37 protein-coding genes are annotated in these 40,490 nt (G+C 50.0%); 12 read left to right on the top strand and 25 right to left on the bottom strand.

Annotated features, from left to right (window positions below; translation table 11 throughout):
* A partial coding sequence (locus ACTHSP_RS03500) for a dioxygenase family protein (RefSeq protein ID WP_440345640.1) occupies positions 1–524 on the top strand: 524 nt, incomplete at its 5' end.
* Positions 525–726: 202 nt separating this feature from the next.
* Here the strand turns inward: ACTHSP_RS03500 and ACTHSP_RS03495 are convergent.
* From ACTHSP_RS03495 to pdxH, 5 genes are all read right to left on the bottom strand, one after another.
* The gene (locus tag ACTHSP_RS03495) at positions 727–1,197 is read right to left on the bottom strand and encodes an aldose epimerase family protein (RefSeq protein WP_314512816.1); all 471 of its coding nucleotides are present in this window, start codon (positions 1,195–1,197) and stop codon (positions 727–729) included.
* Between the two features lie 35 nt (positions 1,198–1,232).
* Complete coding sequence (locus ACTHSP_RS03490) at positions 1,233–1,655, bottom strand: aldose epimerase family protein (protein WP_314512813.1); 423 nt, start codon at positions 1,653–1,655, stop codon at positions 1,233–1,235.
* A gap of 76 nt (positions 1,656–1,731) precedes the next feature.
* Positions 1,732–3,324 carry a vWA domain-containing protein gene (locus ACTHSP_RS03485; protein WP_440345639.1) on the bottom strand — a complete coding sequence of 531 codons (1,593 nt, stop codon included), beginning with the start codon at positions 3,322–3,324 and terminating at the stop codon, positions 1,732–1,734.
* 251 nt (positions 3,325–3,575) lie between these two features.
* Complete coding sequence (locus tag ACTHSP_RS03480) at positions 3,576–4,634, bottom strand: pseudouridine synthase (RefSeq protein WP_440345638.1); 1,059 nt, start codon at positions 4,632–4,634, stop codon at positions 3,576–3,578.
* Between the two features lie 159 nt (positions 4,635–4,793).
* A complete protein-coding gene (gene pdxH, locus ACTHSP_RS03475; RefSeq protein ID WP_070695626.1) occupies positions 4,794–5,426 on the bottom strand; it encodes a pyridoxamine 5'-phosphate oxidase in 633 nt (210 codons plus the stop codon).
* Positions 5,427–5,537: 111 nt separating this feature from the next.
* Here pdxH and dut point away from each other — a divergent pair, with 111 nt between their 5' ends.
* The 3 genes from dut (at position 5,538) to guaA (ending at position 8,216) form a co-directional block, all read left to right on the top strand.
* A complete protein-coding gene (gene dut / locus ACTHSP_RS03470) occupies positions 5,538–5,990 on the top strand; it encodes a dUTP diphosphatase (RefSeq protein ID WP_293194334.1) in 453 nt (150 codons plus the stop codon).
* Positions 5,991–6,176: 186 nt separating this feature from the next.
* Positions 6,177–6,503 carry a hypothetical protein gene (locus ACTHSP_RS03465; RefSeq protein WP_440345637.1) on the top strand — a complete coding sequence of 109 codons (327 nt, stop codon included), beginning with the start codon at positions 6,177–6,179 and terminating at the stop codon, positions 6,501–6,503.
* A gap of 147 nt (positions 6,504–6,650) precedes the next feature.
* On the top strand, positions 6,651–8,216 hold the full coding sequence (guaA, locus tag ACTHSP_RS03460) for a glutamine-hydrolyzing GMP synthase (RefSeq protein WP_003686344.1): 1,566 nt from the start codon (positions 6,651–6,653) through the stop codon (positions 8,214–8,216).
* Positions 8,217–8,286: 70 nt separating this feature from the next.
* Here guaA and gloB read toward each other — a convergent pair whose 3' ends face one another.
* From gloB to ACTHSP_RS03405, 11 genes are all read right to left on the bottom strand, one after another.
* Positions 8,287–9,036: a hydroxyacylglutathione hydrolase gene (gene gloB / locus ACTHSP_RS03455; protein WP_314512801.1), complete on the bottom strand. Its 750-nt coding sequence runs from the start codon at positions 9,034–9,036 to the stop codon at positions 8,287–8,289.
* A 23-nt stretch (positions 9,037–9,059) separates the two neighbouring features.
* Positions 9,060–10,145, bottom strand: a complete 1,086-nt coding sequence (locus ACTHSP_RS03450; protein WP_314512800.1) for a hypothetical protein — start codon at positions 10,143–10,145, stop codon at positions 9,060–9,062.
* A gap of 184 nt (positions 10,146–10,329) precedes the next feature.
* Positions 10,330–11,160 carry an HNH endonuclease gene (locus ACTHSP_RS03445; protein ID WP_440345636.1) on the bottom strand — a complete coding sequence of 277 codons (831 nt, stop codon included), beginning with the start codon at positions 11,158–11,160 and terminating at the stop codon, positions 10,330–10,332.
* Positions 11,161–11,273: 113 nt separating this feature from the next.
* Positions 11,274–15,200 carry a phosphoribosylformylglycinamidine synthase gene (gene purL, locus ACTHSP_RS03440; RefSeq protein ID WP_314512795.1) on the bottom strand — a complete coding sequence of 1,309 codons (3,927 nt, stop codon included), beginning with the start codon at positions 15,198–15,200 and terminating at the stop codon, positions 11,274–11,276.
* A gap of 298 nt (positions 15,201–15,498) precedes the next feature.
* Positions 15,499–17,499 (bottom strand): DNA helicase Rep, encoded by a 2,001-nt coding sequence (gene rep / locus ACTHSP_RS03435; RefSeq protein ID WP_314512792.1) that lies wholly within the window; start codon positions 17,497–17,499, stop codon positions 15,499–15,501.
* Positions 17,500–17,589: 90 nt separating this feature from the next.
* Entirely contained in the window at positions 17,590–18,525 is a 936-nt protein-coding gene (locus ACTHSP_RS03430) for a dihydroorotate oxidase (RefSeq protein ID WP_440345635.1), read from the bottom strand.
* Between the two features lie 265 nt (positions 18,526–18,790).
* Positions 18,791–19,462, bottom strand: a complete 672-nt coding sequence (locus tag ACTHSP_RS03425; protein ID WP_254344288.1) for a hypothetical protein — start codon at positions 19,460–19,462, stop codon at positions 18,791–18,793.
* Positions 19,463–19,725: 263 nt separating this feature from the next.
* Positions 19,726–20,907, bottom strand: coding sequence for an aspartate aminotransferase family protein (locus ACTHSP_RS03420; protein WP_314512787.1), 1,182 nt, complete (start codon positions 20,905–20,907; stop codon positions 19,726–19,728).
* A 111-nt stretch (positions 20,908–21,018) separates the two neighbouring features.
* Positions 21,019–21,963: a class I SAM-dependent methyltransferase gene (locus ACTHSP_RS03415; protein WP_314512785.1), complete on the bottom strand. Its 945-nt coding sequence runs from the start codon at positions 21,961–21,963 to the stop codon at positions 21,019–21,021.
* A gap of 14 nt (positions 21,964–21,977) precedes the next feature.
* Entirely contained in the window at positions 21,978–22,373 is a 396-nt protein-coding gene (locus tag ACTHSP_RS03410) for a glycosyl transferase (RefSeq protein ID WP_314512783.1), read from the bottom strand.
* 21 nt (positions 22,374–22,394) lie between these two features.
* Positions 22,395–22,598, bottom strand: a complete 204-nt coding sequence (locus tag ACTHSP_RS03405; protein WP_141748437.1) for a hypothetical protein — start codon at positions 22,596–22,598, stop codon at positions 22,395–22,397.
* A gap of 115 nt (positions 22,599–22,713) precedes the next feature.
* Between ACTHSP_RS03405 and ACTHSP_RS03400 the strand changes: the two genes are divergently transcribed.
* Positions 22,714–24,123, top strand: coding sequence for a DEAD/DEAH box helicase (locus tag ACTHSP_RS03400; RefSeq protein ID WP_314512779.1), 1,410 nt, complete (start codon positions 22,714–22,716; stop codon positions 24,121–24,123).
* Between the two features lie 114 nt (positions 24,124–24,237).
* Here the strand turns inward: ACTHSP_RS03400 and leuB are convergent, their stop codons facing one another.
* The 8 genes from leuB to leuC all read right to left on the bottom strand — a co-directional run bounded on the left by leuB (position 24,238) and on the right by leuC (position 30,528).
* On the bottom strand, positions 24,238–25,308 hold the full coding sequence (gene leuB, locus ACTHSP_RS03395) for a 3-isopropylmalate dehydrogenase (protein ID WP_004520344.1): 1,071 nt from the start codon (positions 25,306–25,308) through the stop codon (positions 24,238–24,240).
* A gap of 66 nt (positions 25,309–25,374) precedes the next feature.
* Positions 25,375–26,238 (bottom strand): DUF1444 family protein, encoded by an 864-nt coding sequence (locus tag ACTHSP_RS03390; protein ID WP_314512777.1) that lies wholly within the window; start codon positions 26,236–26,238, stop codon positions 25,375–25,377.
* A 38-nt stretch (positions 26,239–26,276) separates the two neighbouring features.
* On the bottom strand, positions 26,277–26,738 hold the full coding sequence (locus ACTHSP_RS03385; RefSeq protein ID WP_314512775.1) for a YhcH/YjgK/YiaL family protein: 462 nt from the start codon (positions 26,736–26,738) through the stop codon (positions 26,277–26,279).
* A gap of 103 nt (positions 26,739–26,841) precedes the next feature.
* On the bottom strand, positions 26,842–27,510 hold the full coding sequence (locus tag ACTHSP_RS03380) for a DUF2625 domain-containing protein (protein WP_314512773.1): 669 nt from the start codon (positions 27,508–27,510) through the stop codon (positions 26,842–26,844).
* Between the two features lie 68 nt (positions 27,511–27,578).
* Positions 27,579–28,220, bottom strand: a complete 642-nt coding sequence (gene leuD, locus ACTHSP_RS03375) for a 3-isopropylmalate dehydratase small subunit (protein WP_003677355.1) — start codon at positions 28,218–28,220, stop codon at positions 27,579–27,581.
* 45 nt (positions 28,221–28,265) lie between these two features.
* On the bottom strand, positions 28,266–28,631 hold the full coding sequence (locus ACTHSP_RS03370) for a VOC family protein (protein ID WP_440345634.1): 366 nt from the start codon (positions 28,629–28,631) through the stop codon (positions 28,266–28,268).
* Positions 28,632–28,734: 103 nt separating this feature from the next.
* On the bottom strand, positions 28,735–28,989 hold the full coding sequence (locus ACTHSP_RS03365; RefSeq protein WP_070583933.1) for a hypothetical protein: 255 nt from the start codon (positions 28,987–28,989) through the stop codon (positions 28,735–28,737).
* A 129-nt stretch (positions 28,990–29,118) separates the two neighbouring features.
* Positions 29,119–30,528 carry a 3-isopropylmalate dehydratase large subunit gene (leuC, locus tag ACTHSP_RS03360; protein ID WP_070583931.1) on the bottom strand — a complete coding sequence of 470 codons (1,410 nt, stop codon included), beginning with the start codon at positions 30,526–30,528 and terminating at the stop codon, positions 29,119–29,121.
* 262 nt (positions 30,529–30,790) lie between these two features.
* Between leuC and gshA the strand changes: the two genes are divergently transcribed.
* The 7 genes from gshA to ACTHSP_RS03325 all read left to right on the top strand — a co-directional run bounded on the left by gshA (position 30,791) and on the right by ACTHSP_RS03325 (position 40,206).
* Positions 30,791–32,149, top strand: coding sequence for a glutamate--cysteine ligase (gene gshA / locus ACTHSP_RS03355; protein ID WP_314513867.1), 1,359 nt, complete (start codon positions 30,791–30,793; stop codon positions 32,147–32,149).
* A gap of 103 nt (positions 32,150–32,252) precedes the next feature.
* A complete protein-coding gene (gene corA / locus ACTHSP_RS03350; protein WP_314513869.1) occupies positions 32,253–33,323 on the top strand; it encodes a magnesium/cobalt transporter CorA in 1,071 nt (356 codons plus the stop codon).
* Between the two features lie 114 nt (positions 33,324–33,437).
* Positions 33,438–33,920, top strand: a complete 483-nt coding sequence (locus ACTHSP_RS03345) for an acyl-CoA thioesterase (RefSeq protein WP_003686444.1) — start codon at positions 33,438–33,440, stop codon at positions 33,918–33,920.
* 127 nt (positions 33,921–34,047) lie between these two features.
* Entirely contained in the window at positions 34,048–36,819 is a 2,772-nt protein-coding gene (gene gyrA, locus ACTHSP_RS03340; RefSeq protein WP_440345633.1) for a DNA gyrase subunit A, read from the top strand.
* 64 nt (positions 36,820–36,883) lie between these two features.
* Positions 36,884–38,725, top strand: coding sequence for an excinuclease ABC subunit UvrC (uvrC, locus tag ACTHSP_RS03335; RefSeq protein ID WP_070644796.1), 1,842 nt, complete (start codon positions 36,884–36,886; stop codon positions 38,723–38,725).
* Positions 38,726–38,752: 27 nt separating this feature from the next.
* The gene (gene aroD / locus ACTHSP_RS03330; RefSeq protein ID WP_070649731.1) at positions 38,753–39,502 is read left to right on the top strand and encodes a type I 3-dehydroquinate dehydratase; all 750 of its coding nucleotides are present in this window, start codon (positions 38,753–38,755) and stop codon (positions 39,500–39,502) included.
* 134 nt (positions 39,503–39,636) lie between these two features.
* The gene (locus ACTHSP_RS03325) at positions 39,637–40,206 is read left to right on the top strand and encodes an acetate uptake transporter (RefSeq protein WP_070649729.1); all 570 of its coding nucleotides are present in this window, start codon (positions 39,637–39,639) and stop codon (positions 40,204–40,206) included.
* 77 nt (positions 40,207–40,283) lie between these two features.
* Here ACTHSP_RS03325 and yfaE read toward each other — a convergent pair.
* On the bottom strand, positions 40,284–40,490 hold a 207-nt coding region (gene yfaE / locus ACTHSP_RS03320; protein ID WP_440345632.1), incomplete at its 5' end, for a class I ribonucleotide reductase maintenance protein YfaE.

Below are 40,490 nucleotides of genomic sequence, written 5' to 3'. Positions count from 1 at the left end.
ATTGGAGGAGAAAACAGCTGAAAACCCTTGTTTGGATTTCGGCTGTTGGAAGGAAAGGAATTTTGCAAAGGTCTCGGGCGGTGTTGAAGTTTCTCTATCCCGATGCCGATATTCCTGTGGTGCAGCTCAGTCTTAACCGCTTGCAATCGGCGGAATGGCATTTCAATTTGGCGAAAAAATTATCCGCTTTGCGCGAACAGGGTGTGTTGATTATCGGCAGCGGCAATATTATCCATAATCTGGGCGTGATGAGCAGGGCGCATATCAATCAAATCGGCGCGGACTATGATTGGGCGTTTGCGTTCCGCGAAGCAATCAATCAAGCGATTGCCGAACGGGATGACGACACGTTGATTCATTACGAACGGATGGGTGAAAAGGCGATGCTCTCCGTGCCGACGCCGGATCACTATTTACCTTTTCTGTGCATTATGGCATTACGCGAACCGGATGATTCCATTACATTTTTCAACGACAACCTTGTCGCTGGTTCGCTCAGTATGACTTCGCTTTTAGTGGGGTAAAAGGAAAAATATGGCAACGCTATTTCGGTCAGGTTATGATTAAATACAGCATATTTGATTGAAAATGCTAGGTTTACTGACGCGGGCTATTTTTTGTTTTTCAGTCAAAGAAACCATTGCATCAGTTGGTTAAAAGGTCGTCTGAAAACCTGATTTGGCGTTTTCAGACGACCTTTGCTTTGCCGGTGAAGATTCGGGTTGTTTACGGACAGCTTGCGACAATGTGGTAGCGCATTTCAAATGCGGCTTCTTCTTCCGCGTTTAGAACAATCAACCCTAAGCCGTTGTTGAAGCAGTCGGGTGCGCTGCTGAGGTTTTCGATGGCGATGGAGTCGCGGGTCGGCGGAGTGAAGACTTGCAGGTAGGGATAGGATGCGTCAGGGTAAATGCTCAGGGTCAGTCCGTTGCCTGAAAGTGTGCAGGCGGCGGGTTTGCTGCGTGTCAAAACAAAGCTGTTGTCCAATTCGATGCCTGCCAGGCTTGAGGTCGTCTGAAAACGGGTGTCGTCGATGATGCTGCCGTCGGAAACTAAATCGGCATCAAAGCCCAAGCGTTTGCTGCTGTCGATTTCCAGCGACCAATCGTCGGCTTTGCTGCCGAGCGTGAAATAGGGGTGCCAGCCGTCTGCGAGCGGCATGGCGGTTGTGCCTTGGTTGCGGACGGTGGAGCGGATGCTTAAGCCGTCTGCGCTGAGGCGGTAGCGGACGGTCAGGCTGAAGGGGGGAAGGGATAGCCGCTGTCGTCTTGTGCGTAATCTGCGCGGATTTCGACTTCGGCGGATTGGTTGTCGGCATGGCTGTTGACGAGGGCGAACTCACGGTCATACATCAAACCGTGTGCCGCGTGTTCGGCGAGTTTGAATTTGCCGCACTGATACGCTTTGCCGTCAAAGCTGTATTTGCCGTAGCGCAGGCGGCAGGCGTACGGGCTGAGTTTGCCGCTGCGGAACCATTCGGTCAGGCTACCGCGGGCGTGTTGCGGGGTATCGTAGGCTTTGACGATGTTGAACCATGTACCGTCGGGGCGGCAGATTTCGTAGTGGTTGAGCAGCCCGCCGTAAAGATAAATTTCCGCGCGCAAATCGGGGGATGCGAGCAGCAGGCGGTCGTTGTCGGTTTTGAGTGTGAACATGAAGCGGCTCCTGATTGGGGTTGAGGCAGGGTGTATAAAAGGTCGTCTGAAAAGTTTCAGACGACCTTTTTAGATTTTACTCTTTAACTAAAGGACCTGATGTTCCTCCGTGTCCGGCGGCGGTGCGCACCAGTTGGAGAAATTCGGATTTCAGACCAAACGGATCATCGCCTTGGACTTGCAGTACCATTTTTTCGATGTCGACCCAGCTGAGTTTGCCGTTGTATTCGCCGCCGCGCAGGGCTTGGGCGTAGGAGGCGGCGGCAAGGGCGAGCAGGGTGTCTTTGTCGGCTTGGTCAAGCGGTTTGCTGCCGACGGGGACGGCTTGCTGCATCAGCTGGCTGTCTTTTTGTCCGGGCAGTTTGTAGCGCACTTTGACAAAGGCGTATTCGTTTTTGCTGCCTTTGGCGGCCGGGGCTTTTTGATAACGTGATTCCTCAAGCCAGCCAGCTTTGCCTGTCGGAATGATTTCATAGATGGCGGTCACGCTGTGACCTGAGCCGATATCGCCTGCATCGACTTTGTCATTGTTGAAGTCTTCATTGCGCAGGGTGCGGTTGGTGTAGCCGACCAAGCGGTATTCTTTGACAGTGGCAGGATTGAATTCGACTTGGATTTTGACATCTTGTGCAACGGTGGCGAGTGTGGAGGTCAGCTGCTGTTGCAGGACTTTTTTCGCTTCTTTTTCGTTGTCGATGTAGCTGTAATTGCCGTCGCCTGCATCGGCAATTTGTTCCATCATGTCTTCGTTGTAATTGTCCGTACCGAAGCCTAGCGTACTGAGTGAAACGCCGGTTTTACGTTTTTCGGCAACCATGGATTTGAGCGTTTCGGTATCAGATACGCCAACGTTAAAGTCGCCATCGGTCGCCAGCAGGATACGGTTGATGCCGTTGGGTACAAAGGCCTTTTGCGCTTCTTCGTAGGCCATGCGTAAAGCGGATTCACCCGAAGTCGAACCTTCGGCTTTCAGCTTGTCGATGGCCTTCAGGATGGTTTCTTTATCTGAACCTGATGTGGGCGGAAGCACCAGCTCTTCGCCTGATGAATAGGTAATCAAGGTAACTTTGTCCTGCGGGCGTAATTGTTGGGTCAAGATACGCAACGTTTTTTGAACCAACGGAAGTTTATTTTCTTCATCCATGCTGCCGGATACGTCCACGAGGAACACAAGATTGGCAGGCGGAAGGTCTTTCTTTGCTGTGTCTTGTGCTTGGATACCGATTTTGATCAGCTTGGCTTCCGGTTGCCATGGAGAATCAATGGTTTCAGTGTGAACGGCAAATGGGCGGCCGTCAGTAGGCAGTGGATAGTTATAAGGGAAGTAATTGATGATTTCCTCAATCCGTACAGCATCTTTAGGCGGCTGTTCGCCACTGTTCAGAAATCGGCGGACGTTGGCGTAGCTGCCGGTATCGACATCGATGCTGAATGTGGAAACAGGTTCTTGAGCAACGGATTTGACCGGTTGGTCGGGTTGTTCTTGGTAGCGTTCGGTGTTTTCTGCAAGAGACAGATTTTCTTCAGCAACGGCAGCAGCAGGCAATGCTGATTCCGGTGCGCCCTGAAGATTTTCGGTTGACGAGTCTGATCGGTCGAGTGGACCGGAACACGCAGTCAAAGCCGCTAAAGTGAGTATGGAAATGGTTTTCAGGAAGAAACGGGGCATGATTTAAGCTCCTGGGAAATATCACATGCTGATTATTAAAAGTGTTGATGGCAGTGTATTGGCAGAGTTAACGCTGGTGCTGAGTCACTTTTTTTGAATTTTAATGTGTGAATAGTGGGTTAAGTTTAAATCAGGACAAGGCGGAGCAATGCGGTACTGGTTTAAACTTAACCCACTATGTTTATGACTTATGCAAGATTTTGTCGGGCTGAGACGATTTTGTAAAGGCCTCAGCCCCGATTTATCTTACATTAACTTTTCTTCCGTCGACGTTCGCCCGGCAGCAGCATATCCGCCCATTTGATGATGTTGGCGACTTCTGCCGGATTGAGTTCGTAGAACTGGCCGCGTTTGAGGCGGTTTGGCAGGCCGATGGGGCCGAAGCCTACGCGGACGAGGCGGCTGACGGTCAGGCCTTGGCTTTCAAAAATGCGGCGTACTTCACGGTTGCGGCCTTCTTTGATGACGACGTTGTACCATTTGTTTGCACCTTCTCCGCCTTGTTCGTAGATGCGTTCGACTTTAGCCAAACCGTCTTCGAGCATGACGCCTTCTTCGGTTAGGACGCGCATTTGTTCGGTGGTCAACTCGCCCAATACGCGCACGGCGTATTCGCGTTCGACTTCAAAGCTGGGGTGGGCAAAGCGTTGAACCAGTTCGCCTGAAGTGGTCAGGATCAAAAGGCCGCTGGTATTGATGTCCAAACGGCCGATGGCTACCCAGCGGCTGCTGGCTGCTTGCGGCAGGCGGTCGAAGATGCTGACGCGGCCTTGCGGGTCATCGCGGGAAACGATTTCGCCTTCTTGTTTGTAGTAGAGGATGATGCGTGGCAGGCGGTCTGCCCATTTGAGTTTGATGATACTGCCTTTGACGGTAACGTGGTCGTCGGGCGTGGCTTTTTCACCCAGTTGGGCTACGCGGCCGTTGACCGTTACCCAGCCGTTGCTGATCCATTCTTCCATTTCGCGACGTGAGCCGACGCCGGAAGCGGCCAGGACTTTTTGCAGGCGCTCGGGTTCAAAGCGGGAAAGGTCGCTGCGGCGCTCTTTCAAATCGCGGGCGTGCTCCATGATTTTTTGGTTTGGGTTGCGGACAACCAGTTTTTTGGCTTTGGCGGCACGTTGTTTTGGGGCGGTATTTTGAGCTTTAGGGCCGTCTGAAACATTTTGGCCGTAAGGTTTGCCTGATGTTTTGCGTTCGTCGTCTGGACGTTTTTTATTGGCAAAGGATTTGGCCGGTCTGGAAGGTTTTTTGGCGGTAGACGATACGCCGTCGCGCCATTGGCGTTTGCTGGAAGGCTGTTTGGACATGATTTTTCCTAACTCGCTTGAAAAAGCGGTTCTTCTGCGGCAGTTGCGGCAGGGATTGGATTGGGGGAAAAGGCCGTCTGAAAATCAGATTCAGACGGCCTGCTGATGAAAGGTTGTATTGTAACTCAACCAGTAAATTTTTGTTTGAAAATCCGAAAATTATGGTGAAAGGCGTTCGCGTATCCAGTTGCCGTCAACTAGGCGGTATTGGATGCGGTCGTGCAGGCGGCTGGGGCGGCCTTGCCAGAATTCGATGCGGTCGGGGATGACGAGGTATCCGCCCCAATGCGGCGGGCGGGGGACATGTAAGGGATGTTTGACGCCGACAGCTGCGGCTTTGGCCACTAAAACGGCTTTGCTGGAAATCACTTCGCTTTGATCGCTTGCCCATGCGCCGATACGGCTGGTATACGGGCGGCTTTCAAAATATTCGTCCGAAGCGGCGGCGTCGAGTTTTTCAATGCGTCCTTCAACGCGCACTTGGCGTTCGAGTTCCGGCCAGAAAAAAGTCATGGCGGCAAAGGGGTGTGCCGTATAGGAGCGGCCTTTGCGGCTGTGGTAATTGGTAAAGAAAACAAAGCCTTTGGGGTTGACTTCTTTCAGCAGCACCATGCGGCTGTTTGGCCTGCCGTCTTCGCCCACGGCGGCAACGTTGACCGCAGTCGGTTCGTTGACTTCGGCGTGAATGGCTTCGTTCAGCCATTGCTCGAATTGGACAATCGGGTCGGCGTGGCATTCGGCTTCCGATAGCTCGCGTTTGCTGTAATCTTCGCGGATATTGTGCAGATCCATGATTTTTCTCCTTAGGTTTGACTGAATCATACCCCGTTTTTTCAGACGGCCTCAAGGGCATTTGTGTATAATCATAGCCCTTTCCAATATAGAACAATACGGAGTCCTGTCATGCAAACCGAAGTCGAACTGAAAATCTTAAATCCGAAAATGGCCGATTCCCTGCCTGCTTATGCAACGCCCGGTTCTGCCGGTTTGGACTTGCGTGCCTGCCTGGATGAAGCTGTTGTATTGCAGCCGGGCGATGTGTATCTTGTGCCGACCGGTTTGGCGGTGCATTTGGCCAACCCTGCGTATGCAGCCGTTTTGTTGCCGCGTTCCGGCTTGGGTCATAAGCACGGTATTGTTTTGGGTAATTTGGTCGGTTTGATTGACTCGGATTATCAAGGCGAATTGAAGGTTTCTCTGTGGAACCGTGGCAAAGAAGCGTTTACCATCGAGCCGATGGAGCGTATCGCACAGATGGTAATTGTGCCGGTTGTCCAAGCCGCGTTTAAGGTTGTGGACGAGTTTGCCGCCAGCGCGCGCGGTGAAGGCGGATTCGGCAGCACGGGTAAAGCCTGATGATTCAAAAGGCCGTCTGTAACAGGATAAATTGAAATATTCGATTTCGGTTTGCCACGGTTCAGACGGCCTTTTTGTTGAGACAACCTTTGCATAATTACACACAAGATTGCATTTTTATATCTTGCCTGCATGGCCGACGCACCCAATAATACAGGCCGTCTGAAACCTTTACGGAGCGTTGTTATGTCCCGCCCCTCACTTTTTCTGCCTTTGTTTTTGATTATCTTTGGTGCGATTTGGTTTTTGCGCACTACGGATATTTTGCCTGCGACATCGACCATGATTGCCGGCGCATTAATTATTTTGGGCTTTGCCGTGTTGATTATGGACGGCATCAACAAACAGTCCATCGTTTCCGGCCCGATGTTGGTTTATATCGGCACAGCCATTTATCTGCACATGAGCTACTGGATTTACCTCTCGCCGCTGCTGGCCATCGGCATGGTCGTGTTGGGTTGCCTGCTGTTGCTCTCGCGCAGCGATATGATTCCTGAGAAACACACAAAATAGAAAGATGAGAGATTTGGGTTTTGCCCTATAAAGGCCGTCTGAACAATGGTATAATCCGCCGATTCAGACGGCCTTTTTATTGCGGTTTAAATTTGAAATTTGCCCTCACGGCCGCACCGTTTTCTTACATTTTGTAAAGTTTCCGCCATGACCCAAGACAAAATCCTTATTCTCGACTTCGGCTCGCAAGTTACCCAGCTGATCGCCCGCCGCGTGCGCGAAGCCCACGTTTACTGCGAACTGCATTCTTTCGATATGCCTTTGGAAGAAATCAAAGCCTTCAACCCGAAAGGCATCATCCTCTCCGGCGGCCCTAATTCCGTTTACGAATCCGACTATCAAGCCGATACCGGTATTTTTGATTTGGGCATTCCGGTTTTGGGCATCTGCTACGGCATGCAATTTATGGCGCACCACTTGGGTGGCGAAGTTAGCCCGGGTAACCAACGTGAATTCGGTTATGCGCAAGTGAAAACCATCGACAGCGAGCTGACACGCGGCATTCAAGATGATGCACCAAACACGCTCGACGTATGGATGAGCCATGGCGATAAAGTTTCCAAACTGCCTACCGGCTTCTCTGTCATCGGCGACACCCCGTCTTGCCCAATTGCCATGATGGAAAACGCTGAGAAACAATTCTACGGAATCCAATTCCACCCTGAAGTGACCCACACCAAACAAGGTCGCGCGTTGTTAAACCGCTTTGTCTTGGATATTTGCGGCGCACAACCAAGCTGGACCATGCCGAACTACATCGAAGAAGCCGTCGCCAAAATCCGCGAACAAGTAGGCAGCGATGAAGTGATTTTAGGTTTGTCCGGCGGTGTGGACTCTTCCGTAGCGGCCGCGTTGATTCACCGCGCCATCGGCGACCAACTGACCTGCGTGTTTGTTGACCACGGTCTGTTGCGTTTGAACGAAGGCAAAATGGTGATGGACATGTTTGCCCGCAACTTGGGCGTACGTGTGATTCACGTTGATGCCGAAGAGCAGTTTTTGGCGAAACTTGCCGGCGTGACCGATCCGGAGAAAAAACGCAAAATCATCGGTGCGGAATTCATCGAAGTATTTGATGCCGAAGAGAAAAAACTTACCAACGCCAAATGGTTGGCGCAAGGTACGATTTACCCTGACGTAATCGAATCCGCAGGCGCGAAAACCAAAAAAGCCCACGCTATTAAATCACACCACAACGTCGGCGGCCTGCCTGAAAACATGAAGCTCAAATTGCTTGAGCCTTTGCGCGACTTGTTCAAAGACGAAGTACGCGAACTGGGCGTCGCTTTGGGCCTGCCGCGCGAAATGGTGTACCGTCATCCGTTCCCGGGCCCGGGTTTGGGTGTGCGTATCTTGGGTGAAGTGAAAAAAGAATACGCCGACTTGCTCCGTCAAGCAGACGATATTTTTATTCAAGAATTGCGCAATACTACCGACGAAAACGGTACATCTTGGTACGACCTGACCAGCCAAGCCTTTGCCGTATTCCTGCCTGTGAAATCCGTCGGCGTGATGGGCGACGGCCGTACTTACGATTACGTCGTAGCTTTGCGTGCCGTGATTACCAGCGATTTTATGACTGCGCACTGGGCAGAGCTGCCATACTCGCTGCTTGGCCGCGTGTCCAACCGCATCATCAACGAAGTCAAAGGCATCAACCGCGTGGTTTATGATGTCAGCGGCAAACCGCCTGCCACGATTGAATGGGAATAATCCCTAAATAATAAAGGCCGTCTGAACAGATATTGTTCAGACGGCCTTATTCTTTAGGAACTAAGCCCAATTAAAATTGATTTTTTAATTCACGCAAAGCAGCGAAGACTTCGAGTTCGCTGTTTAATTTTTGTCCGCTCAATTCTTCGGCGCGTGCCTGAACTTGGGGCAGGTGTATGCGGAAAAACGGATTGACTTTGCGTTCGTGCGCAAGGCTGACAGGCAGTGTCGGCGTGTGTTCGGCTGAGGCCAAGGCCGTCTGAATGTCGGCGTTGTCCGGCTCGATATGCTGGGCAAAGCGTAGATTGGAGGCGGTATATTCGTGCGCCGGATAAAACAGCGTTTCTTCGGGCAGCTGGTTGAATCGGTGGAAACTGTCGTAAAGCTGCTCGATTGTGCCAGTAAATACGCGGCCGCAACCGGCGGAGAACAAGGTATCGCCGCAGAAAACGTGCAGGCCGTCTGAATTTTCCAACAGATAGCTGATGTGGCGGTCGGTATGGCCGGGGGTTGCCCAAACGGTAACCAAGCCTTCGCCAAACGGGAACTGCGTACCTGCGGTGACGGTATGCGTCGCTACGTCGATGTCGCTTTCGCCATAGATTGGGGATTCCAAAAAGCCGTGGAACAGGCTTTTTGCGCCGCCGGTATGGTCGGGGTGCGGATGGGTAATCCATGTTTGCGCCAGCATCAGGCGATTGTGGACGAGGAATTTCAAAACGGGTGTGGCATCGGACGGATCGACGCAGGCGGCATGGTTGCCTTCTTGAATCATCCAGATGTAGTTGTCGTTTAGGGCTTGGATTGGCGTGATTTTCATATGCTTTCTTCTGGTTTGGGGTTTCAGACGGCCTCTAGATAATCTTTGATATTCGGGCTTTGGCCGAACACGGCTTCATGGGCTTGATGGATGCACAGTCGGTTGAATAGCAATCTTTGGGTTTGATCGCCATCGATAATCCGCACTTGGCCTTGCAGTTTGGGCGCGTCGTGATGAAAGGTGTTTTTAAACGCGTGCCAACGGTCGGTTTGCAGATGGACGATGGCAAACATATCATGCGAGATATTAACGCCGACACTGAATAGCTTGGCCGAGGCTTGCAGGCAGAAACTGCTGTCGCCAAACAGGCAAAGCCCTGTGTTTTCCGGATAGCGGAACAATTCGATTTTCACGGCTTCGGGTTCGGCAAAGATGTTGCAAAACAACCGTTCAAACAACGACGGTTGCGCCACGCCTTCGCTCAACATACCGTAAAGCCCACCCAGCCAATCGACATAGCCGAGAAAAGTGAAACGGTAGTCCTGCATAATGGCTTCGATGCGCTTGGGATCGCGTTTGCTGATCAAGCGGACAAATTCAAAACCGACTTCCGGCAGCCGCGCCCGAAGTGTTTGATGTAGGCGGTGGGCAAACAGGTTTTTATGGTTGTGCGGATTGCGCAGAATACCGAGGAATTTCAGCCGCAATATCCGCCACAAAGCATCCGGTACTTTGGCAGTATTGGCATTTACCGTAGTTGTTTTCAGACGGCCTGCAGGTAAGGTGCGCAGGTGGTTGCAGGCCTCTTCGTAGCCGCTTTCATGACGGTTGAACCAGCTTTCCAGATTGTATTGGTTGGCGGAGTCTTCGACAAAGGTCAGCGTATAGAGGTTTTTCGCCGCCAAGTTTCCGATGATGTTGACGCTTATCGCTTCGCTGCGGTTTTGTTCTTTGCCGCGGGCTTTTTCGCCAGTATGGAACATAGACAGCGGCAGGCGGTAAACGTTTTGGTTTTGCGGGCTGACCTGCGGATTATGCGAATGCTGCCGCTGCTCGGTTTGGGCGATGAAGTGGTGTTCCTTCGTCGGATTTGCGGTCAACAGGGCGTAAGGCTTTTCTCCACATTCGGAAAATTCGCAATCGCTGAGGATAAAGGCTTGTCGGGTCATAATGTCGGGAAAGGCCGTCTGAATATGTCGATTATAGTTTAAAAGTGGGAATTATACAGAAGGACGGCGACGGGTTTGGTCTTTATACGCAAAAGGACGCAAAAAGGTCGTCTGAAAACGGATATAGCGAGGTTCGCTAAATCGTTTTCAGACAACCTTAAATCAACGGACTGTTCAACACTATTTATTCTTCTTTTTGGAAAACATGGTTGCGGTGATACTCGAAATATTTTTCGCTTTCAGGTTCGATTTTTAATTTCATATCGCGAGAAATTCCAAGCCGCTCTTGATTTTCCGGATCGATTGTCGGGTGGATTTTTATCGTCCCGTCGGTATCAAACGTAATCAGTCCTTTATCAAATAATGCGTCAATATTGGGTGCGAGCATCAGACCATTGAAGGGATCTAAACGTTCGTTATTATTGCACACACTCCAAGGTTTGATATGGCTGGCAATGAGTAAAGGCTCGATATCTAGACCGGTCAACGGGCAGCTTGGATATAGTTTGAGTAGGTCTTGTCGGAATTGATCTTGCCCTCTGCGGACTTTTATTAAGATTTTTAGTTCGGTTTGCTTTTCTGGGCTAGTTTCGGAGGCTAAACGGTTTTTGAGTTCAGCTATATTTTTTCCTAAGTGTGGGATAGAGTTCGTGTAAAAATTTTGCTCTTCAGTCAGCCAAGCTGTCTTTTCTTCGTCTAATTCCTTTTTAAAACAAGTTTTACATCTGTTTTCTCTATCGTATTCACTCCAACTCCACTCACTGAGTTTCTTACGGGAGTTGGAACAAACTTTAAAATAATCTGAATCGTTTGTCGTCCAATTTTTGTCTTTTCGTTCAGTAGGAAAGCTGTTACAGCCACCACTAGCTTTGTGTAACATAGGGTATATGGATTGGGTTCCACCTTTGTCTATGTTTAGTATAAAACCATTTTTATTGTTCTTAAGCCAGTCAATATAAGCTCCATCATCTGGCATATCTTTAAAAATTTTTATATCAGACATAAGTTTCTCCAAATTGTTTTCCATAATTTCTATGAAGTTGTTTATTTTCAAAAAGGTCGTCTGAAAACCTCAAATTAAGGTTTTCAGACGACCTTTTCTTGCCAATCAGTCAATCAGGGCACGATTTAGCCCAAAGCCTTCCTTGCTCCGGCGAAGAGGCGGTACCAGCCGGAGAGTTCCGTCCAGCCTTCCGGTTTCCAGCTCATTTGTGCGGCGCGGTACACGCGTTCCGGATGCGGCATCATGATGGTAACGCGGCCGTCGGCGTTGGTCACACCGGCGATGCCTTGTGGCGAGCCGTTGGGATTGAGCGGATAAGTTTGGGTCACTTGGTTTTGACCGTCCACATATTGCAGCGCAATGCCCAAATCGGCAGAAATGTTGCCGCCGTGAAGCGCGAAGTCAGCGCGGCCTTCGCCGTGGCTGACCACGACAGGCAGGCTGGAGCCTTGCATTTCGTTCAGAATCAGCGATGCGGATTTTGGAACATGAACCATACTCAGGCGCGCTTCAAACTGTTCGCTCAAGTTGCGTTTGAACTTCGGCCATGTTTCTGCGCCCGGGATAATTTCGGCAAGGTTGCTGACCATTTGACAGCCGTTGCACACGCCCAATGTCAGCGTGTTCGGATCGGCAAAGAAGGCGGCGAACTGGTCGCGCAAGGCGGGGTGGAACAGGATGGATTTCGCCCAGCCTTCGCCCGCGCCGAGTACGTCGCCGTAGCTGAAGCCGCCGCACGCCGCCAGCATTTTGAAGTCGGCAAGGTGGACGCGGCCTGCCATCAGGTCGGACATATGCACGTCGTAAGCATCGAATCCGGCGCGGGTGAAGGCGGCGGCCATTTCGATTTGTCCGTTCACGCCCTGTTCGCGCAGGATGGCGATTTTGGGTTTCGCGCCGCTGTTGACGAAAGGCGCGGCGATGTCTTCGTTCACGTCGAACTTCACGTCGGCAAACAATGCGCTGCGGTCGTTGTCGTCAATCAGGGCAAACTCACTGTCGGCGCAGGCAGGGTTGTCGCGCAGACGTTGAATGGCGTGGCTGGTTTCCTGCCATGCGCGTTGCAGGTCGGTAAGGGATTGATTGAAAATTTCTTCTCCTGCATTGATGACCATATGGCCGCTGTCGGCAAACTCTCCCAAATGGTGCAGCGTGAGATTCAGTTTCTCGCACAAATTGAAAATATATTCGTGGTCGGCAGCGTGAACAGCAATAACGGCTCCTAATTCTTCGTTAAATAGGGTAGTTAGGACAAATTTTTGCCATTCTTGAGACGAGTAATACTCGTTTTGAACGTTAATATTTTTACTTACCATTGTCAGCAGGTCGAGATTCATGCCACGGCGAGAAGCAAATGCCATTTCTGCCAGAGTCACAAACAAACCGCCGTCGCTGCGGTCGTGGTAGGCCAGCAACTTATCTTCTTGAACGAGTTGCTGAATTAACTGATAAAACGCTTTCAGATGGCCTGCATCAATATCAGGTGCTTCGCCGCCGCTTCGGTTATACACTTGAGCCAGTGCAGACCCACCCATACGGCACTTGTTGTTGCCTAAGTCAATCATCAGCAGAATAGTGAATGAATTGGCATTGTCTTTTAATACGGGCGTAACGGTTTTGCGTACGTCTTGAACTGGCGCGAACGCGGAGATAATCAGGCTCAACGGTGAAACGACGGATTTTTTCTCTTCGCCGTCCTGCCACACGGTTTTCATTGACAGGCTGTCTTTGCCTACGGGGATGCTCAGATCCAATGCCTGACAGGCTTTAGAAACGGCTTCGACGGTGCGGTAAAGTTTTTCGTCTTCGCCTTCGTTGCCGCACGCCGCCATCCAGTTGGCGGAAAGTTTGATGTTGCCGATGTCGCCGATGTTGACTGCCGCGATGTTGGTGATGGCTTCGCCGACGCACATTCTGCCCGAAGCAGGCGCGTCAAACAGGGCGACGGTCGGTTTTTCGCCCATAGACATCGCTTCGCCGCGATAGGTGTTGAAACCCATCATGGTTACGGCGCAGTCGGCTACGGGGGTTTGGTATTTGCCGACCATTTGGTCGCGGTGGGTCATACCGCCGACGCTGCGGTCACCAATGGTAATCAGGAAGTTTTTAGCAGCTACGGTAGGCAGGCGCAAAACGCGGTAGGCGGCTTCGGTAATGTCGATATCGCCCGCGTTAAACGGTTTTTTAGACGGCGTAACCGTTTTGTCGGTGCGCGTGGTTTTGGGCGGTTTGCCGAGCAAAACGTTCAGCGGCAAATCGACGGGATTGTTGGAGAACAAATCGTCGCGCACTTTCAAATGGCCGTCGTCGGTCGCCGTGCCGACTACGGCAAACGGGCAGCGTTCGCGTTCGCAGATGGCGCGGAAGGTGTCCAAATCTTTTTCCAAAATGGACAATACATAACGCTCTTGCGATTCGTTACACCAGATTTGCAGCGGGTTGAGGCCGTGTTCTTCCAGCGGCACTTCGCGTAATTTGAATACTGCACCGCGTCCGGCATCGTTGACGAGTTCGGGGAAGGCATTGGACAAGCCGCCTGCGCCGACGTCGTGGATAGAGATAATCGGGTTTTTGTCGCCGAGTTGCCAGCAACGGTCGATAACTTCCTGCGCGCGGCGTTCGATTTCGGGGTTGCCGCGTTGTACGGAGTTGAAGTCCAAAGATGCGTCGTTTGTACCGGTGTTCATGGAAGAAGCCGCGCCACCACCCAAGCCGATAAGCATGCCCGGGCCGCCCAGTTGGATCAGCAATGCGCCTTCAGGGATTTCGTCTTTGTGTGTTTGTTGTGCCTGAATGCTGCCCAAGCCGCCGGCAATCATAATCGGTTTGTGGTAGCCGCGGACTTGACCGTCAAATTTTTCTTCAAAGGTACGGAAGTAGCCCAAGAGGTTCGGGCGGCCGAATTCGTTGTTGAACGCTGCGCCGCCGATCGGGCCTTCAATCATGATGTCTAGAGGAGAAGCAATATGGCCGGGTTTGCCGTAGGCTTGTTCCCAAGGCTGCTCCAAGCCAGGGATATTCAGATTGGAGACGGTAAAGCCGGTCAAGCCTGCTTTCGGACGTGAGCCTTTGCCTGTTGCGCCTTCATCGCGGATTTCACCGCCCGCACCCGTTGCCGCACCGGCAAATGGCGCAATGGCGGTTGGGTGGTTGTGTGTTTCCACTTTCATGATGATATGGGTGTCTTCTTCGTGGAAACGGTAGCCTTGGTTTTCCGCCGCATTCGGATAGAAACGCTCGACTTTTGCGCCTTCGATTACGGACGAATTGTCTTTATAGGCAACGACTGTGCCTTCGGGATGTGCGTTGTGTGTATCGCGAATCATGCCGAAAAGGGATTTCGGTTGTTTTTCGCCGTTGAGGATGAAGTCGGCGTTGAAGATTTTGTGGCGGCAGTGTTCGCTGTTTGCCTGAGCGAACATCATCAATTCAACATCGGACGGATTGCGGTTTAAAGCCTGATAGTTTTCAACCAGATAATCGATTTCGTCGGCTGAAAGCGCCAAACCCATTTCGGTATTGGCTTTGACCAATGCCTCTTTGCCGCCGCCCAATACATCTACGCTGGAGAAGGTTTCCGATTGGATGTGGTGGAACAGTTGCGCCGCTGCATCGATGTCGGTCAACACGCTTTCGGTCATGCGGTCGTGCAACAGGGCTGCCCATTGTTGTTTTTGCCCGTCGGTAAGCGCACCTTCCAACCATACGGCCATGCCGCGTTCGATACGCTCAATACCTTCCAAACCGCAGTTTTCGGCGATATTGGTTGCTTTGGAAGCCCAAGGCGAAATGGTGCCCAAACGGGGCGTTACCAAAAATAAATGCAAGCCCTCGCGCGCTTTTGGCGTTTGTTCAACGCTTTGCGCTGCCAGTAAGGCTTGCAGTTTTTCGACTGTCGCGACATCAAGTGCTTTTTCGCTACCGACAAAATACCAAAATTCGCTGCTTAATTTGACTTCGGGCAGGCCGAGGGCGGCTGCTTTTTGGAAGAGTTTTTCAACACGGAAATCGGAAAGGGCGGTTACACCGCGCAAGGGCAGAACAACAGACATGGATTCAGCTCACAAAATGCAGTTGGGGAATCCATTATTATACCTGAAAAATGCAATTTTGCTTGTGAATTTATACTTCAAGTGTTGACAATTTTTGCTTGTAAATTGAAGGGGAATGAGGCAATCGTGTCACCTGCTTTTTTATTTTGTACCTGATTATTCGATTATTTTTGTTTATTTTTGAAGAATCGGGAGGAATGGGAATAGATGGGTATAAAATAAAAATTATTTAATTGTTGTCTTTGACATTTTGCTGACAATAAGGCCGTCTGAAAGATTGCTTTCAGACGGCCTTGCTTTATCCTTTTCTTTTGTTTCCCAACATGTCCAGCAATCCTGCCAGATTGCTTTTTCCTTCTTCCTTACTCACAATCGGCTCTCCGCCTTTGCGGCCTAGGATTTTGATGTCTTCCTGCGGCATTTCGTCTATGAAGCGGCTTGGCTCGGGGAATTGCCATGTGCCTTGCTTTTTACGTTTGAGGCAGTGGGTCAGCGTAAGTTGGCGTTTGGCACGGGTAATGCCGACGTACATCAGACGACGTTCTTCTTCGACATTGTCTTCTTCGATGCTGTCGTTGTGTGGCAAGATGCCTTCTTCGCAACCGACAAGGAAAACGTAGGGGTATTCCAAACCTTTGGAAGCGTGCAGGGTGGAGAGTTTGACGGCATCGACTTCTTCTTCGCTTTTGCCCTCCAAAAGCGTCATCAGGGCGATGGTTTGGGCAAGCTCGATGATGTTTTTACCGTCTTGCTCGCCTTTGCGTTCCAGCCAGCCGGTCAGGTCGGTAACGTTGCGCCATTTGATTTCGCCTGCTTTGCCTTCCTCATTGGCCAGCAAGTGGTTTTCGTAGTCGATTTCTCTCAGCAGGTTATGAATAAGCTCGCCTGCTTCGCTGGTTTCGGCTTTGGCGCGGTAGCTTTCAATCATATCCATGAAGGCTTGCAGGTGTTGGCGGTTGGTATGGTTCAACAGGGCAAGCGCTTCTTCGGTTTGCGCAGCTTCATACAGGCTGCATTCGTGTTCGTGCGCGTAGGTGTTGAGCTTGCCCAGTGTCACGTCACCGATACCGCGTTTGGGTGTGGTAACGGCGCGCAGGAAGGCGGGATCGTCGTTGGGATTGGCAAGCAGGCGCAAATAGGACAACACGTCTTTGATTTCGGCTTTGTCGAAAAAGCTTTGTCCGCCGGAGAGTTGGTAGGGAACGCGTGCGCTGCGTAAGGCTTCTTCAAAAATCCGCGCCTGATGGTTGCCGCGGTATAACACGGCAAAATCGGCGTATTGGGTTTTGTCGCCGCCGACCAGCTTCTGCTTGACGATTTGGCTGACAACCCAGTCGGCTTCGTGCTGCTCGCTTTGACAAGCAACGACTTTGACGATTTCGCCTTCGCCAAACTGCGACCAAAGTTTTTTGGTAAAGAGTTTGGGGTTGTTTTCAATAACTTTGTTGGCGATTTTGAGAATGCGCGCGGTGGAGCGGTAGTTTTGCTCCAGCTTGATAATCTTCATCTGCGGATAGTCTTCCTGCATTTTGCGCAGGTTTTCCATGTTTGCGCCGCGCCATGCGTAGATGGACTGGTCGTCATCGCCGACGGCGGTAAACATGCCTTCCGCGCCGGTCAGAAGCTTCATCAGGGTAAATTGGCAGGTGTTGGTGTCCTGACATTCGTCAACCAACAGATAACGCAGCCGCCGCTGCCATTTGTTGCGCACTTCGCTGTTTTGCTGCAAGAGTACGGCAGGCAGGCGGATTAAGTCGTCGAAGTCCACCGCCTGATAGCTTTGCAGGGTTTCCTGATAACTCGCATAGACGCGCGCTGTTTGCTGTTCCCACACATTAGAGGCCGTCTGAACTACTTCTTCAGGCGTTTTTAAATCGTTTTTCCAAAGGGAAATTTGATGCTGCGCTTTGAATATGGCTTCTTTGCCCGTACCGCCCAAGAGTTCGCCGATGATTTTGGCGCTGTCGGTAGAGTCGAGGATGGAAAAGTTTTTTTTGTAACCGATTTGATTGGCTTCTTCGCGCAAAATCTTCATGCCCAAAGAGTGGAAGGTGCAAATCGTCAGCCCGCGCGTTTGCGATTTGGGCAGCATTTTAGAGACGCGCTCCTGCATTTCCGTGGCGGCTTTATTGGTAAAGGTAATCGCGGCGACGGTATGCGGCAGATAGCCGACATTGACGATCAAATGCTTGATTTTTTGCGTAATCACGCCGGTTTTGCCGCTGCCTGCGCCGGCAAGGACGAGCAGGGGGCCGCCTAGATATTTGACCGCAGCTTGCTGTTGGGGGTTGAGTTTCATTGAAGGGGAAGACGGGTAATGTGGGGAGCAATTATACAACAAGGCCGTCTGAAATTTTCAGACGGCCTTGGGCGTTTTTTAGAGTAAACCCTATGCAAAATATTTCAATTTGCCTTTGAAGTCTTCCAGCTTCTCATAGCCTTTTTGCGCCATGATGGCTTTTAATTCAAGGGAAACCCGTTCAAAAATGTCTACGCCTTGCTGGTGTAGCGCCGTGCCGATCTGCACCATGCTGGCGCCGCACAAGATGTGTTCAAACGCATCGCGGCCGCTGTAAACGCCGCCTGTCCCAATGACTTGGATAGACGGATTTAGTCTTTGATAGAATGCATGGACATTGGCGAGCGCAGTCGGTTTGATATATTGACCGCCTATGCCGCCGAAGCCGTTTTTCGGGCGGATTACGACGGATTCGTCTTCGATATACATGCCGTTGCCGATGGAGTTGACACAGTTGACGAATTTTAGGGGATAGCGGTTGAACACTTTCGCCGCTTGATCGAAATGGGCAATATCAAAATATGGCGGTAATTTGATGCCCAAGGGCTTGTCGAAGTAGGTAAAGGCATTATCCAAAATCATCTCGGTTGTTTCAAAGTCGTAGGCAATTTGCGGTTTGCCGGCGACGTTTGGGCAGGATAGGTTGAGTTCGGTAATGCCGTTAAACCCGCTATTTTGCACTTTTTCCAACAGGATATGTGTTTCGCCGGGCGACAGACCGACCAGTGATAAGAAAAATGTCCGTTCCGGCTGAGACTCTTGAAGGGTAAGCAGATAATCTAGATAGTAATCAATGCCTTGATTTGGCAAGCCCATCGAATTGATGCTGCCGAGAGGCACGTTCTGATAGCGCGGCTCGGGGTTGCCTTGACGAGGGGTAAGCGTTGCGGTCTTGGTAATGAAAGTGCCTGCCGAAGACTGTCTGACTGCTTCCAATTCCTCAACAGTCATACATGACACACCTGCTGCATTCATCAGGCAGTTGTCAAAAGAAAAACCGGCGATCTGGGTTTTCAACGATACCATCTCCTGCTCCTTTTCTTCGTAAAATCAAATTGTTTGCCAAGCGTAACACGAAGAGGAGGTACGATTTTTAACAAACATCAAATGACAGGGAATGTAGGAATATGTTGTTTTATAGAATAAAGTAAAGACGTAAAAAGGTCATCTGAAAGCAAGGTTTCAACAAAGTTAAAACCTAAATGTTTTTCAGACGACCTCTATCAAGACAAACATGGCTGTCTCAATCAAATAAAGTCAGTCGGCCATTAGTTTCCAACTGACCAAGCTATCAACGTTTTTTGAAGCTTTTCAGAGTACCGTCATTGTTAAATTCAAATTCGTATTCCGCACGATCGGTTTTGAGGAAACCGGTGATCCACTCTTTCTTACCGGTCGATACGAACAAGGAGTAATACACATGAGGCAAGTCTGTTTCTTTGGCTTCTACTTCTTTGGCTTTTTCGCCGTAGGCTTGAGCGATTTTCGCGATATCGGCAAATTTGATTTCATCCAACGGGAAAACGTTGTCTTTCATATTTCCGTTGCCGGAAATGCGGACAGGTTGAGGCTCGCTCCATTTACCGTCTTCAAATTCGTAGTGGTCGATATTTTCGGGTTTGTTAGGGTCTTGAATTTCCACGGTAATGCGCGGACGTTTGCCGCCGTAGAAATGGATGTTTTGGAAAATATTGAGTGGTTTGCCACCGAATTGCGGCAGTGCTTTCAGCGCATCTTCAGCAGCTTGCAGAGCGGTTGCATCCGCCAAGAAATTGCCTGAAGAAACCACAGGTTTTACCTCAGGTTTTGCTTCTTCAGCAGGTTTTTCAGCATCTTTAGGGGCTTCTGCCGTATTACCTGCAGCAGCTTTTACAGGCTCATCGGAAGCCTGTTTGTTTTTATCACCACAAGCAGTCAAACTCAATGCAGCAGCGGTTACGAGGGCAAGCCATTTCATTTTCATTTATCAATCCTAACTTTGAAAATATGCGACATTGCATATATTTCACATTATAACAAACAAAGAAAAAATGTGTGAAAAATTAATAAGTTTTGTATTATGGCTGATATTTTCGAAGTTAATAATAAGTTTTATTTTGAATCTTTTATATGCCTGTTTTCATACTGGTCTCAGGCAAGAATCCAAGAGTTTGAACACTTTTATGAATAAGAAAGGTCAGCGGATTGGGATTTGAAGTGCAATAACCTTAGCTCATTCTTGCTAGGTTAGGCTGTCCACTCTTTTAACGCCGCTTCAAAACGTTTCAAGCCTTCGGCCATGTCTTCATCGTTCAGTAGCAGGCTGGGGGCGAAACGCACCACATTGGTGCCGGCAACCAGTACCATCAGGCCGTGTTTCAAAGCGGCGGCGGTAATTTCCGATGCCTTGCCTGCGTATTCGTCTGCCAACACGCAGCCGAGCAGCAGGCCCATGCCGCGGACTTCTTTAAATACGCCGGTTTTTTCGCCCAATTCACGCAAGGCCGTCCGAAGTTTTTGGCCTTGTTGTTCAACGTGCGCCAATGTTTCGGGCGCATTGATGATGTCGAATGCACGGCTGCCGACCGCGCACGCCATTGGGTTGCCGCCAAAGGTCGAGCCATGTGTTCCGGGGCCGAAGGTTGGGGCGATGTTATCGGTGGTCAGAATCGCACCAATCGGAAAGCCACCGCCCAAGGCTTTGGCGGAGCTGAGAATATCGGGTGTTACGCCGTAATGCTCGTAGGCAAACAGTTTGCCCGTATGACCCATACCGGTTTGTACTTCGTCCAAAATCAGCAAAGCGCCGTGTTTGTCGCACAAACGGCGCGCGGCTTGCAGATATTCTTGGGTGGCAGGCAGGATGCCGCTCTCGCCTTGAATCGGCTCGATAATCACGGCGCAGGTTTTGTCGCCGACGGCCGCTTCCAATGCGGCAATATCGTTAAATGGAACGTGGGTAATGCCGGCCGGCAGCGGCGCGTAGTCTTTGCTGTATTTAGGCTGGCCGCCGACGGATACGGTAAACAGGGTGCGGCCGTGGAAGCTGTTGAGGCAGGAGATGATTTCGGTTTTGTGTTCGCCAAAATGATCGCGGCCGTATTTGCGCGCCAGTTTCAGCGCGGCTTCATTGGCTTCTGCACCGGAGTTACAGAAAAATACTTTGTTGGCAAAGGTGTTTTCGACCAATTTTTTGGCCAATTCTTGCGCCGGTTGGGTGGTGTAGATATTAGAAATGTGCCAGAGCTTTTGCGATTGTTCGGTCAAGGCTGCGACCAAATCAGGATGGCAATGGCCCAGCGCGTTCACAGCAATACCGCCTGACAGGTCAATGTATTCTCGTCCTTCGGTATCCCAAACCCGGCTGCCGAGCGCGCGTTCCGGAATCATGGGGGCGAATGAGAAATTGGGCGTCAGGTAGTTTTGCATGTTCTTTTCCTTTTGATATTGTCAACAATTTCTTCAATTATGCGCCTATTGGTTGAGAGATTCAATATGGCAATCAGGCCGTCTGAAAACTGGCTTTCAGACGGCCTGATGCTATTTATGCTTGATTTCCCAGCATTGATGGATTTTTTTGTTGCGGAAATCGTCGGGAACGGACTGCTTGGAAATGTCTTTGACTGCGTATTGTTCCGCGACCGAATCGTCCAACACAAAGCTGCGCAGGTTGTTGGAGAAATACAGAATGCCGTCTGAAGCGAGTAGGCTCATTGCGCCGTCAATCAGCTTTTTATGGTCGCGCTGGATGTCGAGGATGTCGAGCATCTTTTTGCTGTTGGAAAAGCTGGGCGGGTCCATGACGATGAGGTCGAACTGTTTGCCCTCGGCGGCGGTATTTTGCAGGTATTGGAACACATCGGCGCGGACGATTTTGTGTTGTTCGGGGTCGATGCCGTTGAGTTCGAAATTGCGTTTTACCCACTCGAGATAAGTGTTCGATAAATCGACGGTTTTGCTGGATACCGCGCCGCCGGTTGCGGCGTAGACGGTAAAGCTGCCTGTGTAGGAAAACAGGTTGAGGAAGCGTTTGCCTGCTGCGGTTTCGCCGACTTTTTTGCGCGTGTTGCGGTGGTCGAGGAAAAGGCCGGTGTCGAGGTATTTGTCGAGGTTAACCCAAAACTTGCGGCCGTTTTCAGTGATGACGAAATCGTCACCGGTTTTGCCGGTTTTCTCGTATTGCTGCAAACCTTTTTGGCGTTCGCGGCGTTTGAGGTGGATTTGTTCGGGCGCAAAACCGGTCACAAAACCAATAGCTTCCAATACATCGGCAAGCCATGCTTCGTATTCTTCGGGCTGCATCAGCCAGCCGGTATCGTATTCCTGAAGATGGATTTGGTCGCCGTAAACATCGACGGCAAAGGGAAATTGGGGAATATCGCGGTCGTAAATGCGCCAGGCTTCGATATCGTTGCGTTTGGCCCATTTCATAAGATGTTTGATGTTTTTGCCCAAGCGGTTGGCAAAGGGGGTAATGTCGGTCATGGTTTCAGACGGCCTTATTGGGGAAGTTTCCAGAATTGATCAGCAGGGACGTAGGCGTGTCGGTCAAGCATATAGAGAATTGTATCGTCAGGCGCAACCATGGTGGCGCGGTCGGTCTTGCCTTTAAACGGGAACACGATTCGTGCTTCCGAGGCGTTTTTGATGTCGATGCCGTAGCTGGTTCTGCCGCTTTCCAGTTTGTATTGGTTTTGAGTGTATTCGTAAACGGTTTCTTTGCCTTTTTCGTCTTTGATAGTAAAGCTTTTTTTGGCAAAGGTGATTTCGGCTTTGCTGCCATCGGACGCAACGGCCTTCCATTCGCCGCGATAACTCTCTGATCCGCTGCACGCGCCAAGAAACAGGGCGACAGCAAGTGCAGGTAATAAGGCGGCGGTTTTGAAAAACTTCATGTCGGATTCATCCGTGCTGATTCAATAAAACGGCATTATAGCTTGATTTTGCAGTCGCAGCCTGTTTTGCTTGACCTGGGCGGTTTTCTCCTTTATTATCCGCCGTTCGCCTTTTGATACGAAGCCATCGTCATCCAACCTAAACCGCCGTTTCGGGCGCGTTTCTTTTATTGCTTGCATATTTGCAAAGCCTTTTCTGTGCAGGTTGTCGTCGATGTTAACCACAAGCAAGATGCTTGCGACAACCCTGTAACTTCACATTTCCCGTATCGTTACTTTCCTTTGCTTCAGGTCGTCTGAAATTGTTCAGGCGTGCGCGTTGTTGTCTCTTAGGATAGATATGTCTATTAAATTTTCCGATTTGAACCTTGATAAAAACATTTTGTCTGCCGTAAGCAGCGAGGGTTATGAAAGCCCGACCCCGATTCAGGCGCAAGCGATTCCGTTTGCTTTGGACGGTCGCGACATTATGGCTTCGGCACAAACCGGTTCAGGCAAAACCGCAGCCTTCCTGCTGCCGACTTTGCAAAAACTGACCAAGCGCAGCGAAAAACCGGGCAAAGGCCCGCGCGCTTTGGTATTGACCCCGACCCGCGAACTGGCGGCTCAGGTAGAAAAAAATGCACTGGCGTATGCTAAAAATATGCGTTGGTTCCGTACTGTCAGCATTGTCGGCGGTGCATCTTTCGGCTACCAAACCCGTGCTTTGAGCAAACCGGTTGACCTGATTGTCGCCACTCCGGGCCGTCTGATGGACTTGATGCAGAGCGGTAAAGTTGATTTTGAACGTTTGGAAGTGCTGATTCTGGACGAAGCCGACCGTATGCTGGACATGGGCTTTATCGACGACATCGAAACCATCGTGGAAGCGACGCCGAGCGATCGTCAGACTTTGTTGTTCTCCGCCACTTGGGACGGCGCGGTGGGAAAACTGGCGCGCAAGCTGACCAAAGACCCTGAAGTCGTCGAAGTCGAGCGCGTGGACGACCAAGGCAAAATCGAAGAGCAGCTGTTGTACTGCGACGATATGCGCCATAAAAACCGCCTGCTTGACCACATCTTGCGCGATGCCAATATCGACCAATGCGTAATTTTCATGTCCACCAAAGCCATGACCGAAGTCATCGCGGATGAGTTGTACGAAAAAGGTTTTGCCGCCAACTGCCTGCACGGCGATATGCCTCAAGGCTGGCGTAATCGTACGCTGATGGACTTGCGTAAAGGCCGCTGCAAAATTTTGGTTGCCACCGACGTTGCCGCACGCGGTATCGACGTACCAACCATTACCCACGTTATCAACTACGACTTGCCGAAACAGGCTGAAGACTACGTTCACCGCATCGGCCGTACCGGTCGCGCTGGCCGTACCGGTATTGCGATTACTTTTGCCGAAGTGAACGAATACGTCAAAGTACACAAAATCGAAAAATACATCGGCCGTAAATTGCCTGAGCTGACCATCGAAGGCATGGAGCCGACACGCAAACGCAAATCTGCCGGCGGCAAACCGAAAGGCAAAGGCGGCTGGGGCGATCGTAAATCCGGCGGCTGGCGCGGCGATAAGAAACCGGCTAAAGAAGGTTTCGGTAGCAAATCACGCGGCGAAGGCCATAAAAAAGACGGTTTCAAAAAAGATGGCTTTAAGAAAGACGGTTTCAAGAAGTCTGACGGTTTCAAAAAAAGCGGCGAAGGCTTTAAAGGCAAACGTAAGTCTAACGACAGCTTTGGCGGCAAACACAAAAGAGGTTGATTGCTTCAATCTTAAGGCCGTCTGAAATAAGACAAAAGGGCGTGTGAAGACACGCCCTTTTTTATGGTTTCAAGTTTTGCGTGGGATCGGTTCCACGCTTTTTCAGACGGCCTCTTACAAAGCGGCCAATACGGCATCGCCCATTTCGGAGCAGGAAACCAGTTTGGTACCTTCTTCGTAAATGTCGCCGGTACGCAAGCCTTGTTGCAGTACTTTTTGTACGGCGTTTTCAACTTGTTGAGCGCGTGCCTCGTCATTTAGGCTGTAACGCAGCAACATGGCGAGGGACAAAACGGTTGCCAGCGGATTGGCTTTGTTTTGACCGGCAATGTCAGGAGCGGAGCCGTGAGAAGGTTCGTACAGGCCTTTGCCGTTTTCGTCCAAAGAAGCAGAAGGCAGCATACCGATGGAGCCGGTCAGCATAGACGCTTCGTCAGACAGAATGTCGCCGAAGATGTTGCCGGTGGCAATCACGTCAAATTGTTTGGGCGCGCGCACGAGCTGCATGGCGGCGTTGTCGACGTACATATGGGAGAGCTCGACATCAGGGTATTCTTTGCCGATTTCTTCAAAGATTTCGCGCCACAGTTCGGTGGTTTCCAAAACGTTGGCTTTGCCTACGGAGCAGACTTTTTTGCTGCGTTTTTGGGCGGATTGGAAGGCAACGTGGGCAATACGGCGGATTTCGCTTTCGCTGTATTTCATGGTGTTGTAGCCTTCGCGTTCGCCGTTTTCCAAAACACGGATGCCGCGCGGTTCGCCAAAGTAAATATCGCCGGTCAGTTCGCGTACGATAAGGATGTCGAGGCCGGCTACGATTTCCGGTTTCAAAGTGGAAGCATTGGCCAGCTCTTTATATAAAATGGCAGGGCGCAAATTGGCAAACAGATTCAAGTCTTTACGAATGGCCAACAAGCCGCGCTCAGGGCGCAGCGGACGGTCGAGATTATCGTATTGAGGAGAACCGACTGCACCAAGCAAGACTGCATCGGCTTTACGGCAAAGGTTTTGCGTGAATTCTGGATAAGGATGGCCGTATTCGTCATAGGCTTCGCCGCCCAAAGGTGCGTATTCGTAGCTGACATCCAAACCTTGTTCGATAAGTTTGTCGAGTACACGGACGGTTTCTGCAACGATTTCAGGGCCAATGCCGTCGCCGCGCAAGATAGCGATATGTTTGGTCATTTCGGGTTTCCTTATGGGAAGGTTTTAGGTAAAGGGCAGGCCGTCAGTTTTTCAGACGGCCTTAAATCAATTTGCTCTGAAAACGCTGATTGTACCATTATGGTACTGGTAAAGCTGGGTAGAAATCGCGTAGGCAGAATCTTCAAATGCCTGCAGGGCGATATTCGCCATCGCCTGCAAAGCTTCTTCATCGGATGGGCTGCAAACGAGCAGGGCATTGCGTGCCGGGACTGCAAAAACAGGATTGGCCGGCAGCATAGGATCGTCTTTAAGTACTTCGTCCAAAAGCAAAATCAGGGAAGCATCATAGTCGTTGTCCAAATGGATTTGAGCCAATGACCAACCTTCGGCATGATGAATTTGGACACGTCCATTCATCCGTTGGCGCAGATTATCCATGGCGGTACGATACAAGGCGTCCTCATCTTCAATACCGGCCTCTTTCATATGCTCACGATTGAGCGTGTGCATGGATTCTTCCGTATCCACCATATAAAGCAACATGATATCGCCGGCAATCGGTTTGTATACCAGGTAATCGGCAGGTTCGGCTTCGTCCGTATTTGTAATCAGTTTGGCGTTTTCCAGATAAATCGTATTTTTAATTGTCGGAAGAATTTGTTGAGCTGAAACACTGGCATCAGCGTCCTGAATCTTATCGATAACCGCTAAATTGGCTGCAACAATAGCTTCCAAAGCCTCGGGATTTTGCAGATAACTTGTGTAATGGTTGCTCAAATATGTGCTGAACGATGCTTCATCCTCTTCGGAAAACTGGACAATGATGGGCGAAGAAGCAATATTTTCGCCCCAGTCGATTTTCGCCTCAAGATCCAATTCTTCTTGAATGCGACGGGCAAAGTATTTGATAAATTCCTGCCAAGTCATTAATTTAGGTTTGGAGCGGAACAACTTGCTGAAAAAAGACATATTGTGTCCTGAATAAGAGGATAAGGCCGTCTAAAAAATTATAGACGTTCGGTTTCAACACGGATTTTAAAAACGACTTTGCGTATGTTCGGTCTGTCGCCAACCAATGGGGCATGCGCATCATTCGGGAAAAACAACGCAAATTCGCCTGGCTCCAAGGTCAGCCAAGTTTCCGGCTCGCAGTCGAAAAATTCGATATCGCGCTTTTCGTTGTAGCCTAAACCGTTTTTCAGACGGCCTCTGTCTATCCAGCCATACGTTTCGCTGCCATCAATCGGTGTTTGAATATCAATATGTTTTAAGTGCGCTTCAGGCTGGGCTTCTCCCTGCGTCCTCATCGGCTCGCTGCCGATAAAAATACGGATATTGGGATTCTCGAATGGCACTTGACCGTCCGGCAGCTTGGTAAAATCTAGGGTCTGCAACAGATGGAAAGCCTCGGCAAAGTCGGGATGCAAAGTAGCGTAGCGGGTGGCATTGCTTATGGTGTCGGTAATCATGGTGTGGTTAGGTAGAAATTAAACTTCAGGATGTAGAGAAGCCAATACGGCTTTCAGGATGCCTTATTTGGATTCTGACAACAAGGCCGTCTGAAAAGGCTTTTTATGGAGTTGTGTTTTGCAAATCCAAAATGGAAGCATAATGTTCCGCTATGGGAACACGCTTGCGGCTGACTTGGTTTATATTGCTGCCTTCTTCAGTCCATAAAAACGGAAAGAACGTGTAAACGCTGTCGCCATTCAAATCACGGATTTCTTCGCGCCAATTTTCCCAACGCAGGTTTTCGTAAAACAACTGTAAATCGCCGGTCAATGCCCAATTTAAGAAGTCGCCGTAACCTTTACCGCAATCTTCCCATTCCAAGGTATCCGGCGGCAGGTAGAAAACATTACCTACTTTGCCATTCAATCCCCCGCCATTAATTGCAAAATAGCCTCCAGCAACATCATCGGCAAACAGATAATAGGGAGCAGGGCCTGCTGGCTCGGATTGTGTGCGGCTCAGATTCCAACTTCCCAAACCACGGGGTAGCTTCGTACTGCCGGAACCCAGTATCCGCAACCAGCCGTCGTCAATCAGGATGCCGCCGGTTTCATAAACGACAGCGCCCATAAACGAACGTGTTGTTACTTGGGTTTTGACAAGTTCTTCCTTTGCCTTTTCAAGCGTACGTGGCAGAACTTCAACGCTGTTTACCGCTTCTGTAAGCCACTCTTGAATCAATGGCCACGCAGGGTCTTGGGTTTGGATTAATTCGTCGAATGATCTCATGGTCTATCCCAAAACATTCAGTAAAGGCCGTCTGAAACACTTAAATTTTTCAGACGGCCTTTTGTATATCAACCGTTAAACAGCCAAGGCTGGCTTTGGCGGCGTTTTTCTTCAAAGGCGTGAATTTCGTCAGCGTGTTGCAGGGTCAGGCCGATTTCGTCCAAGCCGTTTAAGAGGCAGTGTTTGCGGTGTTCGGTAATGTCGAATGTGAATGTTTCGCCGCTAGGGGTGGTCAGGGTTTGCTCGGCAAGGTCGATGGAGAGCTGATAGCCTTCGTTGGCTTCAACTTCTTTGAAAAGCTGGTCAACCTGTTCTTCTGTCAAAACGATAGGTAAAAGGCCGTTTTTGTAGCAGTTGTTGAAGAAGATGTCGGCAAAGCTGGGGGCAATGACGGCGCGGAAGCCGTAGTCGTCCAATGCCCAAGGGGCGTGTTCGCGTGAAGAGCCGCAACCAAAGTTTTTACGCGTCAACAGGATTTGTGCACCTTGATAGCGTGGCTGGTTCAGGGAGAAATCCGGATTCAACGGGCGTTTGCTGTTGTCCATGCCAGGTTCGCCGTGGTCGAGGTAACGCCATTCATCAAAGGCATTGGGGCCGAAGCCGCTACGTTTAATGGATTTCAGAAATTGTTTGGGGATGATGGCGTCGGTATCGACGTTGCTGCGGTCGAGCGGGGCGACGATGGCGGTGATTTTGGTAAAGGCTTTCATGTCAGATTCTTATAGTAATAATGGGAAATTTTATGGCTATTCGGGTTAGCGTGTGCTGTGCAAACCGATTCGGTTGCCTTCTGTGTCTTCAATAAATGCTGCAAAGCCGTTGACAATGCGGAATTTCTCTTGTAACAGTTTGCCGCCTGCTGCAACGGCTTTTTCTGCTGTTTCGGCACAATCCGGGCAATTGAAGAAAATGGTTGTACCGCCATGGCCGGGTTGGGCGTTGCTGTCGTGCCAAATCATACCGGCCGTACCGTGTTGGGTGTAATCGGCTGGAAAAATGATGAAACGGAATCCGTTGCCGCCAACGTCTTGCAGAGGCTTGCCGAATACGGATTCGTAAAAGGCTTTGGCGCGATCCAAATCATGAGCGTGAATACCAAACCAGCTTGACAGATTACTCATTGTTTCTTCCTTTGCTTGGAATCGTGAAAATGTCTGAAAAATTAATAATGTATCAGGCCGTCTGAAACGGAGCCAGGAGCTTCAGACGGCCTGATTTACCGAATTATTCGGTAGCGGCTTCGATTTTTTCTCCAACATGGCTCATGCCGCGGCCTACTGCATTGCCGCCTTTTTTAACGGCTTCACCGGTTTTTTCGGCAACGTGTTCTGCGGTTTCTTTGGTTTTATCGGCTACGCGCTCGGCAGTCTCTTTGGTTTTGTCCCAATTGCGGTTGGCATCGTTTTTTGCGCCGGACCAAGTGCTGGAACAAGCTGACAGGATGAGGGCTGCGGCAGCCAATGCAAACAGTTTTTTCATACTAGATTCCTTTCAAGTTATCAATGATTGAGAAGGTTTTCGGACGTTTTTCGCAATACAATAGGAAAATTTACTTGGGCAAGGTATTGTTTCAGACGGCCTGATCAATAAAGGCCGTCTGAAAATACTTTAAGCCATAGTGCGGATGTCTGTAAAGTAGCCGGTCACTGCGGCTGCGGCTGCCATGGCAGGGCTGACGAGGTGGGTGCGTCCGCCGTTGCCTTGACGGCCTTCAAAGTTACGGTTGGAAGTAGAGGCACAACGTTGTCCCGGGGTCAGGCGGTCGGCATTCATGGCAAGGCACATAGAGCAGCCCGGCTCGCGCCATTCAAAACCGGCTTCTATAAATACTTCGTGCAAGCCTTCTTTTTCTGCCTGCTCTTTAACCAAACCGGAGCCGGGGACAATCAATACGCGTTGCACATTGTCCGCTTTTTTGCGGCCTTTGGCGATAGCGGCGGCTTCGCGCAAGTCTTCGATACGGCTGTTGGTGCAAGAACCGATAAAGACGATATCGACAGGGATTTCGTTTAATGGCGTACCGGCTTCCAAGCCCATGTATTCAAGGGCGCGTTCCATGCCGCTGCGTTTGACCGGATCGGTTTCTTCGGCAGGATTAGGCACTTTGCTGCTGATGTCTAAAACCATTTCAGGCGAGGTACCCCAAGTTACTTGAGGTTCGATGTCTTCAGCTTTGAAGTGGTATTCTTTATCGAATACGGCGCCTTCGTCAGACACCAGCGTACGCCAGTATTCGACGGCTTTGTCCCACGCTTCGCCTTTAGGTGCGAAAGGTTTGCCTTTTACATAGTCGATGGTGGTTTGGTCGACGGCAACCATACCTGAGCGCGCACCGGCTTCAATCGCCATATTACACAAGGTCATGCGGCCTTCCATAGAAAGGCTGCGGATGGCTTCGCCGCCAAACTCAATGGCGTAGCCTGTACCACCGGCCGTACCGATTTGACCGATGATGTAAAGTGCCACGTCTTTGGCAGTAACGCCGGGTTTCAGACGGCCTTCAACGGAAATCAGCATGGATTTGGATTTTTTTGCGGTAATGCACTGGGTCGCCATGGTGTGTTCGACTTCGGAAGTGCCGATACCGTGCGCCAATGCGCCGAATGCGCCGTGGGTAGAAGTGTGCGAGTCGCCACAGACAACGGTCATGCCGGGCAGGGTAGCGCCTTGTTCCGGGCCCATAACGTGCACAATGCCTTGACCTTTATCCATGAACGGGAAGTAGGCGAGCGCGCCAAACTCTTTAATGTTTTTGTCCAAAGTATCGACTTGCAGTTTGGAAATCGGGTCTTGAATACCTTTGTCCCAGTCGCCGGTCGGGGTATTGTGATCGGCTGTGGAGACTACGCTGTCGATACGCCAAAGTTTGCGGCCGGCCATTTTCAAGCCTTCAAATGCTTGCGGGCTGGTTACTTCGTGAACCAGGTGGCGGTCGATGTAAAGCAGGACAGTGCCGTCTTCTTCTTCGCGGACGACGTGGCTGTTCCAAAGTTTATCGTAAAGGGTTTGTGCGCTCATGATGAGTATTCTTTGCTATTGGTAGGTATGAATGATGGTTTGCGTTTATGGGCGGATTTTAGGCTTTTTATAGGGGCTGTGCAATAGGAATTTGTCCAATTTTTAAAATTTGTTGCAAAGTTTCAAAAACACTTGTCAAAAATTAGACAGATTGTAGAATTGTTGACAAAAAGATTCATCTTATCTGAAAGAATGCTTGTCGAAATGCACTAAAAAGTTCTATCATTCTCACTCAACCCACACTTACCAAGAGGTATAGAGAATGAAATTACCGGTAATGGCTCCTGAGCATCTGACTCAATTACGGGAATTTGAGAAAAAAGTCCTTGCCAATCATGCCAAAATCGAAGCATGGTTCCGTTCGCATTGGAACGAACACCGTCCGCCATTTTATGGTTCGGTTGACATCCGTAATGCCGGTTACAAAATTTCATCTATCGATATGAACCTGTTTCCGGGCGGCTTCAATAATTTGAATCCCAACTTTATCCCGCTGGCGGCGGTTGCCGCGCAAGATGCGGTACAGCGCGCCTGTGAAACGGCAAAATCCGTATTGATTATTCCTGAAAACCACACGCGTAACACATTCTATCTGCAAAACGTTTACGCCCTCAGCGAGATTTTGCGTTCGGCAGGATACGAAGTGCGCTTGGGCAGTTTGAATCCTGAAGTGACTGAGCCAACCGAGTTTGAAACCGCGTTGGGCGACAAAATTTTGCTTGAGCCTTTATTGCGTACCCGTGAGCGTGTACATCTCGCAGACGGTTTCTCGCCTTGCGTTGTTTTGTTGAACAATGACTTGTCTGCGGGCATCCCTGAAATCCTTAAAGACATCAGTCAAACCGTATTGCCTCCATTGCACGGCGGCTGGACGACTCGCCGTAAAACCGAACACTTCGGCGCGTACAACCAAGTTGCAGCCGATTTTGCCAAGTTGATTGACATTGACGAATGGCAAATCAATCCTTATTTTGAAAAAATCAGCGGTTTGGATTTCCAAGAGCGTGAGGGTGAAGATGCGTTGGCAGGCGCGGTAGAGCGTGTATTGGCGAAAATTCAAGCCAAATACGATGAATTGGGTATTGCCGATCAGCCTTTTGTTATTGTGAAAGCCGACGCAGGTACTTACGGTATGGGCGTGATGAGCGTTAAATCTGCGGATGAAGTGCGTGGCTTGAACCGTAAAAACCGCAATAAAATGGCGAAAGTCAAAGAAGGCTTGGAAGTCAGTGAAGTCATTGTCCAAGAAGGTATTTATACCTACGAGACCATGAACGGCGCCGTGTGCGAACCCGTCGTTTATATGATGGACCGTTTCGTTATCGGCGGTTTCTTCCGTGTACACGAAGGGCGCGGCGCAGACGAAAACCTTAATGCCGGCGGCATGGTATTCGTCCCGCTGTCCAACAGCATCCCCACCGGCAGCGGCGACAACTCCCAAGAAGCGCCTGAAGCGTGCAAACGCGTATTTGAACAATGGGACTCGCTCGGCATGCCACGCTCTGAAAAAGACTGCGACGTCGACAACGAACACAACCGCCTCTACGTTTACGGCGTAATGGCGCGCCTGTCCTTGCTTGCCGCTGCATTGGAGTTGGAGAAAACCGCGCCCCAAGCCTAATAAAGCGTTGATCGATATTGTCAGGCCGTCTGAAAATTAGTTTTCAGACGGCCTTTTCTGTCTGTACAATTCATTCTAACTAAAAAAAACATGATTTATTTTTATGAGCAAACCAGCCAATCCAGTTGAAATAACCGACAATCTGCCAGACCAAACCATACAGCGCAGCAATACCGACAATGCGCCGCGTTCTGCTATCCATCAAACCTTGTATTCCGCCGATACCTTTGCTCAGCATGATTATCTTGCCGGAAAAAACTTGCCCGATATTGCCCGCCCGCAAGAAGGTCAAATCGACTGGCTGCATTTTGTCGGCATCAATGATGCTGCCTTGCTCAAACACGCGCTTGAGCCTTACGGCATCCATGAGCTGGTTATTGAGGATATTCTCAGCCGCAAGCAGCGTCCGAAAATTGAAGACTACGGCAGCTATGTTTTTACTGCCGCACAGGTTTACCACTATACCTCTACGGGCAAACTCCATTCTGACCAAGTGTATGTGATTATCGGCAAAGATTTTGTGTTGTCTTTCCAACAAAAACCGTTGGGCTTGTTCAGCCATCTCCGCCGGCAGATGCACGAAAATCCGCACAATATTTTGAACAAAAATACGGCGTTTCTTGCTTATTGCCTGCTTGACCGCATCGTGGATGACTATTTTATCGTCCTAGAAGAGTACAACAACCGCGTCGAAGTCATAGACAAATCCTTGTTTAAAAACGAAAACAGCGACATTCTCGGCAAAATCCACCGACTCAAGCGCGATGCCGTTCGTCTACGGCGCACGCTTTTGCCATTGCGCGACGTGTTCTACCAACTGGCCGTACGCGGCGATTTTGCTATTTTCAAAGGCGAATCAACCGTTTATCTGCGCGACGTGTACGACCACAATATGCAGCTTATCGAATCGCTTGATGCCTCGCGTGATATGGTGTTGAGCATGATGGACATCTACCTTTCCTTCCAATCTAACCGCATGAACCAGCAAATGCGCGTGTTGACGGTTATTACCATCATCTTTATGCCGCTGACCGTCATCACCGGCATCTACGGCATGAACTTCGACAATATGCCCGAGCTGCATTGGCATTACGGCTACTTCATGGTTTTGGGTGTGATGCTGTGCATTATTATCGGACTGCTGATTTTCTTCTCACGTAGAAAATGGCTGTAAACAGGAAGGCAATGGGTTGAAATTCAACGATTAAAAACGGTAGAATGATTTTGCACACGTGCAGTCTGAAGTTTTCAGACAATTTTAAAATAAATATCAAAAGGAGAATAAACGATGAAACCGGAACGCCAACTACCTTCCCATGAACTGATTATGTCCGAGCTGATGATGCCTTATACGGCAAACTTCAGCGGCAATGTTCACGGCGGCGATCTTCTGCGCCTGCTTGACCAAGTGGCATATTCCTGCGCCTGCCGTTACAGCGGAACCTATTGCGTTACTCTGTCTGTTGATAAAGTATTGTTTAAAGAGCCTATTCATGTCGGCGAACTGGTAACCTTTTACGCCAGTATCAACTACACCGGCCGTACTTCTATGGAAGTCGGTATCCGTGTGGAGGCGCAAAACATCCACACAGGCGAAGTGCGTCATACCAACAGCTGCTACTTCACTATGGTTGCCGTTGAAGACGGTAAGCCGGTTCCTGTACCACCTTTGGAAATCAATACACAGCGCCAACGCTGCCGTTATGAAAGGGCTAAAAAGCGCAAAGAGCTGAGTTTGCAGGCTGCGAACGAAGATTCTGGCTGCAACTAAATTGAATTTATTAAATAATGAAGGCCGTCTGAAATCCTGTTTCAGACGGCCTTCACGCAAAAGCCATAAACCGCTTGTTTTGTGGTAGAATCAACAAGATTTTTGCCATACGAAATTACAGATAATCATGACCGACGCAACCATCCGCAACGACCATAAATTTGCACTTGAAACCCTGCCTGTCAGCCTTGAAGACGAAATGCGCAAGAGCTACCTTGATTACGCCATGAGCGTAATTGTGGGACGAGCCCTGCCGGATGTCCGCGACGGTCTCAAGCCGGTACACCGCCGCGTGTTGTACGCGATGCACGAGTTGAAAAACAACTGGAATTCCGCCTATAAAAAATCGGCGCGTATCGTCGGCGACGTTATCGGTAAATACCACCCTCACGGCGATATAGCCGTTTACGACACCATCGTCCGCATGGCACAAGACTTCTCCATGCGTTATGTACTGATCGACGGTCAGGGCAACTTCGGTTCTGTCGATGGCTTGGCCGCAGCAGCCATGCGTTATACCGAAATCCGCATGGAAAAAATTTCTCATGAAATGCTGGCGGATATTGAAGAAGAAACCGTCAATTTCGGTCCTAACTATGACGGCAGTGAACATGAGCCGTTGGTATTGCCGACCCGTTTCCCAGCATTGTTGGTAAACGGTTCGTCCGGTATTGCCGTCGGTATGGCAACCAATATCCCGCCGCACAATTTGGGCGATACCATCAATGCCTGCCTGCGTTTGTTGGACGAGCCTGAAACTGAAATCGATGAGCTGATCAACATTATCCAAGCGCCCGATTTTCCAACAGGCGCAACTATTTACGGCTTGAGCGGCGTGCGCGAAGGCTATAAAACCGGCCGCGGCCGCGTGGTGATGCGCGGTAAAACCCATATTGAGCCTATCGGTAAAAACGGCGAGCGCGAAGCCATTGTTATCGATGAAATCCCATATCAAGTAAACAAAGCCAAGCTGGTTGAGAAAATTGGCGAGTTGGTACGCGAAAAAACACTGGAAGGCGTATCCGACCTGCGCGATGAGTCCGACAAATCCGGTATGCGTGTCGTGATTGAATTGAAACGCAATGAAAATGCCGAAGTTGTTTTGAATCAACTCTACAAACTGACCCAGCTGCAAGACAGCTTCGGTATCAATATGGTGGCTTTGGTTGACGGCCAGCCGCGCTTGTTGAACCTGAAACAAATCCTGTTCGAATTCCTGCGCCATCGTCGCGAAGTCGTTACCCGTCGTACCTTATTCCGCCTGAAAAAAGCGCGTCATGAAGGCCATATTGCCGAAGGTAAAGCAGTTGCCTTGTCTAATATCGACGAAATTATCCGCCTGATTAAGGAATCTGCCAATGCGCCGGAAGCCAAAGAAAAACTGCTGTCCCGCCCATGGCGCAGCAGCTTGGTTGAAGACATGCTCAGCCGTACGGATTTGGACATGCACATGATGCGCCCTGAAGGCTTGCCAGAGAATTTGGGTTTGCACAGCCAAGGCTATTATTTGAGCGAATTGCAAGCCGATGCCATCCTGCGCATGAGCCTGCGCAACCTGACCGGCCTCGATCAGGAAGAAATTGTCGGCGAATATAAAAACCTGATGAGCAAAATCATTGATTTCGTGGATATTCTTTCCAAACCTGAACGCGTTACCCAAATCATCCGCGAAGAATTGACAGACATCAAAGCCAACTTCGGCGATGAGCGCCGCAGTGAAATTAATCCGTTTGGCGGTGATATTGCCGATGAAGACCTGATTCCGCAACGTGAAATGGTTGTTACCCTAACTCATGGCGGCTACATCAAAACCCAGCCGACCACCGATTATCAGGCGCAGCGTCGCGGCGGCCGTGGCAAACAGGCAGCGGCAACCAAAGACGAAGACTTTATCGAAACCCTGTTTGTTGCCAACACGCATGATTATTTGATGTGCTTCACCAATTTGGGCAAGTGCCATTGGATTAAAGTGTACAAACTGCCGGAAGGCGGTCGCAACAGCCGCGGTCGTCCGATCAACAACGTCATCCAATTGGAAGAAGGCGAAAAAGTCAGCGCCATCTTGGCCGTGCGCGAGTTCCCGGAAGACCAATACGTCTTCTTTGCTACTGCACAAGGCATGGTGAAAAAAGTCCAGCTGTCTGCGTTTAAAAACGTCCGCAGCCAAGGCATCAAAGCCATCGCGCTTAAAGAAGGCGATTACTTGGTCGGTGCAGCGCAAACCGGCGGTGCGGACGACATTATGTTGTTCTCCAACTTGGGCAAAGCCATCCGCTTTAACGAATATTGGGAAAAATCCGGTAACGATGAAGCAGAAGATGCCGATATCGAAGCTGAAAACGAAGATTTAGACGGCCTGGATGATGAAAATGCCGAAAATGCATTGCCAAGCGGCAAACACGGTGTTCGTCCGTCCGGTCGCGGCAGCGGCGGTTTGCGCGGTATGCGCCTGCCGGCCGATGGCAAGATTGTCAGCCTGATTACCTTCGCACCTGAAGCCGAACAAAGCGATTTGCAAGTATTGACTGCTACCGCCAACGGCTATGGCAAACGCACCCCGATTGCCGATTACAGCCGTAAAAACAAAGGTGGACAAGGCAATATCGCCATCAATACCGGCGAGCGCAACGGCGATTTGGTTGCCGCGACTTTGGTCAGCGAAACCGATGACCTGATGCTGATTACCAGCGGCGGCGTCCTGATTCGTACCAAAGTTGAGCAAATCCGAGAGACCGGCCGAGCAGCCGCAGGTGTCCGCCTGATTAATCTGGATGAAGGCGAAACCTTGGTCAGCTTGGAGCGCGTGGCCGAAGAGGCTGAAGATGAAGCCCCTTTAGAAACCGATGCAGCTGAAAACCAAGTGGTAGAAGCTGAAGATACTCCGTCTCAAGAATCTTAAACGTCAATGAAAAAGGCCGTCTGAAAAGTTTTCAGACGGCCTGCTTATTCCAAAAGAAAATCCCGTGAGCGCAACCGAACCGTTCGATTTACCTCTTTTTCTGAAAAATCTGCCCAATCTGCCGGGCGTGTACCGTTTTTTTGACGAAGACAATAATGTTTTGTATGTCGGCAAAGCGGTCAATCTCAAGCGGCGCGTTTCTAGCTATTTCCAAAAAAACGACCATTCGCCGCGCATCGCATTGATGGTAAAACAGGTTCACCATATCGAAACCACCATCACGCGTTCCGAAGCCGAAGCGCTGATCCTCGAAAACAACTTCATCAAAGCCTTGTCGCCGAAATACAATATCCTTTTCCGCGATGACAAAAGTTATCCTTATTTGATGCTCAGCGGCCATCAATATCCGCAAATGGCATATTACCGCGGCACGCTGAAGAAGCCTAATCAATATTTCGGCCCGTATCCCAACAGCAACGCCGTGCGCGACAGCATTCAAGTGTTGCAAAAAGTATTTATGTTGCGTACCTGCGAAGACAGCGTATTCGAGCATCGCGACCGTCCTTGTCTGCTTTACCAAATCAAACGCTGCACCGCGCCTTGTGTCGGCCACATCAGCGAAGAAGATTATCGCGACAGCGTGCGTGAAGCCGCGACTTTCCTTAATGGCAAAACCGACGAATTGACGCGCACCTTGCAACACAAAATGCAAACCGCCGCCGCCAACCTGCAATTTGAAGAAGCCGCGCGTTACCGCGACCAAATCCAAGCGCTCGGCATCATGCAGAGTAATCAGTTTATCGACAGCAAAAATCCGAACAATCCAAACGATATCGATTTACTTGCGCTGGCGGTTTCAGACGGCCTGGTCTGCGTACACTGGGTCAGCATCCGCGGCGGGCGGCACGTAGGCGACAAAAGCTTTTTCCCCGACACCAAAAACGACCCCGAACCAAACGGACAAGATTACGCCGAAGCCTTCGTCGCCCAACATTATTTGGGCAAAAGCAAACCCGACATTATTATTAGCAACTTTCCCGTTCCCGATGCGCTGAAAGAGGCTTTGGAAGGCGAACACGGCAAGCAGATGCAGTTTGTCACCAAAACCATAGGCGAACGCAAAGTCTGGTTGAAAATGGCGGAACAAAACGCACAAATGGCGATCGCCCAACGCCGACTACAACAAAGCAGCCAGCAACACCGTATTGATGAACTGGCCAAAATCCTCGGCATGGATTCAGACGGCCTCAACCGCCTTGAATGTTTCGATATCAGCCACACGCAAGGCGAGGCCACTATTGCGTCCTGCGTTGTGTACGATGAGCAAAACATCCAGCCTTCGCAATACCGCCGCTACAACATCACGACCGCCAAACCCGGCGACGACTATGCCGCCATGCGCGAAGTCCTGACGCGCCGTTACGGCAAAATGCAGGAAGCCGAAGCCAACGGCGAGGCCGTCAAATGGCCGGATGTCGTGTTGATTGACGGCGGCAAAGGGCAAATCGGCGTAGCCGTATCAGTATGGGAAGAACTTGGGCTGCACATTCCTTTGGTCGGTATCGCCAAAGGCCCTGAGCGCAAAGCCGGTATGGAAGAACTCATACTGCCTTTTACCGGCGAAGTCTTCCGCCTGCCACCCAACAGCCCGGCCTTGCATTTATTGCAAACCGTACGCGATGAATCGCACCGCTTTGCGATTACAGGTCACCGCAAAAAACGCGACAAAGCACGCGTTACTTCCTCACTCAGCGAAATCCCCGGTATCGGCAGCAAACGCCGCCAAGCATTGCTTACCCGATTCGGCGGTCTGCGCGGCGTGATTGCCGCCAGCCGCGAGGACTTGGAAAAAGTGGAAGGCATCAGCAAAGCCTTGGCGGAAACCATTTATGAGCATCTGCACTGATTGGCTTGAACAGCAGAAAGGAACAATATGAAACCTGTCATCATCAAAAATATCGAGATCGGCAAAGGCCTGCCTAAAATTGCCGTGCCGCTGGTGGCCGCCAACACGCAGGAATTGGAGCAGGCTTTGCACGTATTGAAAGATACGGCTGTTGACATTATTGAATTTCGTGCGGATTTTTTTCAAGCTGCGCTTGATGCCGATTTTATTGCCGAGCAATTAGGCATCACTCGACAGGCTTTTCCTGACAAGCCCTTGCTATTTACGTTTAGAAGGGCGCAAGAGGGCGGCAATACGCCTTGTTCGGACGACTATTATTTTAAATTATTGGAAAAAATTATCCGGTCCAAACAAGCTGATATGATCGACATTGAGCTTTTTGCCGAGGAAAATGGCGTAAAACAAACCATAGCTTTGGCACATGAACATCAAACTGCCGCCTTGCTTTGCAATCACGATTTTCAAGCCACGCCGTCTTTGGCAGACATTACAGGCCGTCTGAAAACAATGGCTGAGTGGGGCGCGGATATCTGCAAAATTGCCGTTATGCCGCAATCGCCGCAAGATGTATTGACCTTATTACAGGCAACATATGATGTTTCACAAATTATCAATCGCCCGATTATTACTATGTCTATGGGTAAAATCGGAGCCGTCAGTCGCTTGGCCGGCTCGACTTTCGGCTCGGCCGTTACCTTTGGTGCGGCACAAAAAACGTCGGCTCCCGGCCAAATTGATGCCAACGAATTGAGGAAAGTCTTGGCAATTTTGGGATAGTTTAATTATTAATATTCAAGGCCATCTGAAAAATATTTTTCAGATGGCCTGATTTTTTTAAATTTATTTCTTTTAATTTTAAATAAAATAGGTAACAATGGGTTTCCTATTTTAATAACCAGAGGAGAAATAAAATGACTACTACTAAAGAAAACCTGGCGAATCCAGGTCCAGTAGGCCTGTGTGGCTTTGCATTGACAACTTGGTTGCTCAGCCTGATTAACGGCGGCTTTTTTACTGCTCAAGAGGGTGTCGGCTTAGTTTTGGGCATGGCTCTCGCCTTTGGTGGTATCGCTCAAGTTATTGCCGGTATGTTTGAGTTCAAGAAAGGCAATACGTTTGGCTTTACCGCTTTTATCAGCTATGGCGCATTCTGGTGGACATGGGCTTTGTTTACCATCTTTTTTAAAGGTGAAACCGCTCCGGCATTTATCGGCTGGTATCTCTGCGCATGGGGTATGTTTTCGCTGATGATGTTTGTGGCTACCTTGACCAAGCCTAAAGTATTGAGCGGTATTTTCTTTTGCTTGACGCTGACTTTCTTTGCTTTGGGCATTGGCGATGGTATGGAAAATCATAGCATCGTCCATATCGGCGGTTGCTTAGGCTTGGTAACTGCACTTGGTGCGTTCTACTTGGCAGCGGCAGAGGTCATCAACGAATCTTTCGGCCGTACTGTTTTGCCGGTTGGCGTGCGTAAATAAGCTTGACCATACAAAATGCCGTCTGAACGGTGGACATGAAATCAAAGATTTCGGCCACAATGTTCAGACGGCATTTTTTATTTGTCTTCAAATAAATCGACATCAAATAAATCAGGCTCTTTGATGCGCTCCCGACAATCAAGTTTGATGTCTTCAGTAACCCGGCAGCAGCACGGCAAAATTTCTCCGGGCGCGACAAAAGCGAGCGGAAAATTATCATAAGAGACTTTCCCATCCAAGATTTTAACCCGGCATGAACCGCAATAACCGCTGCGACATTGGTA

This window comes from Neisseria sp. P0001.S005 (genome assembly GCF_051963715.1).
The sequence above is the reverse complement of the archived record's forward strand: the minus strand, read 5'-3'. Positions and strand labels throughout refer to the sequence as shown.

Excerpts from the sequence above, each read along its gene's own strand:
- gshA (WP_314513867.1), top strand. The coding sequence starts at position 30,791 with ATGAAATTACCGGTAATGGCTCCTGAGCATCTGACTCAATTACGGGAA.
- ACTHSP_RS03370 (WP_440345634.1), bottom strand. The coding sequence starts at position 28,631 with ATGAGTAATCTGTCAAGCTGGTTTGGTATTCACGCTCATGATTTGGAT.
- ACTHSP_RS03420 (WP_314512787.1), bottom strand. The coding sequence starts at position 20,907 with ATGCAAAACTACCTGACGCCCAATTTCTCATTCGCCCCCATGATTCCG.
- ACTHSP_RS03485 (WP_440345639.1), bottom strand. The coding sequence starts at position 3,324 with ATGCCCCGTTTCTTCCTGAAAACCATTTCCATACTCACTTTAGCGGCT.
- ACTHSP_RS03380 (WP_314512773.1), bottom strand. The coding sequence starts at position 27,510 with ATGAGATCATTCGACGAATTAATCCAAACCCAAGACCCTGCGTGGCCA.
- leuC (WP_070583931.1), bottom strand. The coding sequence starts at position 30,528 with ATGAGCGCACAAACCCTTTACGATAAACTTTGGAACAGCCACGTCGTC.
- ACTHSP_RS03325 (WP_070649729.1), top strand. The coding sequence starts at position 39,637 with ATGACTACTACTAAAGAAAACCTGGCGAATCCAGGTCCAGTAGGCCTG.
- rep (WP_314512792.1), bottom strand. The coding sequence starts at position 17,499 with ATGAAACTCAACCCCCAACAGCAAGCTGCGGTCAAATATCTAGGCGGC.
- leuD (WP_003677355.1), bottom strand. The coding sequence starts at position 28,220 with ATGAAAGCCTTTACCAAAATCACCGCCATCGTCGCCCCGCTCGACCGC.
- ACTHSP_RS03450 (WP_314512800.1), bottom strand. The coding sequence starts at position 10,145 with ATGACCCGACAAGCCTTTATCCTCAGCGATTGCGAATTTTCCGAATGT.
- ACTHSP_RS03490 (WP_314512813.1), bottom strand. The coding sequence starts at position 1,655 with ATGTTCACACTCAAAACCGACAACGACCGCCTGCTGCTCGCATCCCCC.
- ACTHSP_RS03410 (WP_314512783.1), bottom strand. The coding sequence starts at position 22,373 with ATGAAGTTTTTCAAAACCGCCGCCTTATTACCTGCACTTGCTGTCGCC.
- ACTHSP_RS03480 (WP_440345638.1), bottom strand. The coding sequence starts at position 4,634 with ATGTCCAAACAGCCTTCCAGCAAACGCCAATGGCGCGACGGCGTATCG.
- aroD (WP_070649731.1), top strand. The coding sequence starts at position 38,753 with ATGAAACCTGTCATCATCAAAAATATCGAGATCGGCAAAGGCCTGCCT.
- corA (WP_314513869.1), top strand. The coding sequence starts at position 32,253 with ATGAGCAAACCAGCCAATCCAGTTGAAATAACCGACAATCTGCCAGAC.
- ACTHSP_RS03365 (WP_070583933.1), bottom strand. The coding sequence starts at position 28,989 with ATGAAAAAACTGTTTGCATTGGCTGCCGCAGCCCTCATCCTGTCAGCT.
- guaA (WP_003686344.1), top strand. The coding sequence starts at position 6,651 with ATGACCCAAGACAAAATCCTTATTCTCGACTTCGGCTCGCAAGTTACC.
- purL (WP_314512795.1), bottom strand. The coding sequence starts at position 15,200 with ATGTCTGTTGTTCTGCCCTTGCGCGGTGTAACCGCCCTTTCCGATTTC.
- ACTHSP_RS03425 (WP_254344288.1), bottom strand. The coding sequence starts at position 19,462 with ATGAAAATGAAATGGCTTGCCCTCGTAACCGCTGCTGCATTGAGTTTG.
- ACTHSP_RS03430 (WP_440345635.1), bottom strand. The coding sequence starts at position 18,525 with ATGGTATCGTTGAAAACCCAGATCGCCGGTTTTTCTTTTGACAACTGC.
- ACTHSP_RS03345 (WP_003686444.1), top strand. The coding sequence starts at position 33,438 with ATGAAACCGGAACGCCAACTACCTTCCCATGAACTGATTATGTCCGAG.
- dut (WP_293194334.1), top strand. The coding sequence starts at position 5,538 with ATGCAAACCGAAGTCGAACTGAAAATCTTAAATCCGAAAATGGCCGAT.
- ACTHSP_RS03465 (WP_440345637.1), top strand. The coding sequence starts at position 6,177 with ATGTCCCGCCCCTCACTTTTTCTGCCTTTGTTTTTGATTATCTTTGGT.
- ACTHSP_RS03415 (WP_314512785.1), bottom strand. The coding sequence starts at position 21,963 with ATGACCGACATTACCCCCTTTGCCAACCGCTTGGGCAAAAACATCAAA.
- gyrA (WP_440345633.1), top strand. The coding sequence starts at position 34,048 with ATGACCGACGCAACCATCCGCAACGACCATAAATTTGCACTTGAAACC.
- ACTHSP_RS03385 (WP_314512775.1), bottom strand. The coding sequence starts at position 26,738 with ATGATTACCGACACCATAAGCAATGCCACCCGCTACGCTACTTTGCAT.
- ACTHSP_RS03400 (WP_314512779.1), top strand. The coding sequence starts at position 22,714 with ATGTCTATTAAATTTTCCGATTTGAACCTTGATAAAAACATTTTGTCT.
- ACTHSP_RS03390 (WP_314512777.1), bottom strand. The coding sequence starts at position 26,238 with ATGTCTTTTTTCAGCAAGTTGTTCCGCTCCAAACCTAAATTAATGACT.
- gloB (WP_314512801.1), bottom strand. The coding sequence starts at position 9,036 with ATGAAAATCACGCCAATCCAAGCCCTAAACGACAACTACATCTGGATG.
- leuB (WP_004520344.1), bottom strand. The coding sequence starts at position 25,308 with ATGACCAAACATATCGCTATCTTGCGCGGCGACGGCATTGGCCCTGAA.
- pdxH (WP_070695626.1), bottom strand. The coding sequence starts at position 5,426 with ATGGATCTGCACAATATCCGCGAAGATTACAGCAAACGCGAGCTATCG.